We start from the raw sequence: 44,537 nt of genomic DNA on the forward strand, positions 1-44,537 counted from the left end.
ATGAGGACCTTGTCGCCAGATTTTTGCAAGTCATCAATTTTTTTATTTTTTTCATCTGGAAGTAGACCTGCAAAAGTTTCGTCCACGCCAATTTCATTTGCAATGGCTTCTGCTGTCTTTTTGTTGTCACCAGTAAGCATTATTATTTTTTTGCCCATGGCTTTTAAAAGGGCAATGGCATCTTTGGAGCTTTCCTTTGGAAGGTCCTTTACAGAAATTATTCCTATGACCCCACTTTCACCAGCAAAGTACATGGAAGTTTTGCCCTCTCCTGCAAGTTTCTCTGCCTTCTTTTCATAACCCCTTAGGTTAATTTTTTCCTCTTCCATAAATTCTTTATTGCCGGCAAAATATTTTTTTCCATCTAAGTCTGCACTTAGACCTCTGCCGCTAACTGAATCAAAGTTGTTTACTTCAGAAATTTTTATATTTTTTTCATCAGCATAATTTAAAATCGCAGTTGCCAGTGGATGCTGTGAGTTTTTTTCAATTGATGCTGCAATTTTTAAAAATTCATCTTGGTCTAAGTCTGTAACTATGTCTGTAAGCTTTGGCTTGCCCTCAGTAATTGTGCCAGTCTTATCCATAACAATGGCATCAATCTTGTGAAGATTTTCCAAAACTTCTGCATTCTTAAAGAGGAGTCCAAAGTCTGCACTCTTTCCCGTTGCCACCATAATGGAAACTGGTGTTGCCAGTCCAAGGGCACAAGGACAAGAGATTACGAGGACAGAAATTGCAAAGTTAAGAGCACTTTCAAAGCCATAGCCAAGGCTTGTCCAAACTATAAAAGTTAGGGCAGAAATAATTAAAACTGCTGGCACAAAAATGCCTGCGATTTTATCTGCCAATTTTGCAATGGGAGCCTTGGACTGGTTGGCCTCGTCCACTAATTTTATAATTTGAGAAATTGTTGTGTCCTCGCCAACTTTTTCTGCTATGAATTTAAAGGACCCTGTTGTGTTAATAGAGGCAGATATAACCCTGTCGCCTACTGACTTTGAAACTGGAATAGATTCTCCAGTTACTGCAGATTCATCAAGGGAAGATGTGCCCTCAATAATTTTTCCGTCAACTGCAACAGCTTCTCCTGGCCTTACCATTATGACATCGCCGACTCTCACATCTTCAATATTTTTTTGAACTTCTTCATTATTTTTTATAACTGTAGCCCTTTTTGGCGCAAGATCCATTAACTTGGAAAGGGAAGACCTAGTCTTATTTTTAGATTTTTCTTCAAGATATTTTCCAAGAGTTATTAGGGTCAAAATCATAGCAGAAGATTCGAAGTACAAATTTTTTCTGTATACATCAACTAAGTCCAGGTCACCATGACCAAAGCCATAGGCCATCATATAAATGGCAAAAATTCCATAGATAAGAGCTGCTGCAGAGCCTATGGCAACTAGAGAGTCCATGTTGGGCGCCCTATTTTTAAGTCCCTTAAAACCTGAGAGGTAAAAGTCTCTATTTATATAGACTACTGGTAGTGCCAAGAGAAATTGTGTGAAGGCAAAAATTATTGCCCCTTCTCTTCCGTGAAAAATCTCTGGAGTTGGAAGGTGGACCATGTGACCCATGGCAACATACATGAGAATAAGCATAAAAACTAGAGAAGACACAAGTCTATTTTTTAAATGACCTTCTCTGTCATCTTCTTTTTTATTTTCCCCTGTAACTTTTTCGCCAGATACCTTGGCACCGTAGCCAATTTTTTCCACTGCACTAATTATTTTATTGTCATTAACTTTATTTTCATCGTAAGATACTTTCATTGAGTTGGTCATGAGATTTACATTTGCATCACTTACGCCATCAAGCTTTTTTACAGCCTTTGTGACATTGGCGACGCAAGATGCACATGTCATGCCACTTACATCAAATTTTTTCTCCATATTACCTCCTATACCCCCTGGGGGGTGTTCCTTTTATTATAATAACACTTAAAATAATTTTTTACAAGTATATGATAATAATTACTAAAAAAAGAGCAGTCATTGCTGCTCTAATCAATTAATTTTTGTATAATAAGTTGCCCTTCCACTTCCATGTCTCTCTATAATATTTTTATCCACTAATTCTTTTAGCGAATTTTCCACTGATGCCCTGCTAATTCCAGGCGTTAGCTCCATTATTTCACTTTTTGTGAACTTGCCAATTTTTTTGTCTATGGCAATTTTAACTTGGTCAATGGCAGAAAGTTTCGTGTCAAAAATATTAACTCTGTCCTCAAAATCTCTATAGGCGGCAAGGATTATTGCCAGAATATATTTTATGAAAGGAGTTGGATCTTCTGTATTTTCTTGCCAAGCTAGTCCACTTTTTTCTAAAGCTTGATAATAATTTCCCTTGGTTTTTTCTATCTTTTCTTCAAGACTTATATATCTTCCCACAACATAACCCAACTTATATAAAAGTAAAGTGGTTAAAAGTCTTGACATCCTGCCATTTCCATCGTTAAATGGGTGAATACACAAAAAATCGTGAATAAAAATAGGAATTAATACTAGAGGATTTACTTCTCTTTTGTCGATTTCTCTATTGTATTCTTGGCAAATTTTTTCTATGGCAGGAGGAGTTTCAAAGGGGGGAAGAGGCGTAAATCTTACAAAAGTTTCTCCATTTTCCTTCGTCTCTTGAATATAATTTTGAGTGTTTTTAAATTTCCCTCCAATAGATTTGTTTGAATATTTGTAGAGGTCTCTGTGAAGTTGTAAAATAATTTTTGAATTAATTGGAATGTAATCGTAGGACTCGTGAATCGTGGAAAGAACTTCTCTGTAACCAAGAATTTCTTCTTCATCTCGATTTCTTGGAGCAACTTTTTTCATGACAAGGTCCTTTATCCTTGAATCTGTGGTCCTTATTCCTTCAATCTCGTTGGAACTTTGTGTGCTTTGAATTATGGCAAGCTCTACAAGATTATCTAAAACTTTTGGCTTTTGGCTCAAAAAAAGCTCTTGCCTTCCCTTGTATTCGCTTATTTCTGAAATGTAATTTAATATTTCAGCGTCCCACTTTTTTTCTTTTAATTTACTATAATCAAATTTTCGCATAAAAACTCCTTTATCTCCTAAATTATAGCATCTTTTAGGTGATAAATCTATTTTTAGGTGATACTTTTCAAGGGAACAATAAAAAGACCAACGGAATGATATAAAGTCGTCCTCGGAATGATATAAGATCATTTAAGGACAAAAAAAGGTCTAGCTAAAAGCTAAACCATTAAAATTTATTAAATTATAAAATTACATCTTAAATAAAATTTCATTTTCAATGTAAATATGTCTTCTCATGTCCTCGTCAAGTTCGCCCATGAGTTTATTTAGTTCCTTGACTTCAGGCTCTTCTGCCTTCATCTTGTAGTCGCGAGTTAAATATTTTATTCTGTCAAAAAGTCCAATAGTCTTTTCGTGCTCTGCAAGGAGATTTTCGAAGTCAACATCTTTTCCTGCCAAGGCATCCTTAAATTCAAACTCTTCTTCGCTGGAGAAGTGGGAAACAAGTTCTGCCTTAATTAATAAAAGGACTTCGTAAATTACAAAGAGTTGTTCTCCCCTCTCTCTGTAATATTTTTTTATTGCTCCCCTAAAAATTTCATCGATTTTTTCCGTTGTTGCCAGTTCATAAGGGTGAATTTCATCTACAATGTAATTTATGAGTTCTTCCTTATTCATCTTTCTAACCCTGTCCATGTCCTTAAAGTCAGTCTGGCCCTCAACTCTTTTTATAAAGGCGTCACAATTTTCACCAAGAGATTTTAGGGCATCTTCCAAGCTTTCCATGGCTATAAAATCATATTCTCCTCCAAGCTTTTTGATTTCCTGTAAAACTTTTGGATTTTCCATTACTGCAGCTTCAACTGTCATATTTCTTTCTAACATAATTCCTCCTATTTTTTAAGAGAATTTAAAAACCCTCTTACATCTTCTTCACTAGTTCTATAATTTGTCACAAGTCTTATTATTGACTCTTTCACATTATCTATTTCAAAAATATTTTCTTCTTTTAATTTTTCAATTTCCTCTGGATTTGACTTAATAAAAATTTGGTTGGACTCACCAAAAAGTGGCTCTCTATTCATTTTCTTTAGTCCATGAACAAGAAGTCTTGACATCTCATAGGCTCTCTTGGCATTTTTATAATATAAGCCATCTTGGAATAAGACCTTAAAAGATAGACCAATCAAGAAGGACTTTGCCATCATGGCTCCTCTTTGCTTTAGATAATATCTGAAGTCTTTTTTCAAATTTTCATCTAAAATAACTAGGGCTTCGCCAAAAATTGCCCCGTTTTTTGTGCCGCCAACGGAAAAAATGTGGGAATACTTGGCATAGTCAGATAATTTTGTATTATTTGCAGCCATGGCGTGAGCAATTCTCGCACCGTCAATGTATAAGTATAAGCCTTCTTCGGTGCAAGTTTCATAAATTTCTCTAATTTCATCAAGAGAGTAAACTGTGCCAACTTCTGTAGTTTGTGAAATGTAGACAACTTTTATCTTTACATCAACTTCGCCAGCTTGATTTTCCACTAAATCTTTTATGTCCCTTGCCCTTAATTTGCCGTCAGAAGTTTTTATTGTCACAACCTTGTGTCCCGTTGCTTCAATTGAGCCCGTTTCGTGATGAGTTATGTGACCAGTGGATGCAGATAAAACTGCCTCGTAGGGTCTAAGGCCAAAAGTTGTCGCCAAAATATTTGTGGCAGTGCCTCCAGAGACAAATTCAATGTCGGCGTCTCTTTCTATTTCCTTTAAAATTAAAACTCTGGCAGAATTTGAAATCTCATCAGTGCCGTAGCCAGAAATTTTTTCGTCAAAAATTCTATTTATCTCCTCATAAATTTCTCTTGAGCCAAAATCGTTATAATCATTTCTAAAATTATTCATAAGCCACCTCATCCTATTCTTACCCAATATTATATATTAAATGTAAAAATTTTATCAAATAGGGTACAATAGGATGGAGGTGTTTTAATGAACAGTCATGGTGCAAATGTTTTTGAAATTGCAAAAAATAAGGGCATTGAAATAAAGGACATTAGAGATTTTTCATCAAATATAAATCCCCTTGGTCCCAGCAAAAAAGCTCTCGACGGCTTATTAGACAATTTGAATTTACTTTCTAGCTATCCAGATGTAGATTACATAGATTTAAGAAATTCAATTTCAAATTATGTAAATTGTAAAAGGGATAATATAGTCCTCGGACTTGGATCTACAGAAATTTTAAAGGACGCAATAAAATTTTTTGCGCCAAAAGTTTCTATGATATTGTCCCCTTGTTACTCCGAGTACGAAAATGAACTTAATAAAATAAATTCTGAGATAATTGAATATAATTTAGAAGAAAAAAATGATTTTAAAATTGATTTAGAGGAACTTATAAATACTATTGTGGAAAAAAGTGTAGACTTTCTAGTTTTTGCAAATCCCAATAATCCCACTGGTACAATTTTAAGTGCAGATGAAATAGAAAAAATTTTAAATGAAACTCATGCAAAAATTTTAGTAGATGAAACTTATATTGAGTTCACAGATATGTCCACCTACTCTTCCACAAAACTAATTGATTCCTACAAGAATCTCGCAGTAGTTAGGGGAACATCAAAATTCTTTGCCCTACCTGGCATAAGGCTTGGCTACGGACTTTCCTCTGATGAGAATTTTTTAAATTACTTTAAAAATAAGGAAGTCCTTTGGCAAATAAATTCTGTTGCAGAAATTTGCGGCAAGGTCATGTTCTCTGATGAGGATTACCTTAGAGAGGTCTTTGCTTTTATAAGATCAAGGAGAAATTACATCTTTAGTGAAATTTCTAAAATAAAAAATTTAAAGCCCCATAAAAGTTTTGGGAATTTTATTTTGATTAAAATTTTAGGTGGACCTAATGCCACAGAACTTAGAGATAAACTTTTGGAGAAGGGTCTAGTAATTCGCGACTGCAAATCTTTTAAGAATTTAGACCAAAGTTATTTTAGGATTTGTATCTTAGATGATGATGCCAATGAAAAACTTTTAGAAAATCTGAAAGAGATTTATAAGAGGTGAATAATTTTGAAGAAAAATAGTAAAATAAAAAAATTTAAAAGAATATTTTCTAGCTTGCTTCTTGTGCCAACACTTTTATTTCCAAGCTTTGTCTCTGCTGCTGCTCCTGTAGTTACAGAAGTAAAGGCTAACAATATAAAAACTGAAGAGAAGCAAAATACTTTAGATAAAAAAATAGAGGAAGCTCACGAAGTAAAATCAAAAAAGGATAATTTATCAAAAAATAAAAATCCAATATACAGTTCCTGGGCGATAAAAGATTTAAACGAAGCACAGTTTATGGGTCTTTACCCTGCAAAAAACTTTTTCGATGGCAAAGATTTTACAAAGCCAGTGACCCTTGATGACGCCAAGGCTTGCTACGAACTTGCAAGGGAAAAAATAGAAGATAGAGATCTTGTTACAGGAGGAGATTTCGCCTTTAAAGATTTGACCAGGGCTGAAATTTTAAATTCAATTTCAAAACTTTTAAATGATGAAAAATTTGAAATGAAAAATTTAAGGGAAGCAAAAATATTTTTGGGCTCAGCTGATGAAAAATATTTAAATTCAAAAATTCCTCTCCAAGAGATGATCTCTCTTTACAATCGCGCTGTAAATAAAATTTTGCAAGATGCGGGCAAGGTCTCCAAGGGATTTTTCTACGAAGTATCCAACAAGGACAACAAAATTTATATGCTGGGCTCCATTCATGTTGGCAAGAGCTCTCTTTATCCCATTGATGAAAATATTATTTCTGCCTTAAAGTCTTCTGACAAAATTTACATGGAAATAGATGTTACAAATAAAGAAGAAGCAAAAAAGATGAGCGAAAAAATTTATTACAAGGACGGAAAAAATCTAAAAGATGATTTGGGCGAAGATTTATACACAAGAGTCTTAAAAATATTTGAAGGCTTTGGCATGAAGGAAGACCAGGTGAAAATTCTAAAGCCTTGGGCAGTTTATAACGCCCTATCTTCTGACCCAGCACCTGAATCTCCAAAAGCAAGCTTTGGAGTTGAGTCCTACTTTATGGCACTAAGTCTCTTAAATAAAATCCAAATCGACGAGCTTGAATCTATGGAATACCAATCAAATATCCTAGAAAACTTTGACAAGACAGCCTATATAAAGATGATTGAGTCCCTTGCAAGTGAAATCGAAAGATATGGCTACAAAAATATAAATTCAGGTCTGGACAAGATGCTTGAGGCTTGGCAAAGTGGTGACAGTCCTAAGATGAAATCAATCTTATCAGCAAAAGGCGACGAAGCATCAGAAAAATTTAACCAAGCACTTTTAAGCGAAAGAGACAAGGGCATGGCGAAAAAAATTGATGGCTTATTAAAAAAAGATGGCAAAAACACTTACTTTATCCTAATAGGTTCAGCCCACCTTGTGCCAGAAAATTCTGTCACAGGAATATTAAAAGACATGGGCTATAAAGTTGTAGAAAAATAAAATTTAAAATAATTGCAAAATTTATAGAAAAAGGCGAGGCATAAAACCTCGTCTTTATTATTGCTATTTTATTTTCCAATCATTTCTCTTAAAATTACTTCGTCTGTTTCTCTCATGCCTTCCATGGCTATGTGACCAACAGTTTTTATCATCTCGTCAACATCGCCCTTTACTATGCCATCTCCTGGCTTAAAGGAGTTGCCTTCCTTGGCTTGTCTGTAGGCAAGAAGAGACATCTTTAGGCTGGATGCAATTTTTATGGCACAAGACTCCTTGGCACCGTCGCAAATAATTCCCGAATTCGTAGCAAGGGCATTTGTTAAAATTTCTTTTATGAGATCCCTATCTTCATCCTTCATAAAGGCTATGCCACATACAGAAGCTGCCGCTGCAGATACCACTCCGCAGTAGGCAGAAAGTTCGCCTATGCCCTCTTTTATGTAAAGGCCAATTAAATTTGCAAAAATTAGAGACCTATATAACTTGTCCTTGTCAATGTCATGGTCCTTAGCGTAAATAATTATTGGAACAGAAACTGTTATGCCCTGGTTGCCAGATCCCGAATTTATGACTACAGGTTTTTCACAGCCTGACATACGAGCGTCAGAACCTGCTGCAGCATAGGCAACTAATTTATCCTTACAATTATTTTCTGCATCTTCCAAGACCATTTTGCCAATATTTGCGCCCCAGGGGTTTTCAATGCCCTCTTTGGCTATGGCATAATTGTAGTGGATTTCTTTATCCAAGACATCTATTATACTGACATAATTTCCATTTTTTGCAAAATCATAAATTTTATCAAAGGACAAGTCAATTTTATTTTCTTCAACTTCCTCTTGGTCCTTATTTTCCAAGAGTACCTTATCATTTAGGCTCTCGTAAATAATATTTGTGTGATAATCCTTTATAATTACGCGAGACTTTTTGTCAGCCTTCTCCATAATTATATCTATGTAAAGTCCCTTAATTTCGTGAACAAGTTCTATGTCAACGAGACCCTTTTCTATTAAATCATCTAAGCTTTCTAGCTTAGATTTATCAGCGCCTGATAAAACTTCAAGCTTCTTAGTATAGTCGCCAAGAAAAGCTCCAGCAGCAAGAGAAATTTCTATTCCCTTTCTTCCATCAGTGCCTGGCACCTTGACGCTATTTACATTTTTAATAATATTGCCCGATAACTTAGCTTTTATTTTTTCAGGATCCTCTCCCAAAAGAAATCTTGCGCGGCTGGCACCATATGCTAAAGCTATGGGCTCGGTACAGCCGAAGGCAGGCACCATTTTCTCTCTCAAAAATTTATTGTAATCCATAAAATCCCCTCATAATTTATTTTTACCAGATATATTATAACAAAAAATGATAACCTTATCCTAATAGTATTTTTAAAACTCATTTTTTAAAATTTTTTACAATTAAAATAGGTAACTTATTGTTGCAAACAAAAATAAGTTACCATAATATTTTTGGATTTTTAAATTAATAATATATAATAAAATTAAAGATAAGAATAAAGGAGATAATATGTTAAAAATACTCTTGTTAGAAGATGACAATACCATATCTTTTGCTATAAAAAAATATCTTGAAAAATTTAAATATTCCGTAAAAATTTTTAAAACTATTTCTGCCACTGAAGGTCTTTCTTTAAATGAATTTGATTTAATTATTTTAGATGTAAATCTACCTGACGGAAATGGATTTGATTACTTGAACTATGTAAGAAGTTTTTCAAAAATTTCTATTATAATGCTAACCGTTAAAAACGATGAAAAATATATTCTAAAAGGATTTTCAGAAGGTGCAGATGAATACATATCAAAACCTTTTTCTCTTCCTGTTTTGAAAGCTCGAATTGAAAATGTTTTGAAAAGGACTGGGCATAAAACAGAAATTATTTTTAAAGACCTGACTTTAAATGATGATATTAAGTCTGCAGAATTAAGCGGCAAAAATTTGGATTTAAATATAAAAGAATATGCCCTTTTAAAGCTTTTTATCGCACACAAAAATGAAAATTTGCCAAGAGACTTTATTTTAGATAACATTTGGCAAAATGATTTTTATGAAATAAATGATAATACTCTTTCTGTAACAATTAAAAGGCTTAGAAAAAAACTGGGTCCTGATTATGAAAAATACCTTAAAACTATAAGAGGGTTTGGCTATAAGTGGTCGGCACTGGATATTGAAGAAAGAGAAAAAAATGAAAAATTATAAAAAATACTTATTTATTATTGCTTTTAATATTATTTTATCAATGCTGATAGTTTATATTAGTCCACGATTTGACATGATCACTCTTTTTTATTTCATATTTTTGAATATCTTCATTTTTGCCTTTCTATTTTTATTTGAAAGAAATAAAAATATGAAAATAAATGATCAAATTGACGAAATTATAAATTTAATTCACTCTTTAAATCCAAACAAGGAAGTTTATAAAAAAAATGATGGTGAATTTGGAAAACTTAAAGATGAAATTACAAAAATTATTTTAGAAAATAAAAATATAATTGAAAATTCAAAAGAGAAGCAAAAGGTTTTAAGAGATTACTCAGAAGATCTTGCCCATCAAATAAAAACTCCCTTAACAGGTATTCTGTTGATGTTGGATTTAATTGAAGAAGACAAAGAAAATATAGATGAATATATTTTGTTAATAAGAAATAATATAAATCGGCTTGAAAATTTGACAGACATCCTTTTAAAACTGGCTTCCCTTGATTCTGATATAACAAAATTTAATTTAGAGTATTTAAATGTCTTGGAATTGCTAAAAAGTGTAAAAGAGGATTTGGATTCTTACTTTGGTCTAAAGAATTATGAAATTAAAATTTTTGGTGATGATTTTATTTTAAATTGCGATAAAAAATGGACCCATGAGGCAATTTTAAATATCTGCAAAAATGCAATTGAAGCAAGTCCAGAGAATAATATAGAAATTATACTTAGAGAAAGTAATGTCTTTAAAAGCATCCTTGTCAAAGATTTCTCATCAGGTATGAGTAAGGATGCTTTAAAAAAAGCTATGCAGAGATTTTATAAATCTGATCCAAACAGTCAAGGCTATGGCATTGGACTTCCCATGGCAAAAACTATTTTAAATAAAGAAAATGGCGACTTAATTTATAATCGCGAAAAAAATTATAATACCTTCGAGATGAGATTTTATAAATAACTATATAATTCTTCATTATATGTGTCACTGACTAGTCACTTTATTTTGTTAATATGAGGAAAAGGAGGCAAATATGTTTATTTTACAGACAAATAATTTGACAAAAGTTTACGATGCTGAAGTCAAAGTAGAAGCACTAGTTGATGTAAATTTTAATCTTTCTAAAGGTGATTTAGTTGCTATAATCGGAGACAGTGGCTCTGGAAAATCAACTTTCCTGCACCTTCTTGCTGGTGTTGACAAGCCAAGTAGTGGAGATATTTTTATTGAAGATAAAAATATTACTAAACTTAATAAGGAAGATCTTACAATTTTTAGAAGGCGAAATATTGGAGTTATTTATCAATTTTTTAACTTAATTCCAAATATTAATGTTAAAAAAAATATTTTATTGCCAATACTTTTAGACGACAAAAAAGTTGACCAAGAATATTTTGATGAAATTCTTTCGATTCTCGGGATAAAGGATAAGTTAAATAGATTTCCAAAAGAACTATCTGGCGGCGAACAGCAAAGAGTTGCCATAGCAAGAAGTCTTATAACAAGACCTGCCATAGTTTTAGCTGACGAGCCTACAGGAAATTTAGATAGAAAAAATTCTGAGGATATAATTTCCCTTTTTAAACTAGTGAATCAAAGGCTTAATTCCACTATCATGATAATAACTCATGATGAGAAAGTTGCAAATGCCTGTAACAATGTTTATAAAATGGTTGACGGAAGATTGTCTTTGTTGGAAGAAGGCTTGCAATGAAAATTATAAGTGAACTTGCAAATTCATCCATCAAAAACAATAAAAAAGATACTTTTGCCACAAGAGTTTCTATATTGCTTGCAGTAATTTTACTTGGAACCATTGTATTTATTTTAAGCGACTTGCGACAATCAAAAATTAAATACTTAAAAAACACAGTTGGAGATTATGAAGTTTCTCTTTCAGAAATCGACAAACAAACCTACGATCTATTAGAAAAAAATAAGGATATTGAAAAAGTCCATTATGATAAAATAATTTCAACTGATATAGGTCTTATTATCTATGAGAAATCAAAATATTTTCTTGAAAATATAGACACTCACTTAATAGATGGAAGAAATCCAAAAAATTCAAAAGAAATAGTTGTTACAAAACAATTCCTAAATAAAAACAGAAATTATAAAATTGCTTCAAACATTAAAATTAATGAGAAAAATTATAAAATTGTTGGTGTTTACGAAGATTTTTCCTTTTCTTTTGAAGATCCAGTTGCTTTTTCTTATTTTGATGATAGTATAGGTCTCGATTTTAAAAAGGGTGAAAGCTATTTTGCCTATATCTGGTACAAAAATCCAAGAGATACTTACACCAATACCAGAAAAATTCTAAAAGAGTTAAATATTAATGAAAAGAAAGCCCTAGACAAGGGTCAACTTTTTTACAACGCATCTCTTTTGGAGTCAAAGATGATATTTCCAAAGGGAATTATCCCACCAAAAAGAGTTGTAAATTCATTTATTGAATCTTTTGGACTATTCTTTATCCTAATTCTTCTCTTTGCAGTTATGATTTATGGCTCCTTTAATGTTTACAATAATAGAGATATAAAAGAGCTTGCTCTCTTAAAATCTTCAGGCATGACAGAAAAACAAACCAAAAAACTTGTGAAGCTAAAGGCTTTTAAAATTTCATTTTTCCCCATTTTAATTGGAACTCTTTTGTCTTACTTAACTGCTATTTTTTTGACATATCTCATGTATATTAACAACCGCATAAGTTATAAAAATATGTCAAAATTTTTAAGTGATAATTTAGAAATGCATGGTTTTAAATTCTATACTCCAGATATTAAATCAATCTTTATAATTTTATTTTTCTCACTACTAATGGTATATATCTCTGCCGTTGTGCCTGCTAGAAAAAGTTCAAAAATAAATATAGTTGAAGGTTTAAATGGATTAGATCCTAAAAAGAAAAAACAAGGCAAATCAAAAATTAAAGGCAGCATAGAAAAAACTCTCGCAAAGGATTATTTTAAAACTTACAAAAATACTTATAAAGTGATTTCAATTGCCATTTTGTTATCTGCTATTGCTATGAATGTTCTTTTAGTATCTGTTTCTTATAGAAACATGAACGCAAAATATAATAAATTTGATGACCCTTATAATTTTGAAGCTTATCTTTTTTCTGATTCAAGATTAAATAAAAATATGGTTGATGATCTGAAAAATATAAATTTTGTAGATGAAATTCACATTTTTGAAGAAAAAGATTTTAAGTTCTATAAATCCGATAATAAAAATTTCTTATCACATAAATTTGAAAATGATTTAGAAAATAAAAGTCAGTCAGAAGATTATTTTGTTAGCATACTTGCTCTTTCAAAGGAGGATTTTAACAAAATTAAAAAGGAAAATAATTTGACAGAAGAAAGTAACTTTCTTTTGTTAAACAAAACACCAAAAAATAATTTTACTCCCTATAAATTTAGAAAATATATTCCTTTAACTGACTCAAAAAATAATACTATAAATCTGAGATATTATGATGGTGGAAAAATTATTAATATTAATAATTTAGCTAATATAAAAAAATTTCCTTACAATTTAGAAGAACATCTAGGACTTGGAATTTATATTATCACAAATGAAAATTCTTTTGATGAGTTTATAAAAAAATATGGGAACGACCCAGCTAATCCTGCAAATAAATTTATTGTAAAAATAAAAGCAAAGAAAAATTTAAAAGATGTTTCTGAAGATGCAATAAAAATAATCACATCATATTTTCAAAAATCAGATTATTCAATCTTTTCTGACATCACAAGAAAAGCTATAGACTCTGAGCAAAGCCGAAATGAAAATCTATTAAGTTTTGGAATTCAAATAATATTCTTAATTATTGCCCTATCCAACGCCTATAATTCTTTTCATGGAAATTTGCGAGCGAGAAAAAAAGAATTTAATCTTCTTTCCACTGCAGGTATGACTGATTCGCAAATTAGAAAAATGATAAATAATGAGCTAAAATTTTTAATTACAAGAATTCTTGCTATTTATGCATTTGTATTTGCCTTATCAGTTTTTGCAAGAGCAAAAAGAAGTCCTTATGAAGTAAATTTTGCTATTAGAGAAATTTTAATTAATATAAATTATCTGCCTTTGTTATTTATTTTTATTGTAACAATAATTGGTTTACTCTTAGCACAAAAAAGTGGCATGAGAGAGCTATCTCGTGATAACATAATCGATAATTTAAAATAAATTAAATTTAAAGGAGACCTGGTCTATTTGGCTTTGGTCTCCTTCTTCTTTTCTATTTAATTTGCCCAATTCATGGAATATTTTATGGCTTCGTGCCATCTTTTCATCTTTTTATCTCTATCTTCATCTTCCATTTTTGGCTCGAAATATTTTTCTACTTCATTAAATTCTTTTATTTCATCAATATTTTTCCAGAATCCAACTGCAAGTCCTGCCATATAACAAGCTCCAAGTGCTGTAAGTTCCACTACCTTTGGTCTTGTGACTTCAACTCCAAGAATGTTTGATAAAAATTGCATCAAGAAATTATTTTTGCTGACGCCACCATCCACCTTTAGTGATTTTATTTTTGTCTTTGAATCTTCTTGCATGGCTTCCACTACATCGCAGCTTAAATATGCAATTGACTCCAAGGCTGCCCTTATTATGTGATATTTATTGACTGAACCTGTAAGTCCTACTATAGATCCCCTGGCGTATTGGTCCCAATAGGGCGCACCCAAACCTGTAAATGCTGGTATAAAGTAGCAGTCATTGGTGTCTTTTACTTTGCTCGCCATGTATTCTGAGTCATCTGCTTGGTCAAGTATTCTTAAGTTGTCCCTCAAGAAATTAATGCAAGACCCTGCTTCAAAAATTGAGCCTTCAAGAGCATATTTAACTTCGCCATTTATGGACCAGGCAATAGTTGATACAAGTCCATTTTGTGACCTTATAAGCTCGTCGCCAGTATTCATGAGTATAAAGGCACCCGTGCCAAAAGTGGACTTAGCCATTCCCTTTTCAAAGGAGGCTGTGCCAAAAAGTGATGACTGTTGGTCTCCTATTGCCGCTGCAATTGGTATCTCGCAGCCTAAATATTTTGATTTGCACTTGCCATAAACCTCGCTTGAATTTTTTATTTCTGGCAGCATGGACTTTGGTATGTCAAAAATTTCTAATAGTTCGTCGTCCCACTTCTTTTCTTTTATGTTAAACAACATGGTTCTTGACGCATTTGTGTAGTCAGTTATGTGAACTTCGCCGTCTGTGAGTTTATAGATGAGATAAGTCTCTACGGTCCCGAACAATAGTTCTCCTCTATCAGCCATTTCTCTTGCGCTTTCTACATTTTCAAGAATCCATCTGATTTTTGTGGCAGAAAAATAGGGGTCTATTACAAGACCTGTCTTTTCTTTTATTTTCTCTTCAAGACCATTTTCTTTTAACTCTTCGCAATATTTTGAAGTCCTCTTACATTGCCATACTATGGCGTTATAAACTGGCTCCATAGTTTTTTTGTTCCAGACAATTGTCGTCTCTCTTTGGTTTGTTATGCCTATTGCAGCAATATCCTTTGGGTCAATTCCCTTACGAGACATAGCTTCCACTGCAGTACCAATTTGCTTTGACCAAAGGTCTTCTGCTTCTTCTTCCACATAGCCAGGCTTTGGAAAGTGTTTAATTAATTCCTTTTGTGCAACTGATACTGGATTTCCTTTTTTATCAAAAATTATAGTTCTTGCAGATGTTGTACCTGCATCAAATGCCATTATGTATTTCATTTAATCACCATCCTTATTATACCATTAATGAGAGAGTTTTTTGCAATTTAACTTTTTTCCAATAAGTGCTATAATTATTTTAATCTTTGCTGATATGGCTCAGTTGGTAGAGCAATTGATTCGTAATCAATAGGTCGGCGGTTCAAATCCGCCTATCAGCTCCATTTTATATGAGAAAAGCTGACTTGTAAAAGCCAGCTTTTTTTATCTTCCATATTTTTCTATAATATTATCAATCATCTTTGAATTTTTTGAACTGATATTGTAATAAATATTGTTTACTCTGATAGTAAGTCCAGTCTTTACAAAGGAAATCTTGTTTCCGCTTGTAAAGTAGACATTTATATAGTTTGCAATCTCAGCATTTGTGTCCTTATTTGCTTGTTTTCCTCTCAAACCATTTAAATCTTTTACTATTTTATTTACAATTTTATCTTCCTTTATTGTCTTCATATTGTCTGTCTTAAATCCGATTATTTCAATATAATCTACATCTTTTGGATTGATATCAACTATTTTATTTCGCGATGAAACTAGACTCACTCCAAAAAACATAATTACAACAAAAAATATGAAGAGAACAATTTTTGATTTATTTGATTTTCTTCCTTTTCTCGCCATTATATATATAAAACTCCATTCATAAATACGTAAGCTCTTCCCCCGACGCGAACTTTATTCTCTCTCTCTGCTAAACTTGCATTGACCTTAGAAATTCTTCCAATATAATCGCCCTGTATAGCTGTAATTCTCTTTTCTTCAGTGATTTTATTTGAGCTCAAATAATACATAGTTGCAGCAGTTGATGTGCCACTTCCAAACTCTTCATCTTCACCAATTATTGGAGAAAAAGTTCTCTGTTTAATTTCTTTTCCATCACTTGTTGTAAAGGCGTGAATAGAAATTATATTTTCTTCCTCTGAAATTTTTAGTGCCTCTTTCTTGTCTAGGGCGATTGAAGATAGGGCTCTTTCATCTTTCACAGGAACTAGAATGTCACAAGTTCCTGTTGAAATTTTCTCCATGTTCAAATTCTCGCAGATTTCAAGTCCAATATCCTCCTGCTTTAAATTCAGAATCTTTAAAATCCTATCTTGGTGCTCAAATTTTTCTTCTAAAAGAACATCTAAATTCATATAGACATTTTGAATTTTTCCATCCTTATACTCAAGCTCAACGGGAATCTTCCCAATTTTTGTGTGTTGAATAATTTTCTTTATGCCTTCATCTTCGCTTTTAATATATTCATTTTCTGCAAGAGCATAAAAAGTTGCAACAGTTGCGTGTCCACACAAGTTTATCTCTCCATGAGGAGTAAAAAATCTCGTCAAATAACGGTCTCTATCTAATTCTCTTACAAAAACAATTACAGATTGATTTATGTCCTTGGCAATATTTTCCATGTCAAGATCTGTAAGTCTTCCATCGTCAATTACAACTCCAGTTGAATTTCCCATAAAGGCCCTATCTGAAAAGGCTGATACTAAATATGTTGTATAAAATCTCTTCATATGTCACAAAGCCCTCTGCAAAATATAATCTGCAATCCTTGATAAGTCTTCATCGCCATAATATTCTATCTCAATCTTTCCGATTTTTCCTCTTTTTTTGATGCTTACTTTGGTTCCAAGAGTTCTCTCAATTTCATTTCTTAAGTCTTCCATAAAAATATCAGCAACTTCTCTCTTTTCTGCCCTTGTACTATTATTGTCGTTAACAGGAAGAGAGTGTTTTATAATTTTCATAGCTTCTTTATACTGTTTGTCGCCATCTTTAATAGATAGCAAATTTTTTCCATGAGATGGGCTAATTTTCTCTTCTTCTAATAGCTTTAAAACTCTTGGGTCAAGCTTTAAAAGTCTAATTGTATTTCCAATATATTGTCTACTCTTGCCAATCTCATCTGCAAGTTCCTTTTGTGTCAAATCTTGTGAATCCAAAAGATGAATGTAGCTCATGGCTTCTTCTACTGGATTTAAATCTTTTCTTTGAATATTTTCTATAATTGCAATTCTACTTGAAATTTCATCAGAAACATCTTTTACAATAGCAGGAACGCTTACTAGTCCAGCCTCTATTGCAGCTCTATATCTTCTTTCTCCAGCTATAATTTCGTACTTGTCATCCTTTTTCTTGAGAAGTAGGGGTTGAATTACTCCATATTTTTCAATGGATTTTGATAAATCATTTAATTCATCTTTGTCAAAATTTTTTCTAGGCTGAGCTTCATTTGGAACAATGTCATCTAGGTCAACCTCCATTAGTTTTGAAGTCTCTTCTTCTATAACTTCTCTTATTTTTTCGCTAGATGATAAGAAATTTCCAATTCCTCTTCCTAGTCCTGTTTTTTTAGCCATCTATTTCACCTATTACTTCCTTGGCAAGATCTATATAAGCCTTTGCTCCCTTAGATTTGCTGTCATAATCAAATATATTCATTCCAAAACTTGGTGCCTCTGCCAGCCTAACATTTCTTGGTATAAAAGTTTTAAAAACTTTATCCTTAAAAAATTTTCCCACTTCTTCAACAACTTGATTGGAAAGGTTAGTCCTACCATCATGCATGCACATTACAACACCCAAGATGCTCAAATTTGGATTGAAATTATCTCTTACAAGAGTGATTGTATCCATGAGTTGTGATACTCCTTCAAGGGCGTAGTACTCGCATTGCACAGGGATAAGAATTTTGTCGCTTGCCACTAAAGACATCATAGATAAGACTCCAAGTGAAGGAGGGGAGTCAATGATTACAAAATCATAGTCGTCTCTTACTTTATCTATCATTTTCTTTAACTTGTATTGCCAATCAGCGTATCTTGCAAGTTCAATTTCTACGCCAGCAAATTCTCCACTTGATGGAATAATATCAAGTTTATTAAAACTTGTTTTATAAATTGAATCCGTCTCTTCGTCAATGACAAAGTCGTAAATCATTTTTTGAAACTCGTAAACTCCAAGGCCTGATGTTGCATTACCTTGTGGATCCATGTCGACTATAAGAGTCTTTTTGCCTCTCAAAGCCAGTGCTGAGCTTAAATTTATGACGGTGGTGCTTTTCCCAACTCCGCCTTTTTGATTAAAAACTGTAATTACAACAGACATTTTTTACCTCATTTCTATATTATTAATAATACCATGTTTAAAATTTTTTTTAAAGATTAAGCAAAAAAATAAGCTCCAAAAATTTATTTTGAAGCTTAGCTCTACGTGGAGCATTTTTTATTTTTTATTGATGCTCTACATAGAGCATTTTTTATTTTTGCCTTCATGCTCTATGTAGAGCATTTCTTATTTAATTTCTTTATGTTAATTATCAAAGTGGTGACTTCCTTGGCTTTCCTCCGCCTCTTGGATACTTTTTATCTGTGTGTTTAAGCTTTTTTATAACAATTATATAGTGGTCAATGTCATTAGGTAGGGGAGTGTGAATAACATTTTGAACTTCTCCACCCATAACTTCTATTGCCCTTTTGGCATTTTTTAATTCTTCTTCATACTCTGGACCCTTTTGAGAAATAAAATATCCGCCAACTTTTACAAAAGCCATGGCATATTCTGTAAGAGTGGATAAGTTTGCGACAGCTCTTGAAACTGCAATGTCGTATTGTTCTCTATAATCTTCTTTTCTTGCAATTTCTTCTGCCCTTGCGTGGATTGCCTTTATATTTGTAAGACCTAGCTCTTCAATTACTCCATCCAAGAAGTCAATTCTCTTTCTGAGAGAATCAAGTAAAGTTATGTCCAATTCTTCATTGTAAAGCTTTAAGGGTATTCCTGGAAATCCTGCACCAGTTCCAATGTCTATGATTTTTTTCTCTACATCAAATAAACCAGTCTTAAAAAGACTTAAGGAGTCCAAAAAATGTTTTACATTAAACTCATCTTCTTCAGTAATTCTTGTGAGGTTGGTGTGCTTGTTGTATTCGAGAATTAATTCTTTATATTTTTCAAATTTATCAATATTTTTCGTGTCCAGACCGAAATCTACCATGTAATCAATTAACATTTTTTCTCCTCATTTGTTCAAGGTGTATCAAAAGTACATTTATATCTGCTGGTGAAACTCCCGTTATTCTCGAAGCTTGACCAATTGATTCTGGTCTTATGTCTGAAAGTTTTTCTCTTGCTTCTATTCTAAGTCCGTCCATATTTTTATAGTCAATATCCTTCGAAAGCTTTTTATTTTCAAGCTTTTTAAATTGTTTAATTTGTATTTCTTGCTTTTTGATATAGCCTTCATATTTTATTTCTATTTCAATATTTCTTATTACATCGTCGCGGACAAAAGGTCTGTCCTTGTCAAAGACTTCTAGCTTTTTGTAGTCTAATTCAGGTCTTTTTATTAGCTCATAAAGTGAGAAGGAGTTTTGAGTTTCAGTTGAGCCAAGACTTTCAAGAATTTTGTTGTTTTCAGCAGTTGGATTGATTTGAATTTTTTTAATTCTAGCAATTTCTTCTTCAATTGCATTTTTTCTGTAGAGATAAGCCTTATATCTTTCATCATCTACAAGTCCAATGTCTCTTCCTTTTTGAGTTAGTCTCAAATCTGCATTGTCTTGCCTTAGTGTTAGTCTATATTCTGCTCTTGAAGTCATCATTCTATAGGGTTCAAGGCTCCCTTTTGTAACTAAATCGTCAATCAAAACTCCAATGTATGCCTCTGACCTATCTAATACAAAGGGCTCTTTTCCTTGAACTTTTAAAGCTGCATTTATACCTGCCACAATTCCTTGACATCCAGCTTCTTCATAACCGCTAGAACCGTTAATTTGTCCTGCAAAAAATAGTCCCTCGTAGTCCATGTGCTCCAAGCTTCTCTTTAAAAGAGTTGCATCAATTGCATCATACTCAATGGCATAGGCTGGTCTTAAAATTTTGCAATTTTCCATTCCAATTATTTCTTTATAAAATTCTTGTTGAATTTCTACTGGTAGGGAAGAGGAAACTCCTTGAATATACATCTCATCAGTTGTAAGTCCTTCTGGTTCAATGAAAACTTGATGGGCATCTCTATCTGCAAATCTTGTTACCTTATCTTCAATTGATGGGCAGTATCTTGGACCCTTTCCCTCTATGTCGCCAAGTGCCAAGGCTGATCTTCCAATGTTTTCTCTTATAATGTCGTGACATTTTTTTGTAGTGTAAGTTAAATAACAAAGCTCTTGGTTAATGTCATATTCTTTGTCTATGTTTAAGAAAGAAAAAGGAACAATTTTTTCGTCTCCATGTTGCTCTGTCATGACTGAATAATCTATTGATTTTCTCAAAACTCTTGCAGGAGTACCAGTTTTTAGCCTTCTAAGCTTCATTCCAAAATCTTTTTCAAGGCTTTCTGAAAGATAATTTGCTGGTCCAAAGCCACTTGGTCCAGAAGAATAATTCACTTCTCCCATAAATACCCTGGACTTTAAATAAGTTCCAGAGCAAATTACAACACATTTAGTATTGTATTTTGCTCCATTTTTAGTCAATACTCCAGTAACTTTGTTGCCCTCTTTTAAAATTCTAATGGCTTCATCTTGCACAAGATAGAGATTATCTTCATTTTCCAAAACTCTCTTCATCTCTTCGTGATACTTTCTCTTGTCGGCTTGAACTCTAAGTGAGTGAACTGCTGGACCCTTTGAAGTATTAAGCATCCTTGATTGGATAAAAGTCTTGTCTATATTTTTCGCCATTTCTCCGCCAAGGGCGTCAATTTCACGCACTAGGTGTCCCTTTCCTGTGCCGCCAATGTTGGGATTACAGCTCATTTGTGCAATTGAATCCAAGTTTATACATAGTAAAAGAGTTTTTGCACCAAGTCTTGCAGAAGCAAGAGCAGCTTCACTGCCTGCGTGACCTGCTCCAATTACTACTGTGTCAAAATCTCCAGCTTCAAAATATTTAATATCTGACATCTTTACCTACTTTCCTATACAAAAATCAGAAAATACTCTGTCCAAAATATCTTCTGTAGTAATTGTTCCTGTTATTTCAGAAATATGAGCAATTACATTTTCAAGGTCAACTTCAATTAAATCTAAAAACACCCTTTTATTTAAACTCTCATTTACCTCTAAAAGCTCTTTTTTTGCTTCCCTTAATGCATTTATATGTCTCAAATTAGAAAGCACCGTATCGGAGGAAATTTGAAGCTCTCCATCAAAAAACAAATCTATAATAAGTTTTTCGACTTTCATTACTGATTCATTTTCCATAACTGAAAGTCTCAAATAATCATCTTTAAAATATTTTTCGATTTCATCATCAGAAATCTTTTGTTCTAAGTCGTCCTTGTTTAAAATGATAATATGTTTTTTATTTTCAATTAATTTTAAAATTTCCTTGTCGTCTTGGTCAAAGTCTCTCGATAAATCAAAAATAGCAATTACAAGGTCTGCATCCTTTAACTTCTCTCTTGCAATATTTACGCCGATTTTTTCAACTTCATCCTCAGTCTCTCTAATGCCGGCAGTGTCAGAAATTTTTAAGAGAACTCCATCTAAATTGATATAATCTTCAATTACATCTCTTGTTGTTCCTGCAATGTCTGTTACAATTGCCCTGTCGTACTTTAATAGACCATTTAAAAGAGAAGACTTGCCAACATTTGGCTTGCCAAGAATTACTGTGTTTATGCCGTCTCTTAATAGTCTTGAGTTTTTAGAATTTTCAAGAAGTTTATCCATCTTTTCCAAAATCTTATTACTTCTGTCGAGAAGGTCGTTGTAGGCAGCATCTTCTATATCTTCGTCAGGAAAATCGATGTTTGCCACAATTAGCGCCTGCATGGAAACAAGTTCATCCTTTAATTTATTTAAAACTTCACTTAAGGCACCACCAAGTTGATTTAAACCAAGGTCAAAGGAAATGTCTGTCTTGGCTTTAATAAGGTCTATTACAGCTTCGGCTTGAGTTAAATCAATCCTACCATTTAAAAATCCTCTCTTAGTAAACTCGCCTTTTTCAGCAAGCCTTGCGCCTTTTGAGAGAATTAAATTTAAAATTCTCTTCACAGAGACAACGCCACCATGACAGTGGATTTCTACAATATCTTCTGCAGTGTAGGAGTGAGGTCCCTTCATCTTAACTACTAAAACCTCATCAATTTTTTTGTCACCGTCACATATATGACCGTATAAAAACTTTCTGTTTTCAGCCTCTGCCATCTTAACTTTACTTGCAGACACAAAAATCTTATCTATTATATTTATTGAATCGTCGCCGCTCATTCTTACAATGGCAATACCAGCTTCACCAATTGCAGTAGAAATTGCAGCAATAGTATCATTTAAATTTCCCATAAAATCAGTCCTTTTAAACTATATTACTACAATTAAAGGAAATAAAAAAGAAGGCTTTTAAAATAAAGCCCTCATAAATATTTTATTTTCAATATTTTCTTTCCTTTTGAATTACAACTTTTCTAAAAGGATCTTTACCTTCAGAGTGTGTAAGCACTCCTTCATAATCTTGCAAGGCTGTATGGATAATTTTTCTTTCATAAGAATTCATAGGTTCAAGTTTAACTGACCTACCAGTCTTAGTTACCTTATTAGCCATTTTCTTTGCAAGATTTATAAGAGTTTCTTTTCTCTTTTCTCTATAACCACTAGAATCTAAATTGACTCTAATATATCTTGAAGATTTCTTATTGACTATCAAATTTAAAATATATTGAATTGAATCAAGAGTTACACCTCTTTTTCCAATTAAAATACCTAGTCTATTTTCATCTCCATTTACATTAATGTTTAGGACATTGTCCTTAAGCTCCATTTCCACAATGTTTTCAAGTTCAAAAGTTTCAAGAATTTTTGAAATAAAATCTCTAGCAGCATCTAAAATATCTTCATTTTCTTCTTCAATGCTCTTTAAGCTTTCATCAGCATCATCAAATTCTTGAATTTCTTCAGTGGAAATTTCCTTATTTTCGATTTCAAGTTCAACATCTTTGTGAACTGTTTCGTGGCTCTTCTCTGTTTCAATTTCTTCATTAAATATTTCATTTAAAATACTTTTAGTCTCGTCTTCCTTTGGCCATACTTTTACAGTGGCGTCCTTAGAACCAATAAGTCCCAAAAATCCCTTTTGACCTTCATCTAGTATTTCAATTTCAGCATTTTCTCTTGAAATATTTAATTCGCTTAGAGCCTCTCTTACTGCTTCATCTACGGATTTTCCCGTTTTAATTACATAATTCATTACTTATCCTTAACCTCAACTTCTTCAATCTCTTCTTCGACAATCTTATTAGTAATAAGCTGTTGGACTATTGAAAATATATTAGAAACAGTCCAATAAATAACAAGACCAGCTGCATATTTTCTCGCCATTGAAAAAATTAAAATTGGCATTACAACCATCATAGTAGTCATCATAGACTTAGCTTGATCAGCACCTGCACCTTGAGTAGCAGGGTTTTTAGTAGTTATAAAACTTACTAAAAATGTTGAAACAGCAGCTATTACTGGCATGATAAAAGTTGTATCTACATGATCAATATTTTCTATATAGAAGAAATTCTTGTTCATGGCTTCATAAAAACCTGGGTCTGTAAAAGCAAAGGTTTGTGGGTTTATAAAGACTCTATAAAACGCAATTAATACAACCATTGTTATAATCATAGGAAGGCATCCTGCAGCAACATTTGTATTATTTTCCTTATAAAGCTTTTGTTGTTTAGCAGCTAAAGTTTGCGGATCATTTTTGTACTTTTTTTGAATTCTCTTAAGCTCAGGTTGAATTTTTGCCATTTTCTTTTGATTTTTCATTTGAGAAATGTTAAGTGGCAAAATTAAAAGCTTAATAATAATAGTAGCAATAATAATTGAAAGTGCAAAATATGAAACTTGAGCTGGTTCATTTGGCATAATTGCAGCAAGGCCATCGTATATGAACTTTACAAAAATACCAAGTATAGAACTAATTAAATGCATTAATAAATTCCTCCAATATTAAATGAGAGGATCGTAACCGCCTTTATGAAAGGGATGGCATTTTAAAATCCTTCTAATTGTAAGATAAGATCCTTTAAAAAAACCATATTTTTCGTAGGCTTCATAACTATATTGTGAACAAGTGGGTGTAAATCTACAGTGTCTTCCTGGTAAAAGATATGTTGAAATAAACTTTTGATAAAATCTTATTAATAACATACATATTTTACTCATTTAATCATCTTCTTTTGTCTTTTTAAAACAGAAAAAAAAGAATTCTTAAAGTCTTTAAAATCAGATTCACTAGCATCCTTTTTTGCAACGAATACATAATCATAACCTGAATTTATTTTATGAGAATTCTCCCTTAAAAGGTGTTTTAATCTTCTTCTAACAAAATTTCTCTTTACTGCATTTCCAACTTTCTTAGTTACAGTTATGCCGAACCTTGGATAATCTCTCTTATTTTCTACAGTAAATAGAGTGATATATCTTGAGCCAGAAATTTTCTTATTAGAATAAACCCTCTGAAATTCACTATTCTTTTTTAAATAACAATCCTTCATTATAAAACCTAAGCTGAAAGTCTCTTTCTGCCCTTTCTTCTTCTTGCCTTGATAACAGCTCTACCTGCTCTAGTTCTCATTCTTGAACGAAAACCGTGTTCTCTTTTTCTTTGTTTGTTTTTTGGTTGAAAAGTTCTCTTCAAAGTTCTCACCTCTTTCTATCCTTATCATTTTATTTACAAATGGGAAAGTTGTCAAGTATTATCAATAAATTATCAATAAAATAATAGATTTTTCCCATGAAAAATAAATAAAACAAAAATCTTTCAAAATCCAAGATTGTTGATAAGTCTACCATTATTTGTTAAAATATATGTGGATAAATATGAAGTGTATGTATATAAAAACAAAATTGTTTATAAATAAAGTTATTAACATTCTGTTGATAAAGTGTTGATAATTTTATTTTTATTTTTCTAAAATTAGTAAATTTTCAAATTTTTACAAAAATTTATCAACAAATTTACTAAAATTTACTTGTTTATAATTTTTTATCCACAGGTCTATTAACAATTGTAGATTTACTTATAAACAAAAAATTATAAACAAAGAGTAATTTGTTAATGAGGAGGAAATATGGACAAAGAACTTTCCACTATGTGGGAATCTTTCTTAAAGGAACTTGAAAAAAGATCTATGTCTCAAGTTACATATTCCACTTGGTTTTCCAGAATGCTTCCAAAATCAATTGACTACGACAATAAAAAAATTGTAATTACAGTTCCATCGCCCTTTATAAGAGATTATCTTGCCAATAACAAAAGACATTTCAATTTAGTTGGCGATGCATTAAAGGAAATTACAGGTATTGATTTTGATATTAGCATTATTTCAGAAGATGAGGCAAGTGACACAAATCCTGCAGGCCTTGTAAATAAGAAATTTTTAAATGTTTCTAGGCTCAATCCAAAATATACTTTTGAGACTTTTGTAGTTGGCAAGAGCAATGAATTTGCTCATGCAGCTGCACTTGCAGTTTCTGAAAATTATGAAAATCCGCAAAATGCCTTTTCAAACCCACTTTTCATATATGGAGGTGTTGGGCTTGGAAAGACCCATTTAATGCACGCAATTGGACATTTTGTACTAGAACAAGATCCTACTAAAAAAATTTTATACGTTACAAGTGAGCAGTTTACAAACGAACTTATTAATTCAATTCAAACTAATAAGAACGAAGACTTTAGAAATAAGTATAGGAAGGTTGATCTTCTCTTAATTGATGATATTCAATTTATTGCCGATAAAGATAGGACTCAGGAAGAATTTTTCCATACTTTTAATGAACTTCACGAGCAAAACAAGCAAATTGTACTTACTTCTGATAAACCACCTAAGGAAATTAAAAGTCTTGAAGAAAGGTTAATTTCAAGGTTTGCCTGGGGTCTTGTAGTTGATATTGGACCACCAGATCTTGAAACTAGAATTGCGATTTTGAGAAAAAAAGCAGACTCAGAAGGTTTTGAAGTTAGCCAAGAAGTTATGAATTTTATTGCTGAAAATGTAAGAAGTAATATTAGAGAACTTGAAGGGGCCCTATCTCGAGTAATGGCATATTCTAAACTTACAGATTCTGAAATTTCAGTGGATTCTGCTGCCATTGTACTTCGTGATATTTACGAAACTAAGGCAAAAAAACAAATTACTGCAGAATTTATAAAATCTGAAGTTGCAAAAAAATATGGGCTTACAATTGATGATTTAAATTCAAGAAAGAGAACTAAGGCCATTGCTTATCCAAGACAAATAGCAATGTATATTACTAGAGAGCTCACTGATTTGAGTCTTCCAAAAATAGGCGATGTATTTGGTGGTCGTGATCACTCAACAGTAATTCACGCTTACGATAAAATAACAGAGGATTTAGATGATGATCCTATATTTAAAATTGAAATAACAAATTTAATAAAAGAAATAAAATCTTAGTTGTTGATAACTTTCAATAAGTTTAAAACTTATCAACAGCTTATCAATATTAAATTTTATTTTATCTCATAGATTAGAGGGACTTATACACAAATCCACAAGCCTTACTACTATTACTAATTAATATACTATTTTCTAGGAGGAAAAAATGCTAATAAAGGTTAACAGAAAAGAACTGACAAAACATATTTCAATAGTTCAAAAGGCAATTTCTCAAAGAACAACTATGCAAATTCTTGAAGGCATAAAAATTACAGCTAAGGATAATACTTTAATACTTACAGCAACTGATACTGAGATAAGTATAGAGACAAAATTAAATGCCATAGTTGAAAGAGAAGGAGAAATCGTAATAAATTCCAGACTCTTTGGAGACATTGTTAGAAAACTTGAAAATGACATTATAAATATAAGTGTTGAAAATTATATGATGAACCTAAAATGTGGCGATTCTATTTTTAATATTTCTACTCAAAAAGCAGATGAATATCCGGATCTTCCAAAGGTTTGTGAGGATATAAATATACTTATATCTGCTAAGGATTTAAAAAATATTGTAAAGAAAACTACTTTTGCAGTTTCCACTGACGAATCAAGAATTGTCTTTACTGGTGTCTTAATGGATATAAAGAAAAACTTTATAAACTTTGTTGCACTAGATGGTTTTAGAATGGCAATTCAAAAGCTTCAAAAGGAAACTGGAATAGAAAATAAAGTTATAATTCCATCAAGGTCTCTTAATGAACTTGTAAAAATAATTGATGATGACATAGATGTTGTCTTAAAAATTTCAAGAAATAATATAGTTTTTAAATTTGATGAAACTGTATTTTATAGCACTCTTTTAAGTGGAGAATTTTTCAGCTACAGCGCACTTTTAAGAGATGAACACAAAATTTCTACTACTGTATCTAAAAGAGAATTTCAACTTGCAGTGGAAAGAGCATCTCTTCTTGCAAGAGAAGACAGGGCAAATCTTATAAAATTAAATGTAAATGAGAATTATATTAACATTAAGAGTAACTCAGAGATTGGAGATGTTTTTGAAAAAGTTAAGACATCTGAACATGATGAAAGTTTAGATATTGCTTTTAATTCAAGATATATTTTAGATGGAGTAAAAATTTTAGAATCAGAAGATATTGTGCTTAATTTCACAGATTCTGTAAATCCACTTATAATTACAGAAGCTGAAGATGAAACATATATATATCTTGTACTTCCAGTAAGACTTGCGGGGTAAAGATGGAAACTATAAATATAGACACTGAATTTATAAAACTAGATTCTCTCTTAAAACTTACAGGACTTGCAGAATCAGGTGGCTTTGCAAAGGCTATGATTTTAGATGGACTTGTTAAAGTAAATGGAGAAGTTGAAACTAGACGAGGAAAAAAATTATACAAGGGAGATAAAATTTCCTTTGCAGGAAATGAATTTGTAATTGGTGAGAAATGAAACTCAAATATCTAAGACTTTTTAATTTCAGAAATTACAAGAGTTTAGATTTTATTCCTGGTGAAAATATAAATGTGCTTTATGGCTTAAATGCTTCAGGAAAGACAAATTTAATTGAATCAATTTATATGTCTATAAGGGCAAACTCTTTTAGAAATCCAAAGGACAAAGACCTTATAAATATTGACGAGAATGCTTCTAGCATAATAAGTAGATTTAATACTAGCGATTATAAAGATGACTTTCGAGTTGAAATTTCAAAGTTTGAAAATAAAAAATTATTTATTAATGATGAAAAAGTAAATACCAAAGATTATAGAAAATCAAGGTTTGTAGTCCTCTTTAATCCTGATGATCTCAATATTATAAAATATTCACCAAAGGAAAGAAGAAAATTTTTAGATGATTTACTGTCAAACATCGATTTAAATTATGATTTTTATATGTATAGGTACAGAAGACTTTTATTCGAGAGGAATAAACTCCTTAAGATGAATATGGATAAAAATCTTTTAGATGTATATGACAGAGAAATGGTAAAAAATGGCACAAAAATTATTATCATGAGGCTAAAGATTATTAAGAGGCTAAATGAAATTGCAAGGGAGCATTATAAATTAATTTCTGGCGATGATTTAAATATTACCTATCTTTCCACAGTTCCAGTTTTAGTAGATGAAAGAGAACTTATGGAAAGTTATTTAAAACTAATGAAGGATTCTCTTCCAAAGGACATAGAAAAGAAATATACAACCATTGGTCCTCACAGAGATGATTTAGATTTTAAGATCAACAAATTTTCTTCTAAAAGTTACGGCTCCCAAGGTGAACAGAGAAGTATTGTACTTAGTTTAAAATTAGCTGAAGCAGATTTGATTAAAGATTTATATAAAATAAAACCTCTTCTTCTCTTAGATGATGTTTTTTCAGAAATTGATTCAAATAGAAGTAGGTATTTATTACATTCATTAAAAGATTTACAGACCTTTATTACTACTACAGAAACTGATGACTTTTTAAAATCAGTTGATGCAAATTTTTATAAAATAAGTGAAGGTAAAGTAATGTATTAGAATAGGAGATAAAATGGCAAAGGACAAAAGACATTATGACGCATCGGACATACAGGTCTTAGAGGGACTAGATCCCGTTAGAAAAAGACCTGGGATGTATATTGGTTCTACTGGACCAAGAGGCTTACACCATCTAGTTTATGAAGTTGTAGATAACTCAATAGATGAGGCTCTTGCCGGCATATGCGATCACATAATTATTAAAATTAATAAAAATGGAAGTGTAGAAATTACTGATAATGGTTCAGGTATACCAGTTGCTGTCCATCCACAAACTGGTAAATCTACAGTAGAAACTGTACTTACAATTCTTCACGCAGGTGGAAAGTTTGACAACTCTGCCTACAAAGTTTCTGGTGGACTTCACGGTGTAGGTGTATCTGTAGTTAATGCTCTTTCCAATAAATTAGTTGCAACTGTAAAAAGAGATGGAAAAATCTATAGACAAGAATTTTCTAAGGGCATTAGAAAAAGTGAGCTTGAAGTAATTGGGGAAACTAAATTAGATGATACTGGTACAACAATTTATTTTGAGCCAGATGATACTATCTTTGAAACAGTAGAATTTTCTGACGAAGTTCTTTCTAAGAGATTTAGAGAGATGGCTTTTCTTAATAAGGGAATTAAAATTGAATTTATTGACGAGAGAAAAGATTTAAATGAAGTTTACCATTATGAAGGTGGAATTAAATCCTTTGTTGAATTTATAAATAAAAAGAAAAAGCCAATTCACGATGAAATTATTTATATAGATGAAGTTAGAGAAGAAACTGCAGTGGAAATTGCAATTCAATACACAGATTCTTACTCAGAAGTTGTTCTCTCCTTTGCAAATAATATTAATACTGAAGAAGGTGGAAGCCACCTTTCAGGCTTTAGGTCTGCTCTTACTAGAACTTTAAATGATTATGGCAGAAAAAATAATATTATTAAGGAAAAAGAAGAAAATCTTTCTGGTGAAGATGTTAGAGAAGGAATTTCTGCAGTAATAAGTGTAAAACTTACTGATCCACAATTTGAAGGACAAACTAAGGCAAAACTTGGAAATTCAGAAACTAGGGGAATTGTAGATTCAGTTTTATCTGAAGACTTGGCAGTTTTCTTGGAGGAAAATCCAAAAGTTGGAAAACAAATTTTAGACAAGGCCCTTTCAGCAAGAAGAGCAAGAGAAGCTGCTAGAAAGGCAAGAGACTTAACTAGAAAGAAAAATAATCTTGAGTCCATGACTCTTCCTGGAAAACTTAAAGATTGTCAAAATGATGATCCAGGAAAAAATGAAATCTTCCTAGTCGAAGGTAATTCTGCCGGTGGTTCTGCTACTGACGGCAGGGATTCAGCCTACCAAGCAATACTTCCTCTAAGAGGAAAGATTATGAATGTTGAAAAGGCAAGACTAGATAAGATGCTTAATTCATCTGAAATTCGTGCCATGATAACAGCCTTTGGAACAGGAATTGGAGAAGAATTTGACATAAATAAGCTAAGGTATGACAAGATAATAATCATGACCGATGCCGATGTGGACGGTGCCCATATTATGACCCTTCTTTTGACTTTCTTCTTTAGATACATGAAGCCACTCATAGAAGAAGGACATGTATATGTGGCTCAAGCTCCACTTTATGGAATAGAAAAGGGAACTAAAATCCTTAGATACTGTCACAATGAAAAGGAACTTAGACTTGCCATTAAGGAATACAAGGACGCAAAGATAAATATTAAGAGATATAAGGGTCTTGGTGAAATGAACCCAGAACAACTTTGGGAAACTACAATGAATCCAGACAACAGACTTCTCTTAAAGGTAAACATCGATGACTTAACAGAAGCTGATGATACTTTCTCAATTTTGATGGGAACTGATGTTGAGCCAAGAAGAGATTTTATAACAGAAAATGCAATTTATGCAGATTATATAGATGCATAGGGGTGAAAGATGACTGAAAATAAATTTATAGAATCAGGAATACTTGATGTAGATATTAATAAAAAGATGAGGTCCTCTTATCTCGATTATTCAATGTCTGTAATAGTTGCAAGAGCACTTCCTGATGTACGCGATGGACTAAAACCAGTTCACAGAAGAATTTTATACGGCATGCAAGGACTTAACCTTGCATCAGGTGGACCTTACAGAAAGTCAGCAAGACTTGTTGGGGATGTAATGGGTAAGTATCACCCTCATGGTGACTCATCTATTTATGAAGCAACAGTAAGACTTGCACAAGATTTTAACACAAGATATCCACTAGTTGATGGACAAGGAAACTTTGGCAATATCGATGGCGATGGCGCTGCAGCTATGCGTTATACAGAAGTAAGAATGACTAAGCTTGCAGAAGAAATGCTAAGAGACATTAATAAGGATACAGTTGACTTTGTTCCAAACTTTGACGAAAACGAAAATGAACCAACAATACTTCCATCTAGATTTCCAAATCTTTTAGTAAATGGTTCTTCTGGTATAGCCGTAGGTATGGCTACAAATATGGCTCCCCACAACATGAATGAATCAATTGATGGGATTATAGCCTATATTGACAACGACAATATTTCTATTGCTGAATTAAATGAAATAATCAAAGGACCAGATTTTCCTACAGGTGCTCAAATTATGGGAACTGAAGGAATAAAGGAAGCCTACGAAACTGGCAGAGGAAAAATTACTGTAAGGGCAATTGCAGAAGTAAAGAGTTTTAAAAACAATCGTGAAAAAATTGTAATCACAGAACTTCCTTATCAAGTAAATAAATCTGCTCTAATTATGAAAATTGCTGATCTTGCAAAAAATAAAGTAATTGATGGAATTTCAAATATAACAGATGCTTCAAATAGAAAAGGCATCAACATAATTGTTGAACTAAAAAGAGATGCCAATGCAGAAGTTGTTTTAAATAAGCTTTATAAAAATACACAAATGCAAACAACTTTTGGAATTATAAATCTTGCCCTAGTAAATGGAAGGCCAGAAGTTTTAAATTTAAAGGAAATCATAAGATATTATGTGGACCACCAAGTTGAAGTTGTAACTAGAAGGACAAAGTTCGACTTAGACAAGGCTGAAAAGAGAGCTCACATAGTTGAAGGACTTTTTATAGCCCTTGATAATATTGACAGAATCATAAAAATAGTAAGAGCATCTAAGGATGACAATGAAGCAAAGGAAAAGTTCTACCAAGAATTTAAATTATCTGATGCACAGTCTCAAGCTATTTTGGATATGAGAATCAGAAGACTTACAGGACTTGAAAGAGAAAGACTTGAAGCTGAATATGAAAAGTTAAAGGCTGACATAAAATGGTTTAAGGAAGTTTTGGAAAATAACGATGTACTTATGAATGTCATAAAAGAAGAACTTCTCGAAATAAAAACAAAATATGGTGATCTTAGAAGAACTGTAATTTCTCACGACAGAACTGATATCGAAATGGAAGATATTATTAAGAGAGAAGATGTTGTAATAACTCTTACTCAATTTGGTTACATCAAGAGAATGAGCGAGGGAACTTATAAGCCACAAAAGAGAGGCGGCAGAGGAGTCTCCTCTGGAAATATGAGGGACGAAGACTTTGTCAAAGAACTTTTTGTCACATCAACTCACGATATGATTTTATTCTTCACATCTTTAGGAAATGTCTTTAAGTTAAAGGCTTACGAAATTCCAGAAGATTCAAGAACTTCAAGGGGAACTGCAATTATTAATCTACTTGATCTTCAAGAAGGTGAAAGAGTTACTTCAATAATTCCAGTGGAAGAATATGACCCTGACATGAATTTCTTAATGGTTACAGAAAAGGGACTTATTAAGAGAACTCCTTTTAAGGAATATAAAAACATTAGAAAATCTGGAATAATTGCCATAAAATTAAATGAAGGCGACAAGTTAATTGATGTTCATTTGACTAAGAATGACGAAGATGTAATCCTTGTAACTAAAAAGGGTCTTGCCATAAGATTTAATGAAGAACAAGTTAGAAAATCTGGCAGAAATTCCATGGGAGTTAAGTCAATTGATCTTAGTGATGATGACATTGTAGTTTCATCTGATTTACTTTGCGAAGATAAGTATCTTCTCGTAATATCAGAAAATGGTTTTGGTAAATTAACTGAAATAGATAAGTATAGACCACAAAATAGGGGCGGCAAGGGACTTCTAACTTATAAAATTACTAAGAAAACTGGAGATGTAGCTGCTGCTGCAGTTGTGGAAAAGGAAGACGATGTAATGATAATTGCAGATTCTGGAATTATTATTAGAATTTTGACAGAGGATATTTCAATTCAAGGAAGAAATACTTCTGGAGTTAAACTAATGAACTTGACAGATGCAAAAGTTGTAGCTGTTGCCAACTATATTGGAGATTAGGAGGCTTTATGGAATTTAAATTAGAGTCAAAAAACACTGATGAATTTTTAGTTTTATATCCAAAGGGAGAACTTGATGTATATAATACAAAAAAATTCAAAGAAAAATCTTTAAAGATTTATGAAAAAGACAAAAAAGATGTTTTATTTGACTGCAGTGAGTTAGAATATCTTGACTCAACAGGTCTCGGTTCACTTATTTTCATCTTAAAGGAAATAGAAAAAGACGGTCATAAAATTGTAATTGAAAATCTAAACAATTCAATACTAAAGCTCTTTAAGATAACTAAACTTGACGATATGTTTGAAATCAGGGGGTAGTATGGATAGGCTTAAATATCAAATACCAAATGATGCCAAATACTTTTCTACAGTAAGGCTTATGCTATCAGGGATTTTAAATCTTTTAAATAGAAATATTGAAGAAATTGAAGATTTAAAAATGGCAGTTACAGAATGTTTGAATATTGCACATAATCTAAGCGAAGAAGATCATATTGACTTGGTATTTGAAATAGAAGATGAAAAAAATATAAAAATTTGTGTAAGTGAAATTGAAGAGGAAAAACTAAAATCATGTGAGAAATTATCCCTCGCAAAAACGATTATAGACTCTCTTGTAGATGAATGTTATTTTAATGAAAATACATTTATTTTATCAAAAAAATTGTAAGGATTTGTTATGAATTTAAAGGAATACAACAATTTAGATAGAAGGCTTACAAAAGAAGAGAGAAAAGAACTTTTCAAAGAATATCACGAAACTGAAGACCAAGAAATAAGGGATATTTTAATAGAAGAGCATCTCTATATTGCAGAAATCCTATCTAAAAAATATACAGGTAGGGGGATAGATTACGACGATATTTATCAGGTTGCATCTATTGGTTTAATCTACGCTATACAGAGATACGACCCAGACAAGGGCTTTGAGTTTTCCTCTTTTGCCACGCCAACTATTATTGGAGAAATTAAAAAATATTTTAGGGACAATGGATGGACCATTAGAGTTCCTAGAAGAATCCAAGAACTTTCCAAAAAAATTGCAAATGCAACTGTAACCCTATCTCAAAAATATCAAAAGACCCCAACTATTGATGAGATTGCAGAATTTTTAAATTCAACTCCAGAAGAGATTATGGAGTCTATGGAAGCATCAAAGGTCTACACTCCACAGTCTCTTGACATAACTTATGATTCAGGAGATGAAAGTGAAGTTAACTTATCTGATTTAATTGGAGTAGAAGAAAAATATTTCGACAAGATTGAATCAAACGACTTTTTCAAAAGAGCCATGGAAAATTTAGACGAAGTAGAAAAAACTGTATTAATCGACAGATATTTTAATAAAAAGACGCAAGTTGTCATTGCAAAGGAACTTAACATTTCACAAATGACAGTTTCTAGGATAGAAAAGAAAGTTTTAGAGAAAATGAAAAAAGAACTAGCTAAGACTATGGAGGTATAATGAACAGAAATAGGTATCTAGTTTCACTTTTAAAACTAGTAAATATATTTGAAATAGTTGTGTCCGTTATGTTAATAGCTGGAGTTGTTATATCAGTGCCAGATATTTTGAAATATTATTTAAAAATAATTACAAGCGATGCCACACTTTCCTATAAAATATTTCAAAATTTTCTTTCTCACGTGCTTTTACTTGTAATAGCAATAGAATTTGTAGTCTTAATGATTGCACATACTGATACAAACATCATTCACTTAATATTACTTGTAATTTCCAGAAAGATGTTAGTCTATTCAGACAATATGGTGGACTTACTTATAGCTACTGTAGCAATTTCAGTTTTATTTGCAACTAGAAAATTCTTACTCACTGGAGTAAATATGGACAGCTATATAAATCAAAATAATGAATTTTCTGCGTCCACGCCTATTAAAACACTTAACAAAAAGTATAGCTTTGACATAGATCCAGGCGATTCAACTACACTTGGAGGTTATGTAACGGCACTTCTAATTAAAAATGCAGAAGAAGCAGAAGCAGGAGTAATAGTTGAAGATGGAGAACACATCTTCCAAATAGTAAAAATGGCAACTGGTGGAGTTATAGAAACTATTTCAGTTGAAAAAATTGACGAAAAAGAAAAAAAATAATTTGAAGGTCTATGATTTCATAGACCTTTCTTTTTATAGATTTAAAAAAATTTTTGAAATTACCTTTAAAATAAAAAGCAAGGCTTAATAACAAATGTAGATAAAAATAAAAAATTGTGGATAACTTTTTGTAAAATCTTAAAAATTTTATAAAAAACCTAAAAAATTCTCACTTATCCACAAAAAAAGACTCGAGATTATCTCGAGCCTTAATTTTTATATTACATAGTTTTTTTATCAGCTGGTAAAAAGGAATCAACAATACCAAGAATAAGAGCACCAATAATAGCGCCGAGAACTGATACTGTAAAGCCATCTACAATTTTGCCTGTGATAAATAGAATGATAGCAGCAACTACAAATCCGACAGCTCCTCTACCAAATGGTGAAGCGTCAACGCCTGTGAATTTATTAATTGCCCAGTCTAAAATACCAATTACAACAGCTGCCATAATAGCAGTTGTATACCCATCAGTTTGAATTCCTATAGAAAGTGCAGAAGTTATAAGAATTGCTAATCCACTAATAAGAATTTTGATTATTAATTTTATCATAATCTCCCCTCCTGATTTATTTATAACCAATGAATAACAAATTAAACAATTTTTAATAAGTTTGGGTATATAAAGAGGGGAGGTTTGTAATGAAATTTTTAAAAATAGAAGTATTTATTCCCAGAGAGAATACAAAAAAATTAATGGAAAAAGTAAATGAAGGCGGATTTTTAAAGGAAGAAAATTATGACTTTTGTTATGCAGAAACACCTGTCACAGGTCACTTTAGACCCATAGAAGGAGCAAATCCCTACATAGGAAATATCGGAAAAGTGGAAGACGTGCTAGAAAATAAAGTTGAGTTTAGGATAAGAAAAAAAGATTTAGATGAAGTAATGAAAATAATAAGAGAAAATCACCCCTATGAAGTGCCAGTTATAAATGTAATTGAGCTTTATAATGATTAAAGAAAAATTTTTTGCAATAAAAAATTTGTGCAATAAAAAATCACCTGCTAATGCAAGTGATAGTGGCGTCTACGAGAGGAGTCGAACCTCCGGCCCCACGCTTAGGAGGCGTGTGCTCTATCCTACTGAGCTACGTAGACCTATAAAATAATTGTATATAAATTTATAAGAAGTGTCAATTATTTGTGACACTTCTATTTTTTTATTAAATTTTATTTTTGAAAATTAAAAACTAAAAATTATGCTGCCTTTTCTATGTTGACAAAAATTTCCTCAAAGACCCTTTTAAATTTGTTGAGAAATCCTCTCTCATAGACTTTGTCCTTAACTATTAAGTCACTTTTATAAATTAAGTCATCATCTCTATAAAAAGAAATTTTTCCAACAGAAGTGCCTGCTTCTAGGGGAGCCTTTAAGTCCTCGTCAATATTTACAATTTCCCTTAATTTTTCATCAGACTTTGAGAGAACATATCCCAATTCCTTTTGATAGACTGGTATGTTTTCATCTTGCGAGTTTAAGACTTCAATATTCCTTACCTCTTTATTTGTGTCGCCCACTGCATTATAGCCGTAGCCTTCAAAGCCCTTTGTTATAAGTCTCTTGCAAGCTACAAATCTTTCAAAATCGGAATTGGAGCCAGTTGTTATACAAATTAACCTCATGTCCTTTGATTTGTTGTCTACGCCCTTTTTAAGACCTGTCAAGATTACACATCTGCCTGCTGCATTTGTGTAGCCTGTTTTTAGTCCGTCAACTTCAGGCACAATGCCAAGGACTGGATTTGTGTTGTACTCAATAAATTTCCTGTCAGGTTCTTCTATTTTTTCAATAGTTGTGTACTTTAATATTTCAGGATGGACTTTCAAAAGTTCTGTTGCAAGCTTAAACATTTCTCTTGTAGTCATCTTGTTGTATTCAACAATTTCATAATTAGTAAGTCCCGTTGGGTTTACCATAAGGGCATTTTTTAGTCCAAGTTCTTGGCACTTGTCATTCATCAACTTTACAAAGCCTTCTGTTGAGCCGCCAACATATTTTGCAAGGGCTGTTATTGCATCATTACCTGAGACAACCATTGATGCCTCTATTAGTTTTTCCACGCTAACCTTGTCCCCTTCCTTTAGTTTAAAGGAAGAGCCCATTAGGGATGCCACTTCGTGGTCTATAACTACCTCATCATTTAGTGAAATTTCCCCCTCTTCTACTTTATCTAAAATTACAAAGATAGAAACGAGTTTTGAAGTTGATGCCATTGCACGAACTTCATCTAAGTTGTAGCCTTCTAAAATTTCACCAGATTTATAATCTCCCAAGAGATAGGACTTAGTAAGTCCCTCCAAGGGAACTTCTTCTAATTTTTTAATTTTGTCTGCTTCATATTGGTTTGCCTTTTGCACACCTTCTTTAGTTGGCACTAAAAAGTTTTGATTTCTAATTGTATTTGGATCAACTTCTTGAGCTGTTACATTTGTATTTGCAAATTCTTCTGCCTCATTATCTAGAGCAACTACACTTAAAGGAGTTGTTATAAAGATAAGGGCAACAGATAAGTATAGAAGTAATTTCTTCATTTTACACCTCGGCAAATATTGTATCAAATTATAAATAAATTGTAAATTAATGATAATATAAAGTCCCTTTGATTATTACAAGTCCTAATTTGTGGGTATTAAATATAAATATAAGCGCCAATGTGTTATAATAAAATTTATAAATTTTACAAACAATTCAAAAGGACGCACGAGGAGATTATAATGGATAAAGAAAAAATTGAAAAAGCTGTAGAAATGATAATCGAAGCAATTGGAGAAGACAAAACTAGAGAAGGTTTAGTTGAAACTCCAGCAAGAGTTGCAAGGATGTATGAAGAAGTCTTTGCTGGAATTGGCAAGACTGCTGAAGAACATCTTTCAAAAACTTTTGAAATCACTGAAGACAATATAGTTGTAGTAAAGGACATAAACTTTTACTCAATGTGCGAACATCACTTCCTTCCCTTTTATGGCAAGGCACACATTGCCTATATTCCAGACCAAAAGGTTGCTGGACTTTCTAAACTTGCAAGAACTGTAGAAACTTATGCAAAAAAACCACAACTTCAAGAGAGACTTAGCATTGAAGTTGCAGATGCCATGATGAAATATCTTGAGCCTAAGGGAGTTTTAGTTGTAATTGAAGCTGAGCACATGTGCATGAACATGAGGGGAGTTAAAAAACCTGGCTCAAAAACTGTTACAGCAGTTGCTAGAGGAGTTTTGGAAACAGATGAAAAGCAAAAGCAAGAAGCTTTTAGGTTAATTGAATTCAAGTGAAAAATACAAACAAAATAGTTTTAAGTAAAATTTACAGGGACTATTTAAATGAATTGGAATACCTTGAAAGAGACAGATTTTTTTGCAGGCACAATTACGAGCATTTTATATCTGTGGCTAGAATTTGCTATATATTAAAATTAGAAGAAGATGTGGATGTTGATAAGGACATGATTTATGCCACTGCCCTCCTTCACGATTTGGGACGAGTCCTAGAGATAAAAGAAGGCATAAACCATGCCATAGCTTCAGTTGATATAGCAAGAGAAATTTTAGAAATTACAGATTTTTCTCTTGAAGAAAAAAATAGAATTTTAGAGTGCATTTCTTATCACAGGACTAAGGATGCCGCAGAAGACGAATTTTTTAATATTTTTTATAGGGCAGACAAACTGTCAAGACCTTGCTTTAGGTGTCCTGCCTATGATGAATGCAACTGGTCTTACGAAAAGAAAAATCACGAAATAAAATATTGATGGGAGAATTATGGATTTTATCAAGATAAAAGACCTTGAAGTTTATGCAAATCATGGACTTTTTGGAGAAGAAAAAAAACTTGGACAAAAATTTTTAATTAGTGCAGAGATTGGACTAAGCTTTAGAAAATGTGCAATAGAAAAAAATTTGGATGAATCCATAGATTATGGAAAATTATCCCATGAGCTTTATGACTTATTTAAAGGAGAAACTGAAGACTTAATCGAGACTCTTGCCTATAAGCTTACAAAATTTATTTTTGACACTTATGAAATTGCACAGACAGTTGATTTAACTATAAAAAAACCTTGGGCGCCAATAAATTTGCCTCTTGATACAGCATCAGTTAGCTGCAAGAAAAAGAGAAGAAATTATTATATAGGCATTGGCACAAACCTTGGCGATAGAGAAGGATATATAAAAAGCGCCCTTGAAATGATGGAAGAGGAAGGCTTAAGGGTCCTTGATAAGGCAAGCATTATAGAGACCAAGGCTTGGGGTAAAACCGACCAAGGCGACTTTTTAAACACAGTGGTAAAAGTATCTTCTTTCGAAGATCCACTTGACCTACTTCACATTTTACAAAAAATAGAACTTGATTTAGGAAGAGTTAGACATGAAAAATGGGGCGAAAGGACAATTGACTTAGATATTTTATTTATCGATAGAGAAATAATCTTTACAGATGAATTAGTTGTGCCTCATCCCTATATTGCAGAGCGTGAATTTGTTTTGGAATCACTAAATGAACTAATTCCAAATTATTTTCACCCAATTTTAAATAAGAAAATAAGCAAACTTTATGAAGAAGTGAGAAATGAAAATTAAAAAAATTGGCTGTGGCTGTCTTGTAATCATCTTAACTTTTCTTGCTATTATTTTTATCATGAGCTTTTTTATAAATAGGTCGCAAGAAAGAAAAAGATTAGAAGAAGAAAATTACAGAGAAAATTATATTGAAGATAGCGCTAAGCTAGCAGTTAGAATTGCAAAGAGAAATAAGCTCTTTCCTTCAGTTATGATTGCACAGTCAATCCTGGAGAGCAACTGGGGAAGATCTGAGCTTTCGCGAGAGTACAACAATTATTTTGGCATAAAAGCAGTGAAAAAGGGTGACGGCATAGTCTTTGAGACAGAAGAATATGTGGAAGGTCAAAGTGGAAGGTACATGGAATCTTTTAAAAAATATTCTTCAAAGAGAGAATCCTTTAACCACTACGCCAAACTTTTATCAACAGCAAAGAGGTATGCCAAAGTAAAAAAAGCAAAGGACTACAGGCAGGCAGCAAAATATATTCAAGAAGGCGGCTATGCAACAGACCCCAACTATGCCGAAAAAATAATATCTGTAATAGAAAAATATGGTTTAAATAAATATGATGAATAATAATCCCAAGAGGGATTATTTTAATGAGAAAGGAGCAAAAATGAACAAAAAATTACAAAACTTAATTCTTGCAATATCAATCTTAATACCCTTTGGCTTTCATTTATCAGGGATGAAGTCACAATTGGGACAAGCAAGCATAATGTATTCCATACTTTGGGCAATAATTAATTACCTATTTATAATGACAGTGGTGGATTTCACATCAAAATTCAATAAAATTTCAAAACTTCCTGGCTTAAAAATAAGAAAGAGGACTTATTGTATCAATATCATCGTCTACATAGGATTTTTGATTTTCGTAAACATATACTTCTTGCAACAATTATATTTAAGAAATGTAAAAATAATAAATGTTTTGGCAAGTCCAATATTTATAATAGGATTATTTTTATTATTCCTATACAACATGCAAAATGGGAAATTCCTTAAAAAAGAAGAAAAAGAAACAGATATATATGAAATTTCTAAGAAATCATCCTTTAGAGATGGAAAAGACAGGCTTGGAACAGTTGTAGGATCCTATGACAAGGGACTTGTAATTGGCAACTATTACTTCCCTTATGAAAATATGAAATCTATTTCCAAGTCCAAAGATGACGAGATTATGATTAAGGGTAGAGAGGACTCAAAGAACTATATAATAAAGATTGGCTCTTTAAACTCTGCAAATCAAACAATAATAGAGATAAACAATGCACTTAATGAAGGAAAAATTGACGAGAAAAAAATAAATTTAAAAAAGATAAAAAATTTTTAGGAAAACATTGACAAAAATGAAGTCATGCATTATACTATAGTTAAGCTAGCTGAAGAAAACAAATTGGTAACTAAGAAAAGGTGATTCCAATGAAGAGTTTTAATTTATCCCGCAAGGGAAAGGTAGCAAAGTATCTCATTTGAAGTAGCTAAGTGCTAAAGGTTTAAATGCTTAATTTACGAGATATGAAGCTATAGGTACATAACAACTGAAAATTTTAAATCAAGAGACTCGAAATGGGTCTCTTTTTTTGTATTTTTGAATACACCTGGTTGGACCTGGAATACAATTTAGCTTTAGTGATAAAAAGCAAATAAAAAACCTCCGTGTTAAAATAAATTTGTGGTTTACCAAAACAAAAAATAACAGGAGATTTTTTATGAATTTAAACCATAAGCATAGTTTATAACATACAAAATAGAATTGTAAATATAATATAGTATTTGTAACAGAATACAGGAGAGGAAGCAAAAGTCCATCCAGATAACGTCCACATATTACTTAAAGTTACCACTAAATTTAAAAATATCAAGTTTTAAGGTATTTTAAAAGGTAAAAGTAGTACAATGAGATATGAAAATTAGGCAGCTTAAAATAAAAGTACAATAGAGAGAAATTTTGATGTCGAGGATATTATGTAGACAAAGCAAGTAAAAATTGCAAATAGTAAACAACAGACTCTCATGAGGATCTGATAATAATAAAGGTTAATAGGTCCACATTTACAAAATATTGAATAAATTAATGAATTTTTATTATAATTTCTTGCAAATGAAATTTTTAAAAGAAAATCGTATCTTTTTTTGTTTTAAACATTTGTGTGTTATAATAAATAAAAAGATGTTAATATCATTTCTTAATTACTATTATTAAAAATTTTATTGATAATTTATAAATTTAATAACAGTATTATGTTCGATTATAGCTAGTTATTTATTTTATAAGGAGGAAATATTTTGAGTAAATATACAATTGAATTATTGAGGGGAAATCCACTATTTGATAATTTTTACAAAATTTGTCAAATACCTCATGGAAGCTTTAACGAGAAGCAACTAAGCGATTGGATTTTAAAATGGGCTAAAGATAAGAATCTTAATGCTGAACAAGATAATTTTAGTAACCTTGTTGTAAAAAAAGATGGACAAAATGGTGGAGAAAAAAAAGATCCTTTAATATTACAAGCACATATAGATATGGTTTGTCAAAAAAGAGATGGTTCCAATCATAATTTTGAAAAAGATCCTATCCCATGGGTAATAGAGGGAGACTATCTCACAACTGGAGGAGAAACAACCCTAGGGGCAGATAATGGACTAGGCGTTGCATTAATTATGGCAATACTGGAATCAAAAGATATTAGTCATCCGCCAATAACAGCTATTCTTACTACAGCTGAAGAAGATGATTTTAGTGGTGCTTCAAATATTAATAAAAGCTGGATAAACGCGGATAGAGCTATAAATTTAGATAATTCAGAAGATTATGTTATTATAGCAGGATCTAATGGTGGATCTGGCGCTAAAATTACTTTAGATGTTAGTAGGGAAAAAATAAAAGAAAATGAAAAAGTTTTTGAAGTTGAATTTTCAGGTTTGATTGGAGGTCATTCTGGAGCTGATATAAATAAAGGAAGAGGCAATTCTAATTTGATAATTGGAAGACTTCTTGATGAATATAGAAAAAATTTCAATGTTTCTTTAGTAAATATTTCTGGTGGAACATTCAGACTTGCGATTCCAAGAAGCTCAAAAATAATAGTTGCTATTGAAAAGGAAAAAGAAAATGAATTTAGGAAAGTTACAAATGAATTTCTAAAAGTTATTCATAATGAATATTCTAAATTTAAAGAAAATATAAAAATAGAGATAAAAGATTCTAGTTCTAAAGAAAAATTAATTGATAAAGATATGATGAAAATATTAGATATCTTAAAATTATATCCAAATGGTGTTATAGAAGTTAATGCTAAAAGTTTTATTGTTGAATCTTCATGTAATTTAGGCGAGATTCATACTGAAAATGGAAAGGTTACTTTCGTATCTGAAATAAGAGCTATGAGAAATTCCCAAATAAATTACACTTATTCTAGAATTGAATCACTTGCAAATTTAGTTAATGCAAAAGTTGAAAGATTTGCAGGATATTTAGGCTGGGAGTTTAAAGAAAACTCAAAACTAAGAAATCAGTTCAAAGATGTATTTGAAGAACTAACGGGGCAAAAATACACAACTCAAATTTCACCAGGTGGCTTAGAAAGTGGGTATTTGATTGACAAAAGACCTGGATTAGATATTATTTGTGTAGGTCCAGCGCATACCGGCCTTCATTCTCCAAATGAAAGAGCTAATATAAAGTCCGTATTAAATTTTTACAATAATTTTAAAATATTTTTAGAAAAAATTATTTAATTAAATTAAAATGTTTTTTTACTGATTCCTAATAGTAGGGTTAAGATTAACTATCATGGAATCAGTTTTTTTATGAGAAATATAAATGAGTTGTATTTTTTATAATAAAAAGTATTTGATTAATGAAATTCGTTCAAAAAAGAAAAAAAGAACAAAACACTCATTAAATAGGTGATTTGTTCTTAAAATCTTATTAAAAAAAATGGATATTATACATTAAAATTAAAGTATAAATTTTGTCTAATTATAATTAAACAAAATTTATTAATATAGCAATTATTAATAATACTGATTGTGCTATTAATATTAATCCAAAAAGTGGAATAATAAATT

43 protein-coding genes and 2 tRNA genes are annotated in these 44,537 nt (G+C 31.8%); 24 read left to right on the forward strand and 21 right to left on the reverse strand.

Annotated elements, in window-relative coordinates; all coding sequences use genetic code 11:
- The 4 genes from Q0U74_RS04405 to Q0U74_RS04420 form a co-directional block, all read right to left on the reverse strand.
- A partial coding sequence (locus Q0U74_RS04405) for a cation-translocating P-type ATPase (protein ID WP_297392899.1) occupies window positions 1-1,895 on the reverse strand: 1,895 nt, incomplete at its 3' end.
- A gap of 114 nt (window positions 1,896-2,009) precedes the next feature.
- Window positions 2,010-3,056 (reverse strand): Fic family protein, encoded by a 1,047-nt coding sequence (locus Q0U74_RS04410; RefSeq protein ID WP_297392900.1) that lies wholly within the window; start codon window positions 3,054-3,056, stop codon window positions 2,010-2,012.
- A gap of 192 nt (window positions 3,057-3,248) precedes the next feature.
- Window positions 3,249-3,884: a hemerythrin domain-containing protein gene (locus Q0U74_RS04415; protein WP_297392901.1), complete on the reverse strand. Its 636-nt coding sequence runs from the start codon at window positions 3,882-3,884 to the stop codon at window positions 3,249-3,251.
- An 8-nt stretch (window positions 3,885-3,892) separates the two neighbouring features.
- Entirely contained in the window at window positions 3,893-4,891 is a 999-nt protein-coding gene (locus Q0U74_RS04420) for a low specificity L-threonine aldolase (RefSeq protein WP_297392902.1), read from the reverse strand.
- Window positions 4,892-4,978: 87 nt separating this feature from the next.
- Between Q0U74_RS04420 and Q0U74_RS04425 the strand changes: the two genes are divergently transcribed.
- Together Q0U74_RS04425 and Q0U74_RS04430 are read left to right on the forward strand one after the other, a co-directional pair.
- Window positions 4,979-6,052: a histidinol-phosphate transaminase gene (locus Q0U74_RS04425; protein WP_297392903.1), complete on the forward strand. Its 1,074-nt coding sequence runs from the start codon at window positions 4,979-4,981 to the stop codon at window positions 6,050-6,052.
- A 6-nt stretch (window positions 6,053-6,058) separates the two neighbouring features.
- Complete coding sequence (locus Q0U74_RS04430; RefSeq protein ID WP_297392904.1) at window positions 6,059-7,495, forward strand: TraB/GumN family protein; 1,437 nt, start codon at window positions 6,059-6,061, stop codon at window positions 7,493-7,495.
- A 68-nt stretch (window positions 7,496-7,563) separates the two neighbouring features.
- Here the strand turns inward: Q0U74_RS04430 and Q0U74_RS04435 are convergent, their stop codons facing one another.
- Complete coding sequence (locus tag Q0U74_RS04435; protein WP_297392905.1) at window positions 7,564-8,808, reverse strand: serine dehydratase subunit alpha family protein; 1,245 nt, start codon at window positions 8,806-8,808, stop codon at window positions 7,564-7,566.
- A 211-nt stretch (window positions 8,809-9,019) separates the two neighbouring features.
- On the opposite strand from Q0U74_RS04435, the gene Q0U74_RS04440 reads away from it, so the two are divergent.
- The 4 genes from Q0U74_RS04440 to Q0U74_RS04455 all read left to right on the forward strand — a co-directional run bounded on the left by Q0U74_RS04440 (window position 9,020) and on the right by Q0U74_RS04455 (window position 13,919).
- The gene (locus Q0U74_RS04440; protein ID WP_297392906.1) at window positions 9,020-9,715 is read left to right on the forward strand and encodes a response regulator transcription factor; all 696 of its coding nucleotides are present in this window, start codon (window positions 9,020-9,022) and stop codon (window positions 9,713-9,715) included.
- Window positions 9,716-9,866: 151 nt separating this feature from the next.
- Entirely contained in the window at window positions 9,867-10,676 is an 810-nt protein-coding gene (locus Q0U74_RS04445) for a HAMP domain-containing sensor histidine kinase (protein WP_297392907.1), read from the forward strand.
- 73 nt (window positions 10,677-10,749) lie between these two features.
- On the forward strand, window positions 10,750-11,430 hold the full coding sequence (locus Q0U74_RS04450) for an ABC transporter ATP-binding protein (protein WP_288164857.1): 681 nt from the start codon (window positions 10,750-10,752) through the stop codon (window positions 11,428-11,430).
- Window positions 11,427-13,919, forward strand: a complete 2,493-nt coding sequence (locus Q0U74_RS04455) for an ABC transporter permease (protein WP_297392909.1) — start codon at window positions 11,427-11,429, stop codon at window positions 13,917-13,919. Before Q0U74_RS04450 ends, Q0U74_RS04455 begins: the two co-directional genes overlap by 4 nt.
- A gap of 56 nt (window positions 13,920-13,975) precedes the next feature.
- Here Q0U74_RS04455 and glpK read toward each other — a convergent pair whose 3' ends face one another.
- Window positions 13,976-15,463: a glycerol kinase GlpK gene (glpK, locus tag Q0U74_RS04460; protein WP_297392910.1), complete on the reverse strand. Its 1,488-nt coding sequence runs from the start codon at window positions 15,461-15,463 to the stop codon at window positions 13,976-13,978.
- Window positions 15,464-15,551: 88 nt separating this feature from the next.
- Here glpK and Q0U74_RS04465 point away from each other — a divergent pair.
- A tRNA-Thr gene (locus tag Q0U74_RS04465) sits at window positions 15,552-15,627 on the forward strand.
- Window positions 15,628-15,667: 40 nt separating this feature from the next.
- Here Q0U74_RS04465 and Q0U74_RS04470 read toward each other — a convergent pair.
- The 12 genes from Q0U74_RS04470 to rpmH all read right to left on the reverse strand — a co-directional run bounded on the left by Q0U74_RS04470 (window position 15,668) and on the right by rpmH (window position 25,096).
- On the reverse strand, window positions 15,668-16,084 hold the full coding sequence (locus Q0U74_RS04470; protein ID WP_297392911.1) for a hypothetical protein: 417 nt from the start codon (window positions 16,082-16,084) through the stop codon (window positions 15,668-15,670).
- Window positions 16,084-16,974 carry a PhzF family phenazine biosynthesis protein gene (locus Q0U74_RS04475; protein WP_297392912.1) on the reverse strand — a complete coding sequence of 297 codons (891 nt, stop codon included), beginning with the start codon at window positions 16,972-16,974 and terminating at the stop codon, window positions 16,084-16,086. The genes Q0U74_RS04470 and Q0U74_RS04475 overlap by 1 nt, the downstream gene beginning before the upstream one ends.
- Window positions 16,975-16,977: 3 nt before the next feature.
- Complete coding sequence (locus tag Q0U74_RS04480; protein WP_297392913.1) at window positions 16,978-17,820, reverse strand: ParB/RepB/Spo0J family partition protein; 843 nt, start codon at window positions 17,818-17,820, stop codon at window positions 16,978-16,980.
- Window positions 17,813-18,568 carry a ParA family protein gene (locus Q0U74_RS04485; protein WP_297392914.1) on the reverse strand — a complete coding sequence of 252 codons (756 nt, stop codon included), beginning with the start codon at window positions 18,566-18,568 and terminating at the stop codon, window positions 17,813-17,815. The genes Q0U74_RS04480 and Q0U74_RS04485 overlap by 8 nt, the downstream gene beginning before the upstream one ends.
- A gap of 211 nt (window positions 18,569-18,779) precedes the next feature.
- Window positions 18,780-19,472, reverse strand: a complete 693-nt coding sequence (rsmG, locus tag Q0U74_RS04490; RefSeq protein ID WP_297392915.1) for a 16S rRNA (guanine(527)-N(7))-methyltransferase RsmG — start codon at window positions 19,470-19,472, stop codon at window positions 18,780-18,782.
- On the reverse strand, window positions 19,462-21,366 hold the full coding sequence (gene mnmG / locus Q0U74_RS04495) for a tRNA uridine-5-carboxymethylaminomethyl(34) synthesis enzyme MnmG (RefSeq protein WP_297392916.1): 1,905 nt from the start codon (window positions 21,364-21,366) through the stop codon (window positions 19,462-19,464). Before mnmG ends, rsmG begins: the two co-directional genes overlap by 11 nt.
- 6 nt (window positions 21,367-21,372) lie before the next feature.
- Window positions 21,373-22,752, reverse strand: coding sequence for a tRNA uridine-5-carboxymethylaminomethyl(34) synthesis GTPase MnmE (mnmE, locus tag Q0U74_RS04500; protein ID WP_297392917.1), 1,380 nt, complete (start codon window positions 22,750-22,752; stop codon window positions 21,373-21,375).
- An 88-nt stretch (window positions 22,753-22,840) separates the two neighbouring features.
- On the reverse strand, window positions 22,841-23,653 hold the full coding sequence (gene jag / locus Q0U74_RS04505) for an RNA-binding cell elongation regulator Jag/EloR (protein ID WP_297392918.1): 813 nt from the start codon (window positions 23,651-23,653) through the stop codon (window positions 22,841-22,843).
- On the reverse strand, window positions 23,653-24,387 hold the full coding sequence (locus Q0U74_RS04510; protein ID WP_297392919.1) for a YidC/Oxa1 family membrane protein insertase: 735 nt from the start codon (window positions 24,385-24,387) through the stop codon (window positions 23,653-23,655). Before Q0U74_RS04510 ends, jag begins: the two co-directional genes overlap by 1 nt.
- 18 nt (window positions 24,388-24,405) lie before the next feature.
- Complete coding sequence (gene yidD / locus Q0U74_RS04515; protein ID WP_081578741.1) at window positions 24,406-24,621, reverse strand: membrane protein insertion efficiency factor YidD; 216 nt, start codon at window positions 24,619-24,621, stop codon at window positions 24,406-24,408.
- On the reverse strand, window positions 24,618-24,953 hold the full coding sequence (gene rnpA / locus Q0U74_RS04520) for a ribonuclease P protein component (RefSeq protein ID WP_297392920.1): 336 nt from the start codon (window positions 24,951-24,953) through the stop codon (window positions 24,618-24,620). The genes yidD and rnpA overlap by 4 nt, the downstream gene beginning before the upstream one ends.
- Before the next feature lie 8 nt (window positions 24,954-24,961).
- Complete coding sequence (rpmH, locus tag Q0U74_RS04525; protein ID WP_019139068.1) at window positions 24,962-25,096, reverse strand: 50S ribosomal protein L34; 135 nt, start codon at window positions 25,094-25,096, stop codon at window positions 24,962-24,964.
- 433 nt (window positions 25,097-25,529) lie between these two features.
- Between rpmH and dnaA the strand changes: the two genes are divergently transcribed.
- The 10 genes from dnaA (at window position 25,530) to Q0U74_RS04575 (ending at window position 35,893) form a co-directional block, all read left to right on the forward strand.
- On the forward strand, window positions 25,530-26,879 hold the full coding sequence (gene dnaA, locus Q0U74_RS04530; protein WP_297392921.1) for a chromosomal replication initiator protein DnaA: 1,350 nt from the start codon (window positions 25,530-25,532) through the stop codon (window positions 26,877-26,879).
- Between the two features lie 148 nt (window positions 26,880-27,027).
- Window positions 27,028-28,122, forward strand: a complete 1,095-nt coding sequence (gene dnaN / locus Q0U74_RS04535) for a DNA polymerase III subunit beta (RefSeq protein ID WP_297392923.1) — start codon at window positions 27,028-27,030, stop codon at window positions 28,120-28,122.
- A 2-nt stretch (window positions 28,123-28,124) separates the two neighbouring features.
- Window positions 28,125-28,337 carry a S4 domain-containing protein YaaA gene (gene yaaA / locus Q0U74_RS04540; protein WP_297392924.1) on the forward strand — a complete coding sequence of 71 codons (213 nt, stop codon included), beginning with the start codon at window positions 28,125-28,127 and terminating at the stop codon, window positions 28,335-28,337.
- Entirely contained in the window at window positions 28,334-29,410 is a 1,077-nt protein-coding gene (recF, locus tag Q0U74_RS04545; RefSeq protein WP_297392925.1) for a DNA replication/repair protein RecF, read from the forward strand. Before yaaA ends, recF begins: the two co-directional genes overlap by 4 nt.
- Before the next feature lie 13 nt (window positions 29,411-29,423).
- Complete coding sequence (gyrB, locus tag Q0U74_RS04550) at window positions 29,424-31,337, forward strand: DNA topoisomerase (ATP-hydrolyzing) subunit B (protein WP_297392926.1); 1,914 nt, start codon at window positions 29,424-29,426, stop codon at window positions 31,335-31,337.
- Window positions 31,338-31,346: 9 nt separating this feature from the next.
- A complete protein-coding gene (gyrA, locus tag Q0U74_RS04555; RefSeq protein ID WP_297392927.1) occupies window positions 31,347-33,776 on the forward strand; it encodes a DNA gyrase subunit A in 2,430 nt (809 codons plus the stop codon).
- 8 nt (window positions 33,777-33,784) lie between these two features.
- Window positions 33,785-34,096, forward strand: coding sequence for an STAS domain-containing protein (locus Q0U74_RS04560; RefSeq protein ID WP_297392928.1), 312 nt, complete (start codon window positions 33,785-33,787; stop codon window positions 34,094-34,096).
- 1 nt (window position 34,097) lies between these two features.
- Window positions 34,098-34,448: an anti-sigma factor gene (locus tag Q0U74_RS04565; RefSeq protein ID WP_297392929.1), complete on the forward strand. Its 351-nt coding sequence runs from the start codon at window positions 34,098-34,100 to the stop codon at window positions 34,446-34,448.
- 9 nt (window positions 34,449-34,457) lie between these two features.
- Window positions 34,458-35,243, forward strand: coding sequence for a SigB/SigF/SigG family RNA polymerase sigma factor (locus tag Q0U74_RS04570; RefSeq protein WP_019125344.1), 786 nt, complete (start codon window positions 34,458-34,460; stop codon window positions 35,241-35,243).
- Window positions 35,243-35,893: a transporter associated domain-containing protein gene (locus Q0U74_RS04575; protein WP_297392930.1), complete on the forward strand. Its 651-nt coding sequence runs from the start codon at window positions 35,243-35,245 to the stop codon at window positions 35,891-35,893. Before Q0U74_RS04570 ends, Q0U74_RS04575 begins: the two co-directional genes overlap by 1 nt.
- A gap of 221 nt (window positions 35,894-36,114) precedes the next feature.
- Here the strand turns inward: Q0U74_RS04575 and Q0U74_RS04580 are convergent, their stop codons facing one another.
- Entirely contained in the window at window positions 36,115-36,447 is a 333-nt protein-coding gene (locus Q0U74_RS04580) for a phage holin family protein (RefSeq protein WP_297392931.1), read from the reverse strand.
- A gap of 89 nt (window positions 36,448-36,536) precedes the next feature.
- Here Q0U74_RS04580 and cutA point away from each other — a divergent pair, with 89 nt between their 5' ends.
- The gene (gene cutA / locus Q0U74_RS04585; protein ID WP_297392932.1) at window positions 36,537-36,854 is read left to right on the forward strand and encodes a divalent cation tolerance protein CutA; all 318 of its coding nucleotides are present in this window, start codon (window positions 36,537-36,539) and stop codon (window positions 36,852-36,854) included.
- A gap of 63 nt (window positions 36,855-36,917) precedes the next feature.
- Here cutA and Q0U74_RS04590 read toward each other — a convergent pair.
- Both Q0U74_RS04590 and Q0U74_RS04595 read right to left on the reverse strand, forming a co-directional pair.
- Window positions 36,918-36,994, reverse strand: a tRNA-Arg gene (locus Q0U74_RS04590).
- 99 nt (window positions 36,995-37,093) lie between these two features.
- On the reverse strand, window positions 37,094-38,428 hold the full coding sequence (locus Q0U74_RS04595) for a D-alanyl-D-alanine carboxypeptidase family protein (RefSeq protein ID WP_297392933.1): 1,335 nt from the start codon (window positions 38,426-38,428) through the stop codon (window positions 37,094-37,096).
- Between the two features lie 183 nt (window positions 38,429-38,611).
- Here Q0U74_RS04595 and folE point away from each other — a divergent pair, with 183 nt between their 5' ends.
- The 6 genes from folE (at window position 38,612) to pepD (ending at window position 44,204) form a co-directional block, all read left to right on the forward strand.
- Window positions 38,612-39,169 carry a GTP cyclohydrolase I FolE gene (gene folE, locus Q0U74_RS04600; protein ID WP_019125349.1) on the forward strand — a complete coding sequence of 186 codons (558 nt, stop codon included), beginning with the start codon at window positions 38,612-38,614 and terminating at the stop codon, window positions 39,167-39,169.
- Entirely contained in the window at window positions 39,166-39,645 is a 480-nt protein-coding gene (locus Q0U74_RS04605) for an HD domain-containing protein (RefSeq protein WP_297392935.1), read from the forward strand. The genes folE and Q0U74_RS04605 overlap by 4 nt, the downstream gene beginning before the upstream one ends.
- A 10-nt stretch (window positions 39,646-39,655) precedes the next feature.
- Complete coding sequence (gene folK / locus Q0U74_RS04610) at window positions 39,656-40,474, forward strand: 2-amino-4-hydroxy-6-hydroxymethyldihydropteridine diphosphokinase (RefSeq protein ID WP_297392936.1); 819 nt, start codon at window positions 39,656-39,658, stop codon at window positions 40,472-40,474.
- Window positions 40,464-41,033 (forward strand): glycoside hydrolase family 73 protein, encoded by a 570-nt coding sequence (locus Q0U74_RS04615; protein ID WP_297392937.1) that lies wholly within the window; start codon window positions 40,464-40,466, stop codon window positions 41,031-41,033. The genes folK and Q0U74_RS04615 overlap by 11 nt, the downstream gene beginning before the upstream one ends.
- A gap of 40 nt (window positions 41,034-41,073) precedes the next feature.
- Window positions 41,074-41,793, forward strand: coding sequence for a hypothetical protein (locus Q0U74_RS04620; RefSeq protein ID WP_297392939.1), 720 nt, complete (start codon window positions 41,074-41,076; stop codon window positions 41,791-41,793).
- Window positions 41,794-42,749: 956 nt separating this feature from the next.
- Window positions 42,750-44,204: a beta-Ala-His dipeptidase gene (gene pepD / locus Q0U74_RS04625; protein WP_297392941.1), complete on the forward strand. Its 1,455-nt coding sequence runs from the start codon at window positions 42,750-42,752 to the stop codon at window positions 44,202-44,204.
- Window positions 44,205-44,537: the final 333 nt, after the last annotated feature.

The sequence above is a fragment of the uncultured Peptoniphilus sp. genome (genome assembly GCF_946998875.1).
Lineage (GTDB): Bacteria > Bacillota > Clostridia > Tissierellales > Peptoniphilaceae > Peptoniphilus_A.

Excerpts from the sequence above, each read along its gene's own strand:
- Q0U74_RS04410 (WP_297392900.1), bottom strand. The coding sequence starts at position 3,056 with ATGCGAAAATTTGATTATAGTAAATTAAAAGAAAAAAAGTGGGACGCT.
- Q0U74_RS04415 (WP_297392901.1), bottom strand. The coding sequence starts at position 3,884 with ATGTTAGAAAGAAATATGACAGTTGAAGCTGCAGTAATGGAAAATCCA.
- Q0U74_RS04420 (WP_297392902.1), bottom strand. The coding sequence starts at position 4,891 with ATGAATAATTTTAGAAATGATTATAACGATTTTGGCTCAAGAGAAATT.
- Q0U74_RS04425 (WP_297392903.1), top strand. The coding sequence starts at position 4,979 with ATGAACAGTCATGGTGCAAATGTTTTTGAAATTGCAAAAAATAAGGGC.
- Q0U74_RS04435 (WP_297392905.1), bottom strand. The coding sequence starts at position 8,808 with ATGGATTACAATAAATTTTTGAGAGAGAAAATGGTGCCTGCCTTCGGC.
- Q0U74_RS04440 (WP_297392906.1), top strand. The coding sequence starts at position 9,020 with ATGTTAAAAATACTCTTGTTAGAAGATGACAATACCATATCTTTTGCT.
- Q0U74_RS04445 (WP_297392907.1), top strand. The coding sequence starts at position 9,867 with ATGAAAATAAATGATCAAATTGACGAAATTATAAATTTAATTCACTCT.
- Q0U74_RS04450 (WP_288164857.1), top strand. The coding sequence starts at position 10,750 with ATGTTTATTTTACAGACAAATAATTTGACAAAAGTTTACGATGCTGAA.
- Q0U74_RS04455 (WP_297392909.1), top strand. The coding sequence starts at position 11,427 with ATGAAAATTATAAGTGAACTTGCAAATTCATCCATCAAAAACAATAAA.
- glpK (WP_297392910.1), bottom strand. The coding sequence starts at position 15,463 with ATGAAATACATAATGGCATTTGATGCAGGTACAACATCTGCAAGAACT.
- Q0U74_RS04470 (WP_297392911.1), bottom strand. The coding sequence starts at position 16,084 with ATGGCGAGAAAAGGAAGAAAATCAAATAAATCAAAAATTGTTCTCTTC.
- Q0U74_RS04475 (WP_297392912.1), bottom strand. The coding sequence starts at position 16,974 with ATGAAGAGATTTTATACAACATATTTAGTATCAGCCTTTTCAGATAGG.
- Q0U74_RS04480 (WP_297392913.1), bottom strand. The coding sequence starts at position 17,820 with ATGGCTAAAAAAACAGGACTAGGAAGAGGAATTGGAAATTTCTTATCA.
- Q0U74_RS04485 (WP_297392914.1), bottom strand. The coding sequence starts at position 18,568 with ATGTCTGTTGTAATTACAGTTTTTAATCAAAAAGGCGGAGTTGGGAAA.
- rsmG (WP_297392915.1), bottom strand. The coding sequence starts at position 19,472 with ATGTTAATTGATTACATGGTAGATTTCGGTCTGGACACGAAAAATATT.
- mnmG (WP_297392916.1), bottom strand. The coding sequence starts at position 21,366 with ATGTCAGATATTAAATATTTTGAAGCTGGAGATTTTGACACAGTAGTA.
- mnmE (WP_297392917.1), bottom strand. The coding sequence starts at position 22,752 with ATGGGAAATTTAAATGATACTATTGCTGCAATTTCTACTGCAATTGGT.
- jag (WP_297392918.1), bottom strand. The coding sequence starts at position 23,653 with ATGAATTATGTAATTAAAACGGGAAAATCCGTAGATGAAGCAGTAAGA.
- Q0U74_RS04510 (WP_297392919.1), bottom strand. The coding sequence starts at position 24,387 with ATGCATTTAATTAGTTCTATACTTGGTATTTTTGTAAAGTTCATATAC.
- yidD (WP_081578741.1), bottom strand. The coding sequence starts at position 24,621 with ATGAGTAAAATATGTATGTTATTAATAAGATTTTATCAAAAGTTTATT.
- rnpA (WP_297392920.1), bottom strand. The coding sequence starts at position 24,953 with ATGAAGGATTGTTATTTAAAAAAGAATAGTGAATTTCAGAGGGTTTAT.
- dnaA (WP_297392921.1), top strand. The coding sequence starts at position 25,530 with ATGGACAAAGAACTTTCCACTATGTGGGAATCTTTCTTAAAGGAACTT.
- dnaN (WP_297392923.1), top strand. The coding sequence starts at position 27,028 with ATGCTAATAAAGGTTAACAGAAAAGAACTGACAAAACATATTTCAATA.
- yaaA (WP_297392924.1), top strand. The coding sequence starts at position 28,125 with ATGGAAACTATAAATATAGACACTGAATTTATAAAACTAGATTCTCTC.
- recF (WP_297392925.1), top strand. The coding sequence starts at position 28,334 with ATGAAACTCAAATATCTAAGACTTTTTAATTTCAGAAATTACAAGAGT.
- gyrB (WP_297392926.1), top strand. The coding sequence starts at position 29,424 with ATGGCAAAGGACAAAAGACATTATGACGCATCGGACATACAGGTCTTA.
- gyrA (WP_297392927.1), top strand. The coding sequence starts at position 31,347 with ATGACTGAAAATAAATTTATAGAATCAGGAATACTTGATGTAGATATT.
- Q0U74_RS04560 (WP_297392928.1), top strand. The coding sequence starts at position 33,785 with ATGGAATTTAAATTAGAGTCAAAAAACACTGATGAATTTTTAGTTTTA.
- Q0U74_RS04565 (WP_297392929.1), top strand. The coding sequence starts at position 34,098 with ATGGATAGGCTTAAATATCAAATACCAAATGATGCCAAATACTTTTCT.
- Q0U74_RS04570 (WP_019125344.1), top strand. The coding sequence starts at position 34,458 with ATGAATTTAAAGGAATACAACAATTTAGATAGAAGGCTTACAAAAGAA.
- Q0U74_RS04575 (WP_297392930.1), top strand. The coding sequence starts at position 35,243 with ATGAACAGAAATAGGTATCTAGTTTCACTTTTAAAACTAGTAAATATA.
- Q0U74_RS04580 (WP_297392931.1), bottom strand. The coding sequence starts at position 36,447 with ATGATAAAATTAATAATCAAAATTCTTATTAGTGGATTAGCAATTCTT.
- cutA (WP_297392932.1), top strand. The coding sequence starts at position 36,537 with ATGAAATTTTTAAAAATAGAAGTATTTATTCCCAGAGAGAATACAAAA.
- Q0U74_RS04595 (WP_297392933.1), bottom strand. The coding sequence starts at position 38,428 with ATGAAGAAATTACTTCTATACTTATCTGTTGCCCTTATCTTTATAACA.
- folE (WP_019125349.1), top strand. The coding sequence starts at position 38,612 with ATGGATAAAGAAAAAATTGAAAAAGCTGTAGAAATGATAATCGAAGCA.
- folK (WP_297392936.1), top strand. The coding sequence starts at position 39,656 with ATGGATTTTATCAAGATAAAAGACCTTGAAGTTTATGCAAATCATGGA.
- Q0U74_RS04615 (WP_297392937.1), top strand. The coding sequence starts at position 40,464 with ATGAAAATTAAAAAAATTGGCTGTGGCTGTCTTGTAATCATCTTAACT.
- Q0U74_RS04620 (WP_297392939.1), top strand. The coding sequence starts at position 41,074 with ATGAACAAAAAATTACAAAACTTAATTCTTGCAATATCAATCTTAATA.